The sequence below is a fragment of the Pseudomonas sp. G2-4 genome (assembly GCF_030064125.1).
In the GTDB taxonomy this organism is placed as follows: Bacteria; Pseudomonadota; Gammaproteobacteria; order Pseudomonadales; family Pseudomonadaceae; genus Aquipseudomonas.
The window spans coordinates 1,484,651-1,540,760 of the sequence record NZ_CP125957.1; the positions used below are offsets into that span (position 1 = coordinate 1,484,651).

Sequence of the window (56,110 nt, forward strand, 5' to 3'; positions counted from 1 at the left end):
GGGCCGCTTCGCGGCCCAGCGGGAGCAAGCTCCCTCGCCACAGGTTTATGTGTTGAGCTCGGAAGCGATTAAAAACAAAAAGCCCACCTTTCGGTGGGCTTCGTGTTTCAGCATTCAAAGCGTCAATCAGAACAGTTTCGTCTCTGGCGCTTCTTCTTTCACCGGCTCGTTCTTGCCAGTCTCGGCATTCCAGCCGCCACCCAGTGCCTTGTACAGGTTGACCTCACTGGTCAGCTGCGAGAGGCGGTCGGTGATCAGCGATTGTTGGGCGCTGAACAGCTGGCGTTGGGCGTCGAGGAAGGTCAGGTTGCTGTCGACGCCGATGCGGTAGCGACGCTCGGCCAGGCGGTAGTAGTCCTGGTTGGCGGCGACGAAGGCGGTCTGGGCCTGCAACTGTTCGTTGTAGGTCCGGCGTGCGGCCAGGCCGTCGGAGACTTCCTGGAACGCGGTCTGAATCGACTTCTCGTAATTGGCGACGTTGATGTCTTTCTGGATTTTGGCGTAATCCAGGCTCGCCCGCAGGCTGCCGGCGTTGAAGATCGGCAGGTTGATTTGCGGGGCGAAGCTCCAGGTGCCCGAGCCGCCCTTGAACAGACCGGACAGGTCCGGGCTCAGGGTGCCGGCGTTGGCCGTCAGGCTGATGCTTGGGAAGAACGCAGCCCGCGCGGCGCCGATGTTGGCGTTGGCGGCCTGCAGGTTGCGTTCGGCCTGGAGAATGTCCGGACGGCGTTGCAGCAGGTCCGATGGCAAGCCAGCCGGCATTTCGCTCAGCAGGTCATCGCTCAGCGGTTTGGTGTTCAGGTTGCCCGGCAGGCCGGTACCCAGCAGCAGCGTCAGGTTGTTCTCGTCCTGGGCGACCTGGCGGGTGTAGCGAGCCAGTTGCACGCGGGCGTTTTCTACTGCCGTGCGCGCTTGGCTCAAGTCCAGGGCCGAGGCCACGCCAACTTCGGCGCTGCGGGAGGTCAGCTTGAGGCTTTGATCGTAAGCCCCCAGGGTTTCCTGGGTCAGCTTGAGCAGTTCCTTGTCGGCCTGCCAGGTCAGGTAGGCGTTGGCAACGCTGGCCACCAGGCTGATCTGGGTGCTGCGGCGGGCTTCTTCGGTGGCGAAGTAGCTTTGCAGTGCTTGCTCGCTCAGGCTGCGGACCCGACCAAACAGGTCCAGTTCATAGGCGCTGATGCCCAGGGTAGCCGAGTAGGAGCTGCTGATGGCCGCTTCACCGGTCTGCGAAGCCCGGGCCGGCACCCGCTGACGGCTGCCGGAACCGGTGGCCGAGACCGCCGGGAACAGGTCCGCCCGCTGGATGCGGTATTGCGCGGCATAGGCGTCGATGTTCAGCGCCGCGACGCGCAGGTCGCGGTTGTTTTCCAGGGCCACCTGGATCAACTGTTGCAGCGCCGGGTCATGGAAAAACTGTTTCCAGCCCTGCTCGGCGGCGGCCTGGCCAGGCGCGTTGGCCGACTCGTAGGCCGGGCCTTGCGGGTATTGCGCCGCGACCGGTGCTTCGGGCCGCTGATAGTCGGGGATCAGCGAGCAACCGCTGAGCACGACGGCGGCGATGGTCAGGGAGAGGAGCGACTTGCTCATTGGCCAGCCTCTTTAGAAGTTTCAGGAGCGTCGTCCTGGTCGATATTTTTACGGCGACCTATCGACGACACAGTCACAAAGAACAATGGCACCCAGAAGATTGCCAGGATGGTGGCGGTGATCATACCGCCGATCACACCGGTACCGATGGCATGCTGGCTGCCTGAGCCGGCACCGGTAGAGATCGCCAGTGGAACTACGCCGAGCACGAACGCCAGGGAGGTCATGATAATTGGCCGCAGACGCATCCTACAGGCTTCGATGGCGGCTTCCACCAACGTTCGGCCCTGTTCGTGGAGTTCCTTGGCGAATTCCACGATCAGAATGGCGTTTTTCGCCGCCAGGCCGATGGTCGTCAACAGCCCCACCTGGAAGTACACGTCGTTGGACAGACCCCGCAGGCTGGTGGCCATCAAGGCACCGATGATCCCCAGTGGCACCACGAGCATGACTGCGATCGGAATCGACCAGCTTTCATACAGCGCCGCCAGGCACAGGAATACCATCAGCAGCGACAAGGCGTACAACGCGGGTGCCTGGGAGCCCGACAGGCGTTCCTCATAGGACAGGCCTGTCCAGGAAATCCCCACGCCGGCCGGCAGCTTCTTGGCGATGGCTTCGACTTCGGCCATGGCTTCACCGGTGGAATAACCCGGCGCTGGTGCTCCGAGGATTTCCATCGCTTCCACGCCGTTATAACGGGCCAGTTTCGGCGAGCCGTAGATCCACTCGCCCTTGGCGAACGCGGTGAAGGGCACCATGGTCCCGGCGCTGTTGCGTACGTACCACTTCTTCAGGTCTTCAGGGCTCATGCGAGCGCCCGGCTGGCCTTGCACGTAGACCTTCTTCACCCGACCGCGGTCGATGAAGTCGTTCACGTAGCTACTGCCCAGGGCAATCGACAGGGTGTTGTTGATGTCCGAGAGGGTGATGCCCAGGGCGCTGGCCTTCTCGTCATCGATTTCCAGCTGATACTGCGGCTCGTCATTCAGACCATTTGGACGCACCTGGGAGAGGATCTTGCTCTGCGCGGCCATGCCGAGGAACTGATTGCGGGCCTCCATCAACTTCTCGTGACCAATGCCGGCGCGGTCCTGCAGGAACACGTCGAAACCGGTAGCGTTACCCAGTTCCAGAACCGCGGGCGGAGCGAAGGCGAACACCATCGCGTCACGGAAGGTGAAGAAGTGCTGCTGGGCGCGAGCCGCGAGCTTGAACACGCTGTTGTCGGCGTTACGTTCGTCCCACGGCCTGAGCATGATGAACGCCATGCCGGAGCTTTGGCCACGACCGGCGAAGTTGAAGCCGGTCACGGTGAACACCGAGGCCACGGCATCGCCTTCACCGCCGTCCTTGCTCGGACGCAGCAGGAACTCACGCATCTTGTCCACGACTACCTGGGTGCGCTCGGCGCTGGAGCCGGCCGGTGTCTGCACCTGGGCAAACAGCACGCCCTGGTCTTCTTCCGGCAGGAACGCCGTCGGAATGCGGGTGAACAGCCAGATCATGCCGACCACGATGATGATGTAGGCCAGCAGGTATGGAGCCTTGTGCTTGAGCATGTTGCCCACGCCGCGCTCGTAGCTTCTGACGCCACGGTCGAACGTGCGGTTGAACCAGCCGAAGAAGCCGCGTTTCGGCGTGCCGTGCTCACCCTTGGGGATGGGTTTGAGCATGGTGGCGCACAGGGCCGGGGTGAAGATCAGGGCCACCAGTACCGACAAGGCCATGGCCGAGACGATGGTGATGGAGAACTGCTTGTAGATCACACCGGTGGAGCCGCTGAAGAACGCCATCGGCAGCAGTACCGCCGACAGCACCAGGGCGATACCCACCAGGGCCCCCTGGATCTGCCCCATGGATTTCTTGGTGGCTTCCTTGGGTGACAGGCCTTCTTCGCTCATCACCCGTTCGACGTTTTCCACCACGACGATGGCGTCGTCCACCAGCAAACCGATGGCCAGCACCATGCCGAACATGGTCAGGGTGTTGATGCTGAAACCGAACGCGGCGAGGATCCCGAAGGTACCCAGCAATACCACCGGCACGGTCATCGTGGTGATGATGGTGGCGCGGAAATTCTGCAGGAACAGGAACATCACCAGGAACACCAGCACGACCGCTTCGACCAGGGTTTCAACCACACCCTTGATCGACTCACTCACCACCGGCGTGGTGTCGTACGGGAACACCACTTCCATGCCTTGCGGGAAGAACGGCTTGAGGTCTTCGATGGTCTTGCGCAGAGCCTTGGCCGTGTCGAGGGCGTTGGCGCCGTTGGCCAGTTTTACTGCCAGGCCCGAGGCTGGCGCACCGTTGAACTGGGCGCTGACGCTGTAGTTCTCACCGCCCAGGCCAACATCGGCGACATCGCCGACGCGCACTTGCGAGCCGTCCGGATTGACCTTGAGCAAAATCGCCTTGAACTGCTCGGCGGTCTGCAAACGGGTCTTGCCGATGATGGTGGCGTTCAGTTGCTGGCCGGGCAGGGCCGGCAATCCGCCGAGCTGGCCGGACGAGACCTGGACGTTCTGCGCGGCGATGGCATTTTTTACGTCCACCGGGGTCAGGTTGAAGTTGTTCAACTTGGCCGGGTCGAGCCAGATCCGCATCGCATACTGGGCACCGAAGACCTGGAAGTCACCGACACCAGCGGTGCGCGAGATCGGGTCCTGCATGTTGGACACGATGTAGTTGGACAGGTCGTCCTTGGTCATGCTGCCGTCGCGCGACACCACGCCGATCACCATCAGGAAGTTCTTCACTGACTTGGTCACGCGGATGCCCTGTTGCTGCACTTCTTGCGGCAGCAGCGGGGTGGCCAGGTTCAGCTTGTTCTGGACCTGGACCTGGGCGGTATCGGAACTGGTGCCCTGCTCGAAGGTCGCGGTGATGGTCATGCTGCCGTCGGAGTTACTTTCCGAGGACACATAACGCAGGTTGTCGATACCGTTGAGCTGCTGCTCGATGACCTGCACCACAGTGTCCTGCACGGTTTGCGCGGACGCACCCGGGTAGGTCACTTGGATCGCGATGGCCGGCGGCGCGATGCTCGGGTACTGGTTGATTGGCAATTTGAGGATCGATAAAGCCCCGACCAGCATGATCACCAGGGCGATCACCCAGGCAAAAATCGGACGGTCGATAAAAAATTTCGACATGGTTTACTCCCCTTTGCCGCCGGCTGCTTTATCAGCTGCCTGAGCGGGGGCCGGGTTCTTGGCATCGACATTGGTGGCTTCGGTGGCTTTGACTTCCACCCCTGGCCGTACGTACTGCAACCCTTCGGTGATCAGGCGGTCGCCGGCCTTGAGCCCGTCTTCGATCAGCCACTGGCTGCCGACGGTACGGCTGGCCTTGAGCTGACGCAGTTCGACCTTGTTGTCCGGGCCTACCACCAGGGCGGTCGGCGAGCCTTTGAGGTCGCGGGTCACGCCTTGTTGCGGTGCCAGGATGGCCGCGCTGTTCACACCGGCCTGCAATTGTGCGTGGACGAACATGCCCGGCAGCAGGGTGTGGTCCGGGTTGGGGAACACGGCGCGCAAGGTCACGGAACCGGTGGTCTGGTCGACCGACACTTCCGAGAATTCCAGCTTGCCTTCATGTGGGTACTGGCTGCCGTCTTCCAGGGTCAGCTTGACCATGGCGGCATTGTCGCCGGCCTTCTGCAGGCGGCCACTTTCCAGCTCGCGACGCAGTTGCAGCAGCTCCACCGAGCTTTGCGTCACGTCGACGTAGATCGGGTCCAGTTGCTGGATGGTCGCCAGGGCATCGGCCTGACCGTTGCTCACCAACGCACCTTCGGTGACCGAGGAACGACCGATGCGGCCGGAAATCGGTGCGTAGACCTTGGTGTAGCGCACGTTGATCTGGGCGGTCTGCAGGTTGGCTTCCGACTCCAGGCGGTTGGCCACGGCGGTGTCGTACTCCTGGCGGCTGACGGCCTGTTCGTCGACCAATTGCTTGTAGCGATCGGCAATCGACTTGGTGGACCGCAGGTTGGCCTCGGCGCTTTTCAGGGTCGCTTCGTACACCGCCGGATCGATCTGATACAGCTGCTGGCCGGCCTTGACGTCAGCACCTTCCTTGAACAGGCGCTTGAGGATAATGCCGTTGACCTGTGGACGAACTTCCGCAACGCGGAACGCACTGGTGCGCCCCGGAAGCTCTGACGTCAGGGTGAAAGGCTGGGCCTTGAGGGTTACGACGCCGACCTGAGGGGTGGGGGGCGCAGGTGCCGCCTCTTCCTTTTTACATCCGCTGAGCAGCGATGCCAGGGCGATGGCGGTAACCAGAGCGGTAACAGCTGGCTTGAATTGCATGGAAATCCTCGGGTCCAGGCGCGCAACAGGCGCACTCGAAAAGTGAAAGGTAAAAAAAGAGCGAGATAAGCAATTAGTAGGATGCTAAGAAATATACTTACGTACATGGTTGTTTGTAAACAGCCAAATTGCGTAACATCCGTATTTACAAAAGCCTGACAAAGGCATTCGTAGGTCGGGGGCGCGTTGCGAGAAACGCCGCCTCATATTTGTTCAGCTGATCCTTACGCATTGCTGATGCATCCTGATTGAGGTGTTTACTGCCATGGTCCGTCGTACCAAAGAGGAAGCCCAGGAGACGCGTAGCCAGATACTCGAAGCGGCCGAAAAAGCCTTTTTCGAGCGAGGCGTGGCGCGCACGACCCTGGCCGATATCGCGGCACTGGCCGGCGTGACGCGCGGGGCCATCTATTGGCACTTCAGCAACAAGGCGGACCTGCTCCAGGCCATGCTCGATACCTTGCACGAGCCGCTCGACGAATTGGCCCGGGCCAGTGAGCGTGAAGATGAGCTTGATCCGCTGGGTTGTGTGCGTGCGCTGCTGGTCCGGTTGTTTCAACAGGTGGCCCTGGACCCGAAAACCCGACGCATTAATGAGATTCTGTTTCATAAGTGCGAATTCACCGATGAAATGTGCGATTTGCGCCAGCAGCGGCGCGAGGTCAGCCTCGACTGCAATGTGCGTATCGCGCTGTCGTTGAGCAATGCGATGAAGCGCGGTCAGTTGCCGGATGACCTGGATCCCGAAAGGGCGGCGGTCGCCATCCACGCCTACATCGACGGCATTCTCTACCAATGGCTGCTGGCTCCCGACAGTTTCGCACTGGCCGGTGAGGCTGAGCGCTGGGTGGATATCGGACTGGATATGCTGCGCCTGAGCCCAAGCCTGCGCAAATGATACAAAATGCTTAATTGCGTCGGTTTGTGTCAATAGCTGATCGGTGAGGATACTGCCGGGCCTTGATCCCGTCGAAGTACTTTATAGAGGAAGCACAGGTGCCACGCAGGGCACCTGTACTTGTCGTGTCAGCCTGTTACCGCCCCTGTGCTATTCGACAATGAGGCGCACGGTGTAGCTGAACGGTGGTTCGAGCATTTTTTGGGAAACTTCTGACCGGCAGGTGTATTCGCCATTGCCGGTATACGCGGTCCTACTTTTCCAGTTTGGCCTGTAACTGGACTCCAAGACGCCAAAACCGATGGGGGCTTCAAACAGGGTTTGCATCTGACAGCCGAAATTGAAGTTGCTCATTTGATAGGATAAGACCAATTCAATAGGTTTGATCTTTCTCAGCGTCGGTTGCCAGCCAGCAGCGGGGTAAGTGAATCTCCGGTTATGGACTAAATACAATTCTCCGACTGTTTTGGCGGGGACGTCATGAGTGCTTAAGGAAAAGTCCGGGGGCGTGGGCAACTCACTTAGAACGTTGGTCATTTCCAAGGCGTTGGAAGTATTGTTGATGATCTCCACGGTGATAGCTGTGTTGGCCAGGCTGGTGGCGACGGCCATGGGCCCCAGGAGCAGGGCGAGAATCAGGTTTTTCATAATGTTCATTGTCATGCGTCTCTCATGAATGCGAGGCTCGCTAAAGCCTGCACAAGATTATTGTGCGTGATTGAAGTAGCTGGGTTGGGTTTGTTTAAAGAGTTGAAGTTGATTATTTAAATAAATAGCTGTCGACTGAGTCCATTCAAAATGGGTGGGTTGTTGTTCGGGCTTATTATTAACGTTGTTGAATCTATTAATCCATGGCGAGTCGGTGTCGTGTTGTTATTTAATATGTCGACTTCCGAAGGGTGTGGCGGAAGTGGAAGTCTACAGGTATAAAAAAGCCCCGGTTCTTTCGAACCGAGGCTGTATTACAAGATGGGGTTTTCGAATTACATCACGGGATAGTCGATATAACCCACGGGGCCTTTACCGTAGAACGTTTCCGGATGCGGTTCGTTCAGCGGTGCATCAGCTTTCAAGCGGGCCGGCAGGTCCGGGTTGGCAATGAACGGTACACCGAAGGCGACGGCATCCGCCTTGCCTTCGGCCAGCCAGGCATTGGCGCTGTCCTTGGTGAAACGCTCGTTGGCGATGTACGGGCCGCCAAAGGCTTGCTTGAGTTGCGGGCCAATGCTGTCGTCGCCTTCCTTCTCGCGGGAGCAGATAAAAGCGATGCCGCGCTTGCCCAGTTCGCGGGCCACGTAGCTGAAGGTTTCCAGACGGTTCTCGTCGCCCATGTCATGGGAGTCGGCGCGTGGCGCCAGATGCACGCCAACCCGGCCGGCGCCCCAGACTTCGATGGCCGCGTCGGTCACTTCCAGCAGCAGGCGGGCGCGGTTTTCCAGGGAACCGCCGTACTGGTCGGTACGCTGGTTGGTGCTGCTTTGCAGGAACTGGTCGAGCAGATACCCGTTGGCGCCGTGGATTTCCACGCCGTCGAAACCGGCGGCCTTGGCGTTCTCGGCCCCTACGCGGTAGGCATCGATGACGTCGGCGATCTCAGCGGTTTCCAGTGCGCGCGGTGTCGGGAAGTCGGCCAGCGGACGCACCAGGCTCACGTGGCCCTTAGGCTGAATGGCGCTCGGCGCCACCGGAGTTTCACCGTTCAGGTACGACGGGTGAGAGATCCGGCCTACGTGCCACAGTTGCAGGAAGATCTTGCCACCCGCGCCGTGGATGGCCTTGGTCACGTTGCTCCAGCCGCGCACTTGGTCGTTGGACCAGATGCCCGGGGTGTCCGGGTAGCCGACGCCCATCGGCGTGACGGAGGTCGCTTCGCTGAGGATCAGGCCGGCGGAGGCGCGTTGTACGTAGTACTCGGCCATCAACGCGTTAGGCACGCGGCCCGCATCAGCGCGGCAGCGGGTGAGCGGAGCCATGATGATGCGGTTTTTCAGCTCGATGTCGCCAAGTTTGATCGGATCGAAAATAGTCGTCATGCGTTACAGCCTCGTCAGAATCAGAGAGTGGTTAAGCGTCAGTGAGTTGCCGGAGCCAGCTCGGCATTGCCGTCCTGGCGGAAAGTGATCAGGGTGACCAGCAGCGCCAGTACGGCCAGCGCGCCGGCGGCCAGGGGCACGGACGTCAGGCCCAGGCCGTGGTCGATGACGCTGCCGCCGACCCAGGCGCCCAAGGCGTTGCCGATGTTGAAGGCGCCGATGTTCAGGGTGGACACCAGGTTTGGCGCGGCTTTGCCGAAGGTCACCACGTTGACTTGCAGGGCCGGCACGGCGGCGAAGCAGGCGGTGGCCCAGAGGAACAGGGTGATTTCGGTAGGGATCAGCGCCACGCTGGTCCAGCTCAACACGGTGGACACCACGGCCATGGTGATGAAGACGCCCATCAGCGTATTCGCCAGGCTCTTGTCCGCCAGCTTGCCGCCGATGATGTTGCCCAGGGTCAGGCCCAGGCCGATCAGGACCAGGGTCCAGGTCACGCCACGGGGCGAAACGCCAGTGACTTCGCCCAGCAGCGGGGCGACGTAGGTGAACAGGGTGAACACCGAGGCGGAAAACAGCGCGGTCATGCTCAGGGACAACCACAAGCCCGCGCCCTTGAGGGCGACCAGTTCCGAGCGCATGTCGAGTTTTTCTTCATCGCGCTTGGCCGGCAGGAAACGGACTAGGCCGATCAGGGCAATCACGCCGATGACGGTCACGGCCCAGAAGGTCGAGCGCCAGCCGGTTTCCTGGCCCAACGCGGTGCCCAGCGGGACACCCAGCACGTTGGCCAGGGTCAGGCCGGTGAACATCAGGGCCACGGCCGAAGCACGCTTGTTGGGCGCCACCAGGCCAGCAGCTACCACTGAGCCAATACCGAAGAACGCACCGTGGCACAGGGCAGTAACCACCCGAGCGAACATCAGCACGTCGTAGTCGCTGGCGATGGCACAGAGCAGGTTGCCGACGATGAAAATCCCCATCAGCGCCACCAGGGCGGCCTTGCGTGGCAGCCGTGCGGTGGCCAGTGCCATGAATGGTGCGCCGATGGCCACGCCCAGGGCGTAGCCGGTCACCAGCCAACCGGCACCGGGGATCGATACACCGAGGTCGGCCGCCACTTCGGGCAACAGGCCCATGATGACGAACTCGGTGGTGCCGATGGCGAAGGCGCTCAGGGCCAGGATGAGGAGTGAGAGGGGCATGATAGGTCCTTGTCAGATCAGAGCTCTTGGCTCATTTGCTTAAGGAACTGCTGGATCACTTCCTCGTTGCGTTTGAAGAAGTGCCATTGACCGACCTTCTGGCTCGAGATCAATCCCGCCCGTTGCAACACCGCCAGGTGCGCAGAAACCGTGGACTGCGACAGGCCGCAACGCTGGTCGATCTGTCCGGCGCAAATGCCGAATTCGTGGTTGTGCAACTGTTCGGGGAACTGGACCTTGGGGTCTTTGAGCCAGTTGAGGATGTCTCGCCGTACTGGGTGTGCCAGCGCTTTTATTATTTCGTCGAGGTCAAGGGGCATGGGGGGCAGCTCGTGATGGGCTTGCAATGGATAGAACGCTATATCGCGATAAGGCGAACCTTAAATCGTTGTTTCGCGATATACCAATATAAATTTGATCTGAATACCGAATAAATCGCTATATCGGGTTATAACGATATAGGCGCGATGGTGCTAAGCTGCGCGCCATGAACTATCTCGCGCACCTGCACCTCGGCGGCCCTGGCCGGGAACAACTGCTCGGCAGCCTCTACGGCGACTTCGTCAAAGGGCCGCTGCAAGGGCTGTACGATCCGCAGATCGAAGCGGCGATCGCCCTGCATCGGCGCATCGACATGTACACCGATCGCCATCCCTTGGTGGACATTGCCCTGTCGCGTTTTTCCACAGTGCGCAGACGCTATGCCGGGATCGTGCTCGACGTGTTCTTCGATCATTGCCTGGCCCGGGACTGGACGTCGTACGGCGAAGGGCCGCTGGTGGATTTCACGTCCCGTGTGTACCAGGTACTCACCACCGAACAGCAGTTGCCGGGGCGCCTGGCACAGATCGCGCCGTATATGGCGGCGGATGACTGGCTGGGGTCTTATCGGGAGTTCGAGGTGCTGGCGCAGGTACTGCGCGGCATTTCCCGACGCCTGTCCCGACCGGAGGAACTGGCGGGGGCGATGCAGGAACTGGTCAGGCTCTATGAGCCATTGAGCGAAGACTTCAGGCTGTTCTATCCGCAGTTGCAGGATTTTGCGCTGAATCAAACCACGCCGCAGGTCTAATTGTGGGAGCGAGCTTGCTCGCGATAGCGGTGTGTCAGTCAGCTCATCTGCTGAATGTTAAGCCGCTATCGCGAGCAAGCTCGCTCCCACAGGAGGCTCCGCAGAGGTCCGGGTCAGGCCGCAATCGCCGCGGGCCGCATCGGCGCTTGCTGCTTCTCGGGGATCGCGCCGAACAATGCCTTGTGCACCGCCTGTTGTGCCTGGAACGCCAGCGCCGCGCGCTCCTGGCCGTGGCAGGCGATGGGTTGCAGCAGGTGGATGTGCACGTCGCCTCGATCATGGGCAAACAGGCGCATCAGGTGCGATAACAAGTCATCATCGCCAATGAACGGTGCCAGCGAGTCAGGTTCACCGTCGCGCAGGTAACGAATCGCCACCGGTTGCAACGCCACATCGGCATCGATGGCGGCGGATAACAAGCGACCATGGAAAGTCCGCAAGGAGCGGCCATCGGTGGTGGTTCCTTCGGGGAACATCAACAGCGGATGGGCCTGTTCCAGGTGGCGGCTCATCTGCTTGCGGATCAACTGGCTGTCACCCGAGCCGCGACGGATGAACAGGCTGCCAGCCTTGGCCGCCAACCATCCGGCTACCGGCCAGGTGCGCACTTCGGCCTTGGAGAGAAACGACAGCGGCGCCAGCATGCCCAGCAGCGGGATGTCGGTCCAGGACACGTGGTTGCTGACCCACAGCATCGGCCGTTGCGGCAGTTGGCCATGGACGGTCACAGAAAAGGGCAGGGCGCGGCTCAAGCGTGCCATGAAGAACCGTGACCAACGCTGGCGGCGGACCATGGAGTTGGCCACGCCCAGGCGTTCGAACAGACCGAACAGGCCAGCCATGCTCAAGCCCAGCGCCACCACCACCAGCACTCGCGCAATCCGCGCGTACACCCGCAACCGGCCCATCAGACCGCTGCCTTGAAGTGACGAGCGTAGCGTGGGCAGAGTTCGTCGCGCTTGAGCAGGATGAACACGTCGGCCACCTGGAAATCTTCGTCCCAGCAAGGTTCGCCGCAAATCTTCGCGCCCAGGCGCATGTAGGCCTTGAGCAGCGGCGGCATTTCGGCGATGACGTTGGACGGCACGTCCAGGGCGGGGAGCGGTTTTTTCGGCACGGCTTGCAGGTGTTCTGTGCACAGGTAGCGTTCGCGCAGGCGCTGCATGATCGCCTGGGCCTGGATGCCGCCATCCTGCATTGGAATGCTTGCGCAGCCCATCAGGTAGCTGTAGCCGCCTTCGTTCAGCACTTCGGCCAGTTCGCCCCAGAGCACCGCGATGGTGCCGCCGTTGCGGTAGGCCGGGTCGACGCAGGTGCGGCCGATTTCCAGGATGGGCCCTTTAAGATGGACCAGGCCATGGAGACTGAATTCTTCTTCGCTGTAGAACCGGCCCAAGCTGCTGGCGGCCTGATGGTCGAGCAGGCGCGTGGTGGCCACGAGGCGGCCGGTGTTCAGGTCGCGTACGCCGATGTGGGCGCAGTGAACATCATAGTCATCCATGTCCAGACCCACTTCCGCGCCTTTGAGCTTGGCGTTGAACTCGCCGCTGAAGACGTTGAAGCGCAGGGCCTGGGCTTCTTGCAGAGCGTCGGCGCCAATCAGGCGTTCGGCTTGCAGGCGGCGTTCATTGCCGGTGTCGCTGATGCGGGCGATCTGAGTCATAGCGAATCTCCGTGCGGGCTGTTCAGTTGCAGCCAATCGACTTTCTTTATGCAGCCATGTTGTGCAAAGTCAGGCTATGTAGCCCCGGTGTCATCGCCATGAAGCTTTGGTGATGCTTATATGACAGCCCTCAAGGAGCCTCCTATGCCCTGGCAAACCCTGATCGAACGTGGCGAGCGCCTGCCTGCCCATCCGGACATGGCCGAAGGTTATGCGACCTTGCTGCAACGTCTGGGGCCGGTCACACCCTTCGAACTGGCGGTGGCCGGGGCACGGTTGATGGCCACGCCGGGGCTGGCTTTCCTGGTGGGGTATCAGGCGGCGTTGCGGGTGCTTTGGCCGAGCGCACCGCAGAGCCTTGGCGCCTTGTGTGCCACCGAACAGCGCAGCCTGCGCCCGGCGGATATGCAAACCCGCCTCAGCGATTTACGCCTGAGCGGACGCAAGGATTTCGTTACCGCGGGCGATGCTGCCGAATGGTTGCTGATCGCCGCTCGCAGCGAAGCACCCGGTGAAACGCCGCGACTGAACCTGGCGGTGGTCTATCCCGGCGAGCCCGGCGTGACCCTGGAAAAACTCCCGGCAATTGCCTTGATGCCAGACGTCAGCCATGGCCGCGTCCTGCTCGACGACGCGCTGTGCGAGTTGCTGGCGGGTGACGGTTGGGATGCGTACGTCAAACCGTTCCGCACCCTGGAGGATCTTTATGTGCTCAGTGCCATGACCGCCTGGCTATATGGCGTAGGGCAGGAGTGCACCTGGCCCCAGGCGTTGCAGTTGCGCCTGCTGGCGTTGTTGGCCGGTTGCGCGGAGGTGAGCCGCCACAACCCGTCCAGCGCGGCCGGGCATGTGCTGCTGGGCGGGTTGTTCGCGCAGTTCGACGGGCTCGACGGCGAACTGAGCAGTGCGTTGGCCGCCGGGCCTGCCTCGTGGCGCGAGATGTGGACGCGGGATAAAGCAGTGATGGAAATGGCTGCGGGCGCGCGGGCCAAGCGGTTGGCCAAGGCGTTGGGTTAGCCCTCCAAACGACCACCCCCTGTGGGAGCGATCTTGCTCGCGATAGCGCCGGATCAGCACCAATGATGTTGGCTGACACTCCGCCATCGCGAGCAAGCTCGCTTCCACAGGGGCCACACAAACTCAAATTGTCATCAAGTCTGAATAGGCTCTGAAGGTTCAACCCTACGAGCCCCAAGCATGTTCAAAGGCTGGTTCCTGATACCGCTCCTCTTGCTCACCCTGGGCGTCCGCGCCGAAGATTGGCCCAGCGAGCAGTGGCTAACCGGCCCGCCCCCCAGCGGCCCTGGCATCGAAGCCCTGGAGCGATACGCCTTCCCACCCCGAGACGACGCCACCCGCCAAGGCATCCGCACCGACGCGCTGCTGGTGATCCAGGACGGTCGACTGGTCTATGAACGCTACGCTGGGCCGACCACCGCCGATACCCCGCACTTGACCTGGTCCATCAGCAAAAGCCTGATGGCGACGGTGTTCGGCGTGGCCTACGGTGAAAAACTGTTTGACCTGCAAGACCCGGTCGCCCGGTACTACCCGGCGCTGGGCAAGCACCCGGGTATGACCCTGGCCGATCTTTTTCACTGGGCCTCGGGCCTGGATTGGCAGGAAGATTACGAATACGCACCGCTCAACTCCTCGGTGGTGGCGATGCTGTATACCCGGGGGCGCCGCGACATGGCGGGGTTCACCGCGCAGCATGAAAGTTTCAGCCCGCCGGGACAGGTGTTCCGTTATTCCAGCGGCGACAGCAACCTGCTGGCGGCCGCACTGAAAAACATCGTCGGCCCGCAGCGCTATCCCGATTACCCCTGGACGGCCTTGTTCGAACCGCTGGGCATCCGTCACGCCACTTGGGAAACCGACGCCAGCGGCACATTCGTCGGCTCATCCTATGCCTACCTCACGGCGCGGGACCTGGCGCGTGTCGGGCTGTTGATGCTGCGGGACGGTCGCTGGGGCGAACGGCAATTGATCCCCAGGGATTGGGTCGCGTTCAACCGCGAGCCTTTCGCCCGATTCCAGGCCGGCCAGGACGAAGCCGTGCCCGGCGGCCATTGGTGGCTCAACCGCGCCGCCGACCCGGCGATCCGCCCTTGGGCCGACGCGCCGCCGGATACCTTCGTCGCGCTGGGTCACTGGGGCCAGGCGTTGTACATCATCCCCAGCGCCCGGCTGGTGATCGTGCGCTACGGCGATGACCGCGACGGCAGCTATCGCCACAACGAACTGCTCAAACGAGCCATGGCGGCGTTCGCCGGGGCGGTGCAGCCATGAGCCGCAAGTGGCTGTTCACGCTGATGTCGGCGCTGCTCGTTGCCCTGTTGGGCTGGCTCTGGCTCGAGCGGGTGGCGCTGCGGGCCTTTCCCGACATCATCAGTGCCTATACCGCCAAGGAGTATTGCTCGTGCCGCTACGTGATGGAGCAACCGGCGGACTACTGCCGTGGCTATGTGAAACAGTCGGTGCCCATCAGCGACTTTCTCGACACCCCTGAAGCGAAACGCATCACCGTCAGCGGGTTGGGGCGTAGTCACAGTGCGCGTTGGCTGGGGGCGCGGCAGGGGTGTCGGTTGGAGCCTTGAGATGGGTCTATAGCGACCGCTGTTGTGGCGAGGGAGCTTGCTCCCGCTCGAGTGCGCAGCGCTCGCAAATTCTTTAACCTGTCGCGATCTTGGGGCTGCTTCGCAGCCCAGCGGGAGCAAGCTCCCTCGCCACGCGAGCAGGGCCGTTGTTGAAACAGACAGTTTGCAAGCGCCCTCGGCGCGGTTAAGGTTCGCCACAGGTTTATCTGCCCCCCGAGTGTGTATGTTCAAGCGGTCTTTCTCCCACGCTGTCGCGAGCTTATTGCTGGCCTGCGCCGCATTGCCGGCCCAGGCCGATTGGTACCTGGACGGCGAATCGTCGCGGCTGTCGTTTATCAGCAGCAAAAACGGCAATGTTTCCGAGGTCCAGCGTTTCCTGGTGCTTCACGGGCAAGTCCAGCCCGAGGGGCTGGCACGCCTGGAAGTGGAGCTGGAATCCATCAACAGTGGCATCCCCCTGCGGGACGAGCGCATGCGCACTGAGCTGTTCGAGATCAAGCAATTTGCCGACGCCACCGTCACCGCGCAGCTCGACCTGGCGCCGATCCAGGACCTGGCCAACGGCGCGCAGTTGGAATTGCGCTTGCCGCTGACAGTGAACCTGCACGGCAAGCAGCATGAGTACAACGTCGAAATGCTGGCGACGCGCCTGGATGAACGACGCTTCCAAGTGGTGACCCTGGAGCCGGTGGTGCTCAACGCGGCGGATTTCGACCTGGCGCCGGGCCTGGAAAAACTGCGAAACATGGCCGGGTTGTCGGCCATCAGTCTGTCGGTGCCGGTGAATGCGGTGCTGATTTTTACGGCGCGCTGACATGAGCGGCCCGGTATTTCCCTGGCGCGAAGGCAATCGCTTCGAGCTGTTGATCGACGGTCCGCAGTTCTTCCCGCGCATGCTGGTGGAAATCGCCCGCGCCCAGGAACAGGTCGAACTGGAGCTGTATCTGGTGGAGTCGGGGGCCTGCGCCGAGGCAATGATCCAGGCCCTGGTGCAGGCCGCCGAGCGCGGCGTGCGGGTGCGCTGCCTGTTCGATGACTACGGCAGCCTGGCGTTTACCCTGGGCCTGCGCAACCGCCTGACCGCGGCCGGCGTGGAGTTGCGCTTCTACAATCGCTTGAGCTGGCGCCGTTGGGTGCGCAATCTCTACCGGGATCACCGCAAGTTGTTGTTGGTGGATCAGCGTCTGGCGGTGGTCGGCGGCACCGGAGTGACCGATGAATTCTGGAACCCCCTCGATGACCACTGTGAGTGGCACGAAGTGATGGTGGAAATCGTCGGTCCGCTGGTGCTCGACTGGCAGTTGCTGTTCGATCGCCAATGGCTCGCCAACCGTCATCGACGTGCGTGGAAGCCGGCGGCCAACTTTGGTTTGCCGCGCTTGCCCCGTGTTCCACCGATGGGCGAGGGCATGGGCCGGGTGGCGTATGCCGACGCCCGCCAGCATCGCGACATCCTGCAATCACTGTCCCGTGCGTTGAACAGTGGCCAGAAGCGGATCTGGATGGCGACGCCGTATTTCCTGCCGACCTGGAACGTGCGCCGTTCCCTGCGCAAGGCTGCGGCCCGGGGCATCGATGTGCGCCTGTTGCTGACCGGCCCGCGCACCGACCATCCGTCCGTGCGCTACGCCGGGCACCGTTACTACCCAAGGCTGCTCAAGGCTGGGGTGAAAATATTCGAATACCAACCCTGCTTCCTGCACCTGAAGATGGTGCTGGTGGACGATTGGGTCAGCATTGGTTCATGCAATTTCGATCACTGGAACCTGCGTTTCAACCTGGAGGCGAACCTCGAAGCCCTCGACCCGGCCCTCAGTGCGGCGGTAGCGGCGAGTTTCGAGCGGGACTTCGCCCAGAGCCTGCAAGTCAGCCTCGACGCCTGGCAGCGTCGGCCGTTGTGGAAGCGGGTCAAGCAGCGGTTGTGGGGATGGGTGGATCGTCTGGTGGTGAATCTGTTGGATCGACGGGGTTAGCCCGAACACCCAGATACAACTGTGGGAGCGAGCTTGCTCGCGATGGCGGTCTGACAGTCAACATCTCAGTTGAATGTTAAGCCGCTATCGCGAGCAAGCTCGCTCCCACAGGGGGGGTGCGTGGCCTGAGGGTCAGAGCAACTCAAAACTCTGCTGCTTCACATCCTGGGAGTCCAGGCCGATCTGCACATTGAACTTGCCCGGCTCCGCTGCGTACTTGAGCTGGGCGTTGTAGAACTTCAGGTCGTCTTCGGTGATGGTGAAGTGGACGACTTTCTTCTCGCCGGCCTTGAGCATCACCTTGCGGAAGTTCTTCAGCTCCTTCACTGGGCGGATGATCGAGCCGGTGACGTCCTGAATGTACAGCTGCACCACGGTTTCGCCGTCACGCTTGCCGGTGTTCTCCACTGTGACGCTGGCGTCGAGCTTGCCGGTTTTGTTCAGTGTGGTGGACGACAGGGCCATGTCCGACAGGCTGAACTCGGTGTAGCTCAGGCCATAGCCGAACGGGTAGAGGGGGCCCGTGGTGTCATCGAAGTACTGCGAGGTGTAGTTGCCTGGCTTGCCCGGGGTGAACGGCCGGCCGATGCTCAGGTGGTTGTAGTAGGTCGGAATCTGCCCCACTGAACGCGGGAAGGTGATCGGCAGTTTGCCCGATGGGTTGTAGTCGCCGAACAGCACATCGGCGATGGCGTTGCCGCCCTCGGTGCCGCTGAACCAGGTTTCCAGGATCGCATCGGCCTGTTGCTTCTCGTCCAGCAACGACAACGGTCGGCCATTCATCAGCACCAGTACCAACGGCTTGCCGGTGGCCTTCAAGGCCTTGATCAGCTCGCGCTGACTGGCGGGAATGTTCAGCTCGGTGCGGCTCGAGGATTCATGGGACATGCCACGGGACTCACCTACGGCGGCCACCACCACGTCGGCGTCCTTGGCGGCTTTCACCGCTTCGTCGATCAGCACCTGGGCCGGGCGCGGGTCGTCCACCACTTCCGGGGCGTCGAAGTTGAGGAAGTTCAGGTAGTCGAGCACCTTCTTGTCGCCGGTGATGTTGGCGCCACGGGCATAGATCAGCTTCGACTCAGCGCCCAGGGCGCGGGTCATGCCGTCGAACAGGGTGACCGACTGCGCGGGACGCCCGGCGGCGGCCCAACTGCCCATCATGTCGATCGGTGCCTTGGCCAGCGGGCCGACCAAGGCGATTTTTTTGCCTTTGTCCAGAGGCAGGGTCTGGTTGCGGTTCTCCAGCAACACCAGGCTGCGGCGTGCCACGTCACGGGCATCGGCACGGTGCAGGCGACTTTCGGCGTAAGTGTCGGCCGGATCGTCCTCGGCCTTGCCGATACGCAGGTACGGATCCTTGAACAGGCCCATGTCGTATTTGGCCGCGAGCACTTCCCGGACCGCGTTATCGATGTCGCTCTGTTCGATCTCACCGGCCTTGAGCAACCCTGGCAGTTCCTTGCCGTAGAGCGAGTCGTTCATGCTCATGTCGATGCCGGCCTTGATCGCCAGCTTCGCCGCTTCGCGACCGTCCTTGGCGACGCCATGCTTGATCAGTTCGAAGATGGCACCGTGGTCACTGACGGCCAGGCCCTTGAAGCCCCATTCCTTGCGCAGCAGGTCGTGCATCAGCCAGGTGTTGGCGGTGGCCGGCACGCCGTTGATGGAGTTCAGCGCGACCATCACCCCGCCGGCTCCGGCGTCGATGGCGGCGCGGTAGGGCGGCAGGTAGTCCTGGTACATTTTCAGCGGACTCATGTCCACGGTGTTGTAGTCCCGGCCGCCTTCCACTGCGCCGTAGAGGGCGAAGTGCTTGACGCTGGCCATGATGCTGTCGGCCGCGTTGGCGCCGTTGCCCTGGAACGCCTTGACCATCACCCCGGCAATGCGTGACACCAGGTAGGTGTCCTCGCCAAAACCTTCGGAGGTCCGACCCCAGCGCGGGTCGCGGGAAATGTCGACCATCGGCGCGAAGGTAATGTCCAGGCTGTCCGCCGCGGCTTCCTGGGCAGCGACCCGCCCGGAGCGGTAGATGGCGTCCATGTCCCAGCTGGAGGCCAGGGCCAGGGGAATCGGGAAAATGGTGCGGTGGCCGTGGATCACGTCGTAGGCGAAGAACATTGGGATCTTCAGCCGACTGCGCATGGCCGCGTCCTGCATTGGACGGTTTTCATCACGGGTGATGGAGTTGAACGTACCGCCGATGTTGCCGGCGGCGATTTCCTTGCGGATCATCTCCCGGGGCATTTCGGGGCCGATGCTGATCAGGCGCAATTGGCCGATCTTCTCATCGAGGGTCATTTGCTTCATCAGGTTGCTGATGAACGCGTCCTTGTTCTCCATGGGGGCTGGCAGGTTGTCGGCTAATACGGATTGACTGGCCAGGGTGACAAACAGGCCCAGCAAACACAGCTTCTTCATGAATAGTTTTCTCGCAAGCCTAAAGGGCGGTGATTCGACACGCCGGTCAGCCAAAATGTGAGGAGCGGCTATTGTTGTTCAGTTGAATGCAGCACACTTTCGAACCCATTGGGCTGAACTTAGTTTCGCACTGCGCATCTTTTAGCCCATCGACCCGATTCAATCCAGTGCGGCGGCAGATTATGCCCCAGACGTCGGTGAGATAGGTGGCCGTGTTTTATCCAATGTCATGCAAGGGAGCGCTTCATCCCATGAATCTACGACTGAACCACCGCACGGGCCTGAAAATGCTGGCCCTGATGCTCTTTTCCACATTGCTGGCCGGTTGCGGCATCAACAACATTCCGACCCTGGACGAACAGGCCAAGGCCGCTTGGGCCCAGGTGCAGAACCAGTATCAACGGCGTGCCGACCTGATTCCCAACCTGGTGGAAACCGTCAAGGGCTACGCCCAGCACGAGCAGGAAACCCTGACCGCGGTGATTGAAGCACGGGCCAAGGCCACGTCGATCCAGGTCGATGCCAACACCCTGGATAACCCGGAAAAACTCAAGCAGTTCCAGCAGGCCCAGGACCAGTTGAGCGGCGCGTTGAGCCGGCTGATGGTGGTGGTCGAGCGTTATCCTGACCTCAAGGCCAACCAGAATTTCCTGGCGTTGCAATCGCAACTCGAAGGTACCGAGAACCGCATCGCCGTGGCTCGCCGGGACTTCATCCTGGCGGTGCAGAAATACAACACCGAAATCCGCACCTTCCCGGGCCGCTTGTGGCATAGCGTGATGTACAGCGACCTGCCGGTGCGCGAAACCTTCGAGGCCACCAGCCCCAATGCCGAGAAAGCGCCGGAAGTGAAGTTTTGATGGAGCAGCTACACGCTTCAAGCTACAAGCCGCCAGCACAGGCAATGCGCGCTGCTTTTGCTTACGGCTTGAAGCTGGCCGCTCGCAGCTGTGCCCTTATGCTGTTGCTTTGGGTGTTTGCCGTCACAGCCCAGGCCGAGCTGAAGTTTCCGGCGCTGACCGGGCGCGTGGTGGACACCGCCCAGATGCTCGAGCCGTCGGTGCGCGGGCAACTGGATGCGCAGCTCAAGGCCCATGAACAGGCCACCGGGGAACAAGTGGTGGTTGTTACGCTCGCGGATCTGCAAGGCACCAGCATTGAAGATTTCGGCTATCAGTTGGGCCGGCATTGGGGCATCGGGCAAAAAGATAAAAACAATGGCGCGCTGCTGATCGTGGCCCGGGATGACCGTAAACTGCGGATTGAAGTGGGTTACGGTCTGGAGGATCGCCTGACTGACGCCCAGAGTTCGGTGATCATCAACCAGGTGATCACCCCGGCTTTCAAGACTGGCAACTTCAACAAAGGCATCAGCGACGGCGTGGCGGCGATGCTGGTGGTGCTGGGCGGCAGCCCGCTGGACGAACCGGCCCCGGTGTACAGCGCGGACGGGCAGCAGGAGGAGAGCGATTTCGTCGGGCGTCATCCATGGCTTTTCGTGCTGTTGGTGATGCTGTTTATCATCACCGTGATGGTTTGCCAGGTGCTCGGTATCCTGCCGTCCGGAGGCGGCGGCTCCAGCAGCTCCGGCCGCGGAGGCTTTGGCGGCGGTGGCGGTTCCAGCGGCGGTGGCTTCAGTGGGGGCGGGGGCAGTTTCGGAGGCGGCGGTTCGTCGGGCGGCTGGTGACAATAATAATGAGCGGGCGTTTCTAACCATGGCATTACTGACTGAACACGAACAACGCAAGGTCGCCGAGGCCATCGCCCGGGTCGAGCTGGACACCGACGCCGAACTGGTCACGGTGCTCGCCGCCCGCGCTGACGACTACGCTTACATTCCGTTGCTGTGGGCCAGCCTGCTGGCCCTGGTGCTGCCCGGCGTGGTGCATTACCTCACGGGCTGGCTGACTATGCACAGCCTGTTGCTGGTGCAATGGGTCAGTTTCATCGTGCTGTGCCTGGTGTTCCGTATTCCCAGTATCACCACGCACCTGATTCCCCGTTCCGTGCGTCACTGGCGGGCCTCCAACCTGGCGCGCCGACAGTTTCTCGAACAGAACCTTCACCATACGGTGGGCAGTACGGGGATATTGATCTTTGTTTGCGAGGCCGAACGCTATGTGGAAATCCTGGTGGACGAAGGCATTTCCAAGCGACTCGACAACACGAATTGGGACGCCATCGTCGTAGCGTTCACCCAGCAGGTTCGCCAGGGGCAGACGCTGGAGGGCTTCGTGACCTGCATCGAAGCCTGCGGTGAATTGCTCAAGGTGCACGTGCCGGTGACTCACGAGCGCAATGAACTGCCGAATCGGTTGGTGGTGCTGGGCTAAGAAGCATCGGCCAGCTCATTGTCATGGCAAGAACGCTTGTGTGGCGAGGGAGCTTGCTCCCGTTGGACCGCGAAGCGGTCCCCATCGGTTCCAAGGTCAGGCAGCAGGCTCACAAAATGACGACTGCTTCGCAGTCGAGCGGGAGCAAGCTCCCTCGCCACAAAAGCCTGGTCGGTCATGAAAGATTGAGCATCATCAAGAGGGTGCCGCCCGGATTTCGAACCATTCGGGAAATTCCCCGTGCCCTCACCCCCCATCCCCCCTAAAATACCCGCCATTCCCGATTCGCCCGCCCCGAGGCCGCTTTTTCATGTCCGCCACCGCAACCCCCGCCCGTCCCGCGCCGGATCACCACGCCCAGTTCATCGAGTTGCTGAAAACCAGTCTCGAGCAGAATGAGTTCATCAAGCTGGTGCTGGCCAAGTACGTGGGTGACGAAGCGGACCTTCAACGGCTGATCATCAAGCAGCTGACGGTCAAGGACCAGGCCTGTCTGTCTTTCGTCTACCGCTACAAGACCCGCGACATCACCAAGAATTTCCCGCTGGCCGAGGGCGTGGAAACCGTTGCCGCGCTGTTGCCGGCGTCGTTCAAGAACGCGCATTTATTGGCGGTCACCGACGAGGCGCAGTTGGAATACAGCAAGAAAGGCAAGAGCTCGCTGTTCAAGAGCAAGCCCCAGCAACTGCGCGAAGTGCCTTCTGCCGAGCACAACCGTGAGAAAAACCGCTTTCTCGACCTGAACCGGCCATTCCTGGCCGATTTGGGCGTGACCAACCACAAGCATGAGCTGATTCCGGCAATGTCGCGCAAGTGGAAGCAGATCAACAAATTCATCGAAGTCTTCAGCCATGCGCTGACGTCTTCGCCACTGGCCCTGGACAAACCGGTGCGGGTTTCGGATTTCGGTTCGGGCAAGGGGTACCTGACCTTCGCCATCCACGATTACCTGCGCAATACGTTGCAAGCCGAAGGCGTGGTGACCGGTGTCGAGCTGCGCGAAGACATGGTTAAGCTGTGCAACGAAGCGGCGGCGCGCCTGGAGCACCCAGGCTTGAGCTTCCAGCACGGTGACGTGCGCAGCGTGGCACCGAGCGCGGTGGATGTGATGATCGCCTTGCACGCCTGCGACATTGCCACCGATTACGCGATCCACATGGGCATCCGCTCGGGCGCCTCGATCATCATGTGCTCGCCGTGCTGCCACAAGCAGATCCGCCTGCAGATCCAGAGCCCGGCGCTGCTCAAGCCAATGTTGCAATACGGCCTGCACCTGGGCCAGCAGGCGGAAATGGTCACCGACAGTCTGCGGGCGCTGTTCCTGGAAGCGTGTGGCTACGAAACCAAGGTGTTCGAGTTCATCTCCCTGGACCACACCAACAAGAACAAGATGATCCTGGCGGTCAAGCGCGCCGAACCTGCGGACCCGACCGAACTGCTGGCGAAGATCCAGGCACTCAAGGCGTTCTACCACGTCACCGAGCACTGCCTGGAAACCCTGCTGCGGGCTGATGGTTATCTCGCCTGACCGACTGGCACATTACCCTGTGGGAGCGAGCCTGCTCGCGATTGAACGATGACGCGGTGCTCCTGAAAAAACGCGTCGCCTGAATCGCGAGCAGGCTCGCTCCCACAAGTTGCATCCAGCGATGTGCAGCCCGTCAGGTAATGACGGGTTATCGCTCATCCGCCGACTTACCGGACTACCTTTAATGCGTTCACCCCTCACGCATTTCCAAAGGAGCCCAACCCATGGCGGCCAAGAAAATCCTGATGCTGGTCGGCGATTACGTCGAAGACTATGAAGTCATGGTGCCATTCCAGGCGTTACAGATGATCGGCCATACCGTGCACGCGGTGTGTCCGGACAAAGCGGCCGGGCAGACCGTGCGCACGGCGATCCACGACTTTGAAGGCGACCAGACCTACAGCGAAAAACCGGGGCACCTGTTTGCCCTCAATCATGACTTCGCCGGCGTCGAAGCCGCCGACTACGACGCACTATTGGTGCCGGGCGGTCGTGCGCCGGAATACCTGCGCTTGAATGAAAAAGTCCTGCAACTGGTGCGTGATTTCGACCTGGCGGGTAAGCCGATTGCCGCGGTGTGCCATGGGGCGCAATTGTTGGCGGCGGCGGGCATCCTCGAAGGGCGCGAATGCAGCGCCTACCCGGCTTGCGCACCGGAAGTACGTCTGGCGGGCGGGACCTACATCGACATTCCCGTGACTGAAGGCCACGTCCAAGGCAACCTGGCGACCGCGCCGGCCTGGCCCGCGCACCCGAACTGGCTGGCGGGATTCCTGACCCTGTTGGGCACGGCCATCACCTTGTAGCGCTGCGGGGCCAACTGGCAGAACAAGCGCAGCGGGTCTTTACTGCTTGAGCAACATTTTGCGCGCCCAGAGGAGAACCCCCATGTCTGGATGGTACGAAATCAGCAAAAGCAGCAACGGTCAGTTTCGGTTTGTACTCAAGGCGGCTAACGCCGAAACGATTTTGACCAGCGAGTTGTACACCACCCGTAGCGGTGCTGACGGTGGCATCGCGTCGGTACAGAAAAACAGTCCGTTGGCTGAACGCTATGAGCTCAAAAGCACCAAGGACGGCCATCCGTACTTCAACCTCAAGGCTGCCAACCACGAAGTGATCGGCAGCAGCGAGGCCTATGCCTCGGACGCCGCTCGCGACAAAGGCATCGCCAGCGTCAAGGCCAACGGGCCGACGACGGTGATCAAGGACAAGACCCTGGCAGCGCTTTGAGTTCATCCCTGTGGCAGCGAGCTTCCTGTGGCGAGGGAGCAAGCTCCCTCGCCACGGTCACTCACTGACCTGAAGTTGGGTTTCCAGGTCATGTCTGCACAGGTTAGACCTCCACCGGCACCGATAACTTCGGATTGCCCAGCGGATGGCTCTTGGCATCAAAGAAGCGCAATTCAACATCCAACCCCTGAAACACCTTGGCGTAGTGCCGCTTCTGGTGCTGGATAAACGCCTGGCTGCGCGGATAGATCGAAATCGCCAGCGTTTTGGGCGCAGCCTGGCGCAAGGCTTGGACAATGTGCTGGTCCTGCTCGCCCAGGGCATGGCCGAACAGGCACAGGTTGTCGCCGTGGTGCAGCAACTGGTCATAGCAGAACGACAGGTAGTCGGAGCTGCGGATGGTCTTGAGTTTGTCCGAACTCGGGCCCTCATTGACGAACAGCGGCACGTCGTCGAGGGTCTTGATCGTATTGTTGATGGCGAAACTGCCCAATAGCGTGCCTTCGGTGGAGGTGAGCTTGCGTGCCGTGCCGTCCTGGTTGCGCACCAGGTGCAGGCCGCCGTGCAAGTACAGCAGGCGCGGTTTGTCCGTGGCCACCTGGCTCAAATCAAAACTGTGGTCGACGCCGAAGAACAGGTCGGTGAGGGGCTCGGGCGCGTGTTGGATCGCCCAGTAGTTGAGCAAGTCATAATTGGTGGTAAACACCGTGCGATAGCGACTCATTTCCTGGTTGAGTGTCGCCAGGGTCGAGGGCTGCACCAATCGCCACGGGATATGCACCGCGTGCACGGTGTTGATCAGCGCCTCCTTGATCGCGTAATAGCGATTGCGCGGGGCCGCGGAGCTGACGGCCAGGGCCTTGTTGACCCGGCTGGTGGTTTTCAGTGCGCCGAGCACTTGTTCGAAGCTGCGCGTCTGCATTGCGTCAAACACGCTCAGTTCAGAGGGGCTTAACGGTTTCTCTTCCACAGTGCGGGCGTTTTCGAACAGCGAGTCATAGCCGAAATCGTCCCATATGGCGCGGCTGGCGCCATTGCCCACCAGCAAGCCGCTGAAGGAAGTGGTGGCGCGCATGGCCTCCCAGTCTTCGAGCCGGGCGTCATGTTCCTGGAAATCGGTCATTGCGAAGCTCATCTCAAAATGTGGCAAAAGGCAGGGCGCGACTTTATCACGACCCAATCTTGAGCCAGATCAAGATACACCGCGACTACTCGGTCATTCTGTAGAGCCTGCCGATCCGGCCTCTTCCTGGAGCATGACCCCATGAGCAGTACTTTCTTCATTCCCGCCGTGAACATCATGGGGCTGGGTTGCCTCGATGAAGCCATGACCGCCATCCGCAACTACGGCTTTCGCAAAGCGCTGATCGTCACCGACGCGGGGCTGGCCAAGGCCGGTGTCGCGAGCATGGTGGCCGGAAAACTGGCGTTGCAGGACATCGATTCGGTGATTTTCGACGGTGCCAAGCCTAACCCGAGCATTGCCAATGTCGAGCTTGGACTGGGGTTGCTGAAGGAGAGCCAGTGCGATTTCGTCGTGTCGCTGGGCGGTGGTTCGCCCCACGATTGCGCCAAGGGCATCGCGTTGTGTGCCACCAACGGCGGCCAGATCCGCGACTATGAAGGCGTCGACCGCTCGAGCAAGCCGCAATTGCCGTTGATCGCCATCAACACCACGGCCGGTACCGCCAGCGAGATGACCCGTTTCTGCATCATCACCGACGAGACACGTCACGTGAAAATGGCGATTGTCGATCGCAACGTGACCCCGTTGATGTCGGTGAACGACCCGGCGCTGATGGTGGCGATGCCCAAGGGCCTGACGGCCGCCACGGGCATGGATGCACTGACTCATGCGATCGAGGCGTATGTATCCACTGCCGCCAACCCCATCACCGATGCCTGCGCGCTGAAGGCCATGACCCTGATCAGCAATAACCTGCGCCTGGTCGTGCGCGACGGCACCGATCTGACGGCGCGGGAGAACATGGCCTACGCACAGTTTCTCGCGGGGATGGCGTTCAACAATGCGTCGTTGGGTTTTGTGCACGCGATGGCTCACCAATTGGGTGGCTTCTACGATTTGCCTCACGGCGTGTGCAACGCGGTGCTGTTGCCTCACGTGCAGAGCTTCAATGCCTCGGTGTGCGCTGCTCGCTTGACCGATGTGGCCAATGCCATGGGCGTCGATACCCGTGGGTTCAGCCCGGAAGAGGGCGCCCAGGCCGCCATTGCGGCGATTCGCAGTCTGGCCCTTGACGTCGACATTCCGGCCGGTTTGCGTGACCTGGGCGTACGCCTCAACGACGTACCGGTATTGGCCGTCAACGCCTTGAAAGATGCTTGCGGCCTGACCAACCCACGAGCGGCGGATCAGCGGCAGATCGAAGAGATTTTCCGCAGCGCGTTTTAAGCCACCCGGGGCGGCATGAGCCTTACGCAGAGCATCGCCGTCGCCCCCAGCAGCGCGCACAACGCTGCCAGCGGCCAGGCCTGTTGGCTCAACAACAGGCTGGCCATGGCACCTATCACCGACGCCATCAGTTGATGCAGAAAACCGCTCAATGCCATGGCGTAGGCTCCGGCTACCGGTGAACCCTCGTTGGCCAGGGACAGGCTGATGGGGTAGTTCAACGACTGGCCGAACACCGCGAAGCAATACGGCAACCAGAAGAGCAACGCGATGCTGCTCAGGGTGAGGCTGCCTGCCAACATGGTCGCGCTACCGCCCAGCACCAGTGCGATGCCCCATCCCATCATCCGCCGTTGACCGGTGCGCAGCACAAACGCATTCACCGCCAGCGCGCCGAGCAGATACGCGGCACTGATTGGCCAACCCAGCAAACCGTACTCAATGGGCGACCAATGAAAGCTGTCCTGCAGAATCAGCGGCGCCGCGGTATTGAAGGCGACAATCACGCCGTAACCCAACCCCCCCGCCAATGCCGGCAGCAGAAAACCACGGCGCGTGAGGATCTGCCCGTAAATACGCCACGCTGATTGCCCGTTGTGGGTGTGCGTCATTGCGGCAAACCTGGCCCTGGACACTGCCAGCGCCATGGCCAGGCTGACGGCACCCAACCCATAGAAGATCGCTTCCCAGCCGAACGCAGCCTGGATCAGCGAGCCCAGGTACTGGCCGATGCCGAGGGCTATCACGAAGGCGATCGATATCCAGGACAGCGCCTTGGCCAACAGGTCACCGCTGAAACTGTCGCGAATCAATACCCGCGCCATCACCGAAATACCGCTGGCGCCGATGCCCTGGATCAACCTGAGGGTCAGAAACCCTTCCACTGTCGTGCCCAACGGCAGGGCCAGGTTGCCCAGGCCGTACAACCCCAATGCCGCCAGCAAGACCGGTTTGCGCCCCAGGCGCTGGCTCAGGCTGCCCCACAGCAACATGGGCAGCGCCATGCCGACCAGGTACACCGCCAAGCCCCAGGACACCAGGGACGCGTCGGCCCCCAGATCCCGGGCGATATCAGGCAGGGCCGGCAAATAGATGCTCATGCCCAGTTGCGCCAGGAAGACGGTGGTGCAGGTGACGATCAGGGTTGTACGGTTCTTCATCAACGACTCGTTTCAAAGGCGGATATCACGCCCGTGTGCCAGCAGCAGCTCGGTAATCCGTTCGCAAAATGAGCGAATCACATCAGGCTCCATATCGGCGCGCAGAGTGACGCGGATGGCGGCCTTGCCTTGTGGCACCACGGGAAAAAAGACCGCTGAGGTGAAATACCCCAGCTCGGCCAGTTCGACCGCCACACTGTTGGCCAGGGTGGCTTCACCGCAGGGCATCAGACGGATCGCCATGGGGCTGGCGTGCTGCTCGGTACGAACCAGGCTGTCGAAGAGGCAGATATTAGCCTGCAAACGCTCCTGCAGGGCGCTGAACTCTCGGCTGCGATGCAGGCGGATCGAGGCCATGCCCGCGCCAATCGCCGCTGCATTCAGGCTTTGGGACCAGTTGCTCGGCCCTCCGTAACGCTGCACCAGCGCCTTGTGCCGTTCACTGCCGAACATGGCCAGCCCGCCACTGGCCCCGAATGATTTGGCCAATGAGGCGACAATCAGGGTGCGCTCGTCCATCGCATGGAAACGCGAACGAACCAGGCCAGCGCCGCATTGCCCTACGGTGGACAGCGCGTGAGAGTCATCCAGATAGAGGAACAGGCCATAACGATGCTTGAGGTACAGCAGGCTATCCAGGTCCGCCACTCCGCCCATGCTGTAGGCGCCGTCGGCCACATAGGCCACGTTACGCTGTTGTTTGCACACGTCTTCGAGGAAATCCATGTCGTTGTGCGGGCTCGTGATGACCTGGGTTTCATCGGCGCAGGCGGCCTTGAAGTGGTTCATCGAGTAGTGGGCATGTTTATCGAACACCATCACCGGCGGGCGATTTCCCGTCAGTACGCCGCTGGCCAGCAACGGTAGAATCCCGGCGCTTGCTGCGCTGCAAGACAAGGCACTGAGGCAACTGGCGCCAAACAACTCTGACAATTGGGTTTCGTACTGGTCCAGGATCGCCAGCTTGCAGCGATTTTTTGAGTTGGCGACACGCAGGGTGCCGGTTTCCCACAGCGCCGCCATGGCGCCATCGAGCAACGCGGGGTGGTAATCCAGGCCCAGGTAGGACGTGGTACAGAAGTGCTGGAAGGTCCGGCCGTATTGGTCAACCAGGACATTGGGCGTCTTGACCTCGACGTTCAGCCCGGAGATTTTCCCGGTTTCAGCGCTCTGCCAGTCCTGGTCTGCCAGGGAAATGACCTTGCGGTAGTTGGTGAAGAGATGCCGCGATTGTGCTGTCTGGTTCATAGTGCGATTACATTCCTTGGTTGAGTGTTGCTGTCCGTGGGTGTTTCACTTTCTGTGTGTTTCCAGACTTTACAGATCGTAGGGCAGGGCTTTGAATCGGCCGTTTCTGGCATGCTTGAGTGTTACTGGAGACTTCTGTGTAGGATCTTGCCTAGGAGCTTGGGCGGGGAATCCATTTGCGGCGTCGGAGCTTTTATTTTCTCCACCCGGACGGGCACAAACTCGAAGTCCACGTGGGGGAACTGGCGTCTCGGCTGAAGGCCCGTAGGCAGGCGTCTTATGCCGGGATGGCGTTTTTCCGATCCGTGAACCTTGAATTAGAGCCACGGGATCGAGTTGCTGGCCGGTGATCTCCTCCAGCTTTCCTGATCGCCTGCGCTATCCTCATGGGTATCATGCTGTGCATCGCGTGCCGGCCTGTACGCAAGTTTGCTCACCGCTGCACTATTTGGATGACCTCCAGCCCCATGGACACTCGAAGTTCCGCGCCGTTGGCCAGTTACCTCGACCTTCTGCTGGACGCTGTGTGTGCCGTCGAGGGTCAAGGGCGTTTCGTGTTTGTCAGTGCCGCTTGCGAACGCATTTTCGGCTACACCCCGCAGGAATTGATCGGCCGGCCAATGATCGATCTGGTGCACCCTGCCGACCGCCAACGGACTCTCGAAGCGGCGCGGGAGGTCATGGACGGCGAGCCCAAGCTCAATTTCGAGAATCGCTACCTGCGCAAGGACGGTGGGGTGGTGCACATTCTGTGGTCGGCGCGCTGGTCCCCCGTGGATCAATTGCGCATCGCCGTGGCGCGGGACATTACCGAGCGCAAGCAGGCCGAGTCCCGACAAGCGGCGCTCTACGCGATTTCCGAGGCGGCCCATGCGGCGGCAGATCTGCTGGCGTTGTTCAAACGCATCCACCTGATCATTGGCGAGTGGCTGCCGGCGCTGAATTTTTCGGTGGCGTTGTATGACGAGCAGTGTGCGCAACTCAACTTTCCTTACCACGTCGACGACCTGGAGGGGCAGTCCGAACTGCCGGGCACGGTGACCGGGCGTTTGTGCGCCGAGGTGATTCGCAGCGGCCAGCCGATCCTGCTGACCCCCGGTTCCAGCCAGTTGCCGCCAGGGTTTGGCGACCTCGTGGAGCAGCCGGACGCGCCTTGTTGGCTGGGTGTGCCGTTGAACTCCCAGAATGGCACGATCGGCGCGCTGATTGTAAAGAGCGCCCCACACCACGAACGCTATACCGAGCAAGACAAGGAACTGCTCCAATATGTCTGCGCACAGATCACCATCGCCGTCGAGCGCCAGCAATTGCACGCCCGGCTGCAACACATGGCGCAGTACGATCAACTGACCCAGGTGCCCAACCGCACATTGTTGCGAGACCGGTTCAAGGACGCACTGATCAGCGCCCGCGCTGCATCAGGGCGCATGGCCTTGTTGTATATCGATCTCGATCGCTTCAAGCAGATCAATGACACCTACGGCCACGGGGTGGGCGATATGCTCTTGCAAGCGGTGGCCAGTCGGCTCAAGGGTTGTATACGGGACACCGACACCGTAGCGCGTATTGGTGGCGATGAATTCGTGGTCTTGCTCCATAGCATCCAGAGTCTGGAAGATGCCCAGCGCGTTCAGGAAAAAATCCGTCATGCGCTGGCCCAGCCGCTACGACTGGACGGGCATTGCCTGCGCATCGAGCCGAGCATCGGTGTGGCCTGTTTCCCCGATCATGGCACCGAAGATGTGGCGCTGTTCCGCCACGCTGACGCGGCGATGTACGCGGCCAAACGGCATAATCACAAAGCGTTCGGCATCTGACTGCGCATCACCGTTCGTCGTGGCGCCGGATGTTTGATCAAACCTTTCAACCTCTGATCCTTTCAAATAATAGGCGAGCCCTGCTTGACCCGATCCGTGAAACAGGACGGCCAAACCGCGTCTGGTTCATGAAGCGGTGACCCAGGAAACGTCGTCCACAATCGAACGAAGGTGCCTGAAACGGGTCGCAACAGAGGGAGAACCACCACCACGACCGACAAGATGCCCGTCGAAAGCCGAAATTGGTTATCAAACTGGGTCGGATTTTTCACAGGATCGTCTCAGGTGGTTCTGATTCATAGGCGGGGAAACCTGCTGCAACTTTTTTCAGAGGAGGGCGTGATCATGAGCCGGATGGCCATCTTTTTACGCACCAGCAGTCTCGTCGTGTTGATGGGCCTGGGTGCCAACAGTGCCTGGGCCCAATCACCTGCCGAATTCATCAACGATGCATCGGCCAAAGGCATGGCCGACATCGAGGCCAGTCGCATGGCCCACGGGAAAGCCGAATCCAGGGAGGTCAAGGATTACACCATCATGGTGATCAATGATCGCACCACGGCCAATCAACATCTGGCCAAGATTGCGAAAAAACTCGACTTGCCCGTCGCGCCTCGGGAAGAAGTGGATGACAAGGCCAAGACTCTGATGCCGCAGGTCCAGGAAGGCGAGTCGTTCGAAGCTGCTTATGCCGCCAGCCAGGTCAAGGCTACCGAGGAGGCCATTGCGCAGATCGAGCAGCAAGCCCAAACCACCGAAGTGCCGGAGATCAAGGCGTTTGCCGATGAAACCCTGCCTAAATTGCAGACCCATCTTGAGATGGCCAGGGCGCTTCAGGCCAGTCGCTGATTCGCAACCCCCCTTACATTCCGGTCCGGGGCGTACACGCCCCGGCTTATCTTTGCCCGCCGAAAAGGAGAAGTTCGATGTCCACACACCGAGAACCCAACCAATACGCGATGCAGAACCCGCTGACCCAGTATCCGCGTCCACCTTTCCCCGACCAGCCGCAGTCGCCGCCGGGTATCGATCAGGACATGGTGCCCAAGCCCGATCATGGCGAAAAAAGTTACCAGGGCTTCGGCCGCCTGCAGGGACGCAAGGCGCTGATCACTGGCGGTGACTCCGGCATCGGCCGTGCCGCCGCCATCGCCTATGCCCGCGAGGGCGCAGATGTAGCGATCAACTATTTGCCCAGTGAAGAGCGAGATGCGCGGCAGGTCATCGAACTGATCGAAGCCGAAGGCCGCAAGGCGATCGCAATCCCCGGCGACCTCAAGGATGAAGCCTTCTGTGTTCAATTGGTGAGGAGTGCCCACGAGCAATTGGGTGGCCTGGATATTTTGGTGAACGTCGCCGGTAAGCAGGAAGCGCAAAAAGACATCGCCGACATCTCCACCGCGCAATTCGACGACACCATGAAAACCAACATCTATGCGATGTTCTGGATCTGCAAGGCAGCAGTGCCGCTGATGCCGGCGGGAGCGACGGTCATCAACACGGCGTCGATCCAATCCTACGATCCGTCCGCGACGCTGTTGGATTACGCCACCACCAAAGCGGCCATCGTGGCGTTCACCAAGGCGCTGGCCGGGCAGGTCATCAGCAAGGGCATCCGGGTCAATGCCGTGGCACCGGGGCCGATCTGGACCGTGCTGCAACCCAGCGGCGGACAACCGCAGGAGAAAATTCCTACCTTTGGCGCCCAGGTGCCGATGAAACGTCCAGGCCAACCGGCCGAATGTGCGCCGCTCTATGTATTGCTGGCATCCCAGGAATCGAGCTACATCACTGGAGAAGTGTTCGGCGTGACGGGCGGCAATCCGCTGCCCTGATGCATGACCGGACCGCGCGAGTGGCACGCCGCCACTCGCGCGCGTCTCTCAGCATTGGTTCAGATCGATCTTGGTTTTTTCTTCCAGACCTTCAAGACTTTTGACTTCATTCTGGCCCATGGCTTGGTAGTGCTTCCTTAGCGCCTCCAGTTGCTTGAGGTCCAGGGATTCGAGTCCGAGCATCGCGTTTTGTGCATCTTTAGTTGCTCGCAATAACTCGTCGATCTTCAGGTGCAAGATGTCGGTATCGCGGTTCTGCGTGTTCTGAATCAGAAACACCATCAGGAAGGTAATAATCGTCGTCGAGGTGTTGATGATCAGCTGCCACGTGTCGTTGAACTGAAAGAAAGGCCCGCTGATGGCCCAGAGCACCAACAACCCGATGGCCCCCAAAAAGGTCTTGGGGCTCCCCGCCCAGAGGGCCAGTTTTTGTGCGACTTTTGCGAAGGTCATTGCTGTTTTCCTTGTGGGATACACCTGTCTGGTGAGACAGCAATGAGGTGGTGAAAATTCTGCTTACATTTGAGGTGCCATGGTCATGCGAACGTTTATCGCCCCGGCCGAAGACTGCCGCAACATTTGCTGTGTTCGTGGGTCACTCGTTAAAGCCCTCAGCTGGAGTACGCCATGAACCTCACTCGCACCTTCTGCCTCGCCTGTTGCCTGTTTGCCTTGCAAGGCTGCTTCGACAACTCGGGTAACGAGACTAAAGACAATACCGATGGCACCAAGTCTTCGGTGCAGATGCAGGAGTCCGGGACGGAGAAAAAATAGACGACCCGCAGGCATCGGAGGGGTCAGCGCCCTTGCTGCAATACCTTGAGAGCAGCAGAGGCGAGGAACCCTGACCGGCTTTTCTCTTCAGGGTGGTGCAACACATATTCATCAATACGGTTCAGCAGATAGCCCGGCAAAGTGATGTTGAGCTTCTGCGCCTTGCCCAGGTACTTGGTCACATCAATGTCCACCAGCGCCCAAGTGCAGCCGGCATATTTTGGATTGGCCGCATGCAGGGTGACGGTGTTGGCCGGCGGAATCGCCGAGCCGTCCTCAGCCAGAATTTCGAAGTGCCCCTCAATGGCCTCACGGGCCATCGCCATGGCGTCGTCCAGATCGTCGCCTGCGGAGAAGCAACCGGGAATATCCGGCACTTCAACACCCCAGGCGTGCTTGTCATTGCCCATGGAAATCGCAATCGGGTAAAGCATATTCATCGTCCTCCGGGAACGCAGGGCAACGGGCCGGCTGAAGCAGCGCCTGTTGCAAGATACTGATGGCCGTTTTTTTGAGCAGGTCCTTCTTCGGATGAGGAACCGTGACCAATCCCGGTTTGGTGGGGTGCTTGAAGTGATGGTGACTGCCCCGAACCCGCACCAGATACCAACCGTCCGCAATGATCTGGCTTATCAAAAATCGGCTATTCACAACACCTCCGTGTGGTGTGCTTGGTGGGTACTATACCTACTGAAATTTAATGATCAACACTATAACCACCAAGAGTGGTGCTTGCGGGTGGGTGAGCTGATTTCAACGAGGTGTAGAAGCCGCACCCGGTAAGGATTGCGGGGGAGAGAGAGTGAGTTATTTCGGGATGTGATGAGGGTGGTGGTGACTAAAACGAGGACATGAAAAACCGGTCACGATGGACCGGCTCTATTTGAGATGTTCATGGGATTGGTCGATGTCGTCACGTATTAGGCAACGTCCGCCAAAAGGCTCTCGTAAGGGATTCGCAATCCATCGTGAAGGCGTTTAATCATCGCCAGACTCAGTTTGCGTTTGCGGTTCAGCACTTCAGATACACGCCCGCTCGAACCGAGGAACGGTTCCAAGTCGCGCGCGGTCAAGCCTTGCTGATCCATCCGGAATTTGATGGCCTCAATTGGATCGGAAGGCGGCATTGGGTAGTGCTCGTCCTCATATTTTTCGATTAGCAAGGCAAGGATTTCCAGCTCATCGCCTTCAGCCGAACCGACGTCAGCACCCCAGAGTTGCTCGATGCGCGCAAAGGCTGCATTCAGGTCGTCTTGGCTGCGAATGGGCTTGATGTTCATACGGTCTCCGCATTGATTTGGTCGTACTGGGCATGGGTTCCGACGAACCGGACAAAACCGAGCTGACGCTGATAGTCGATCGCCAGAATGATTCGGTATTTGTTACCGCCGAATAATGCCACGTGGCGAGGGAGCTTGCTCCCGCTGGGCTGCGTAGCAGCCCCTGGTTTCAGCCCCGTTCGCCTCGCTCCAGGTGTCCGTCCGACCAGCTTATCCAGGCACTAGGCCTGCTGCACAAACGTCAGCCGCACAGCAAACCCAATCAAAAGACTCCCAAACAACCACTGTTGCACGCGCTGGGCCGAAGGCGAACGCTGAAGCCAGCGCCCAAGCGCGACACCTACCAGCGCATAGGCGCTATCAAATAATAAACCCACACTGACCAGCACCACGCCCAGGGTCGCAAACTGCCCCAGCACCGGTCCCCCCTGTGGATCGATGAACTGCGGCAACAGCACCGAGCAAAACAACAGTGCCTTGGGATTGAGCAAATTGGTTAGCAGACCGCGCCGAATCGCCTGGTACCAACGCCGCTTTCCGGCCTCGACACCGGCACCTTCAAAACTCGGCAACAACGTGGTCCTTAAGCATTGAAAACCGATCCATAACAGGTAGGCAGCCCCGGCCAGGCGTATCGCGTCAAAGGTCCAGGGCGCGGTCTTGAACAATGCCGAAAGCCCCAATGCGGCCAGCGCGACATGACATCCCCGGGCAACGCCGAGGCCCACTGCCGTCGCCAGCGCCGCGCTCTTGCCCTGGCGGGCACCGGTTTGCAGCAGCAGAATCATGTCCGGCCCGGGCAGCAAGTACGCCACCGTCAACGCCATCAGGAACAACCAGAGCTCTGCCATGCCACACCTCCCTTCATCGACGATTCAGTCGTGTCAGTCTAGGGCTGAGGGGCAGGGCAGGTGGTTGCGAAGTTAGCTTCTAAAGCTCAGGAAATTGGCATAACCTGCCATACACTCATGTCATTCCATCGGAAAATGCCAATTCATGAAACTGGATGCCTTCGATCGCAAAATCCTCGCCGCGCTGCAAAGGGACGGTCGCCTGAGCAACGTGCAACTGGCCGAAGAAATCGGCCTGTCCGCTTCCCCGTGCCTGCGCCGCGTGCGGATGCTCGAAGAAGCCGGAGTGATTCGCGGATATCAAGCCGTCCTCGACCGCGACGAAGTGGGCCTCGGGCTGACGATTTTTGTCGGCGTGAAGGTTGAGCGGCACAACGACGAACGAGCCGAAGCATTTCGCCAGGCGGTCACGGCGTTGCCGGAAGTGATTTCGGCGTTCCTGGTATCAGGCGAGTCGGATTTTCTGTTGCAAGTCGTGGTGCCGGATTTGCGCGCCTATGACCGCTTCGTCACCGGGCATTTGTTGAAGCTGCCGGGCATAAGTGACATCCGCAGCAACTTTGCGATTAATACGGTGAAGACGCCGGGGGCGTTGCCGTTGGGGCATTTGCCCGGGACCTGAGCAACGCACGACACAAATAGGCGGCCAAGCTACAAAAAGCAAACTCCGGCGTCAGGGAATCGTTAGTGATGTCCCACACCCAAAAATGCCGACCCGGCACACCCATGATTTGTGAGTTATCGATCACTCGGCCCTGTGCGACCTCATCGGCCGTTATGACCTCAAAATCCTATTTGGGCGAGTTGGTGGTTACGTCGTACTGTCCAGCTTGCCGCTGTATTTTTGCCTGGCTCAATCTTTATTTTGTAATCAGTACTCATCGCGGTTATTCCCGGAACTGTGCCTTCATTTCTTCGCAGATGTCCATCGTCCTTGCTTACCTGAGCGCAATTTTCCGGCGAGCCATGACAGCGTTATCGCCGGAATTGAGAGAACGGCCGCGTAGATGATACCGACACCTAGCAACGGGGATGTACCAGAAATCGCCAAAACCACTGGGATCTGAGAGAGCATGACGATTCCGCCTGCGGACCACTGGGAGCTTCTTAGCACTGCTCCAAGGATCACTGACAAAGCTAGTGCGGCGGGATAGATGATGGTCCAGTAACTAGCCAGGTCCCAAGGCTCCTCAGCCCCTGTTATTGCTGAAACAACAGTCCAGAAAAATAGGGACACAACGCAGGTAGCAATGAATGCCATGAACAATTCCTAGACCTTCGGAGCAAATCGGCTTTGGTCGTTATCGTAACGGTGGTTGATGGTCCAGTCTTTTTATTTTGTTCTTAACTACCCAGTGGAGTGGAAATGGGGACGTATTTATTTTGGACGGAGACGGGGGAGCCATCTATCTGCGCTCGGAGATCCCCTCACACTTCCCCAAATATCAGCCATAAAAAAACCGGCCACCATGGGCCGGTTTTTTAATCCCCCGTCAAAAAACATACGACGCGGTACCAGAATTCGATTGGAGCGGGTGAAGGGAATCGAACCCTCGTTATCAGCTTGGGAAGCTGGAGTAATGCCATTATACGACACCCGCTCAGAGCGGCTGACTTTGTACCAGATGTGGCCACGGATTTGAAGTTTTTCTTTACGTACGGCGAGGTCACTCGTCTACGCAAGTCTCAAACCAGAGCGGTCGTTCGCGGGCAAACCCCGTCGCTGAAAGCGCAGGGTGGGGGCTTGCTCGCGAAGACTCGGTTTCAGATAGCCAGTGCATGGGAGCCCTGTACGTAGCTGTAGCGCGGTCGACTTTCGTGGTGGGTCGGTTGCAGGAAGTCCATCAGGGCGTTGCGGCTGTCCCGGCAGGCGGCTTTGTGTTCCATGTCCAGGAAGTGCCCGGTGGCTTGCAGTGTGTTGAAGCTGCTGTGCTGCACGTGCTCGGCAAAGAGCTTGGCGTCATCGGCCGCGGTGTATTCGTCCCATTCGCCGTTCAGGAACAGCACTGGCACGTTGATTTTTTTCGCAGCGTTCACATAGCACAGCCGGTCGCTGTGGAGCACATCGCTGATATGAAAATGCATCTGCCCGTACTCATGCTCGGCCAGGCTGCTGACGTGGCGATAGTTGAAGCGCTTGAACAGCGGCGGCAGGTGTTTGCCAATGGTGCTGTTGACCAAGTGCCCGACACGGTCGCCGTCCAGGCTACCCAAGTAATCCACGCCGCGCTCCAGGTAGTCGCGCATTGGCGCATTGAGTACCGGTGAGAACGAGCTGATCACCGCTTTTTCGATGCGCCGTGGGCGTTGCGCCAAGGCGGTCAGCGTGGCGGCGCCGCCCCAGGAAAACGACAGCACATGCTCGGCGGCAAAGTGATCGATCAGTTCCAGGAGGATCTGGCCTTCGACCTCTTTCGTCAGCATTTTCTCATGCCGGTTGTGGGCTTTGGACTTGCCCGCGTAGGGCTGGTCGTAGAGCACGACGTTGAATTGTGGGTAGAGGTTTTTGGCGGTCTGTGCAAACGACGCAGTGGTGGCCATCGAGCCGTTGACCAGAATGATGGTCTTTTGTGCGGCGTCTGCGCGATAGAACTCCGTGTAAACCCGATACTGACCCTGTATATCCAACACAGCGATTTCTGGCCTCATGTCATAAGACTCCTGGCAAGCGGGTATGCGCGCAATGAGATTGCACGAGCAATGTGACAGGTAGGCATACGCCTGGAAGATAAGGCCCATGTCGATCCAAAGAAGACGGTCGACGGGTGTTGTTATAGGCGGGCAGTCTGCCGGAGGGATAAGGCGGAACCTGAGGGTTCGAGCCGGCAAAAAGTTTCTTGGAAGTATGTTGTGACTCATCGGTCACATTTCGGCCGACGGTTTGATTCAAGCAGGGGGGCGAGGGTTGTGCAAGTGCCTATTTGAAAATTGTTCGACACTTCTGCCCGACGGTCATCGACTCAGATCAGGCTGATCTCTTCAGGCGTCAAGGCGCGGTACTGACCGGGCTCGAGGTCGGCATCCAGCAGCAGTGGCCCCATGCGTTCACGGTGCAGGCGCAGCACCTTGTTATCGAAGTGGCCGAACATGCGCTTGACCTGGTGATAGCGTCCTTCAACGATGCTCAGTCGCGCTGATTTTGGCCCCAATAGCGCCAGCTCCGCCGGCTGGGTGGTGAGGTCTTCGAAGGCAAAGTACAAACCGCGGGCGAAGGTGACGGCGTATTCAGCGGTGATGGCTTGCTCGGTTTCGACGTAATAGACCTTGGGCAATTTGGTCTGCGGTTGAGTCAGGCGCCGCGACCAGTTGCCATCGTTGGTGATCAGCATCAGTCCGGTGGTGTTGAAGTCCAGGCGTCCGGCGATGTGCAGGTCGTCCTTGTCCGGTTCATTCAGCAGGTCCAGCACGGTGCGGTGCTGCGGGTCGCGGGTCGCGCTCACGCAGCCGGGTGGCTTGTGCAGCATGAAATAGCGCGCTGGTCGGCCCGCTTGCAGCACTTCGCTGTCTACTTCGACGCGGCTGAACTCACGCACTTGTGCATGGGAATCGCTGACGGCCTGACCGTCGATTCGCACCCGACGTTCCACCAGCATCAGTCGGACCTGTTGGCGATTGAAACGCGGCAAATTGCTGAGGAAGCGGTCAACACGCATGGGCAGTTCAGGCAAGAGAACGGAGGGCGCGCATCTTACGCGATCGGCCGGGGCTTGGCTTGCAGTTGGTCTTGGACCTGGGCGCAGCGCGGGCACAGGCAGGATTGATCGCGCAGTTCGGCTGGCAAGGCCTCCAGCACGGCCGGGTCGATACTCACGCCGTAACACCAGCAGGCTCGGTCGACGGTTTTCGGATTGGCCAGGGTGCAGTCGTTGGTGGCGCCGCAGGCTGGGCAAAGCTCAGGATTATTCATAGCTGGAGTGAGGCGATTCCACGCAGGTTCGGTTGCGTCCGGTCTGCCGGGCGCGTTGCAGCGCATGATCGGTCCGCAACAGCAGACTGTGCAAGACGTCTTTATCCTGCAAGGTGGTGAGCCCAATGCTGACAGTCACCAACAGTTGTTTGCCACTGCAGAAGTAGCGCTGTGTTTCGATGCGTTGACGAATTTTCTCGGCGATGTTCAGGCCGGTCTTTCCATCGGTGTCCTTGAGCAGTACGACAAAGGCCTCGGCACTCCAGCGACACACAATGTCCGATTGCCGCAGGCTTTCAGTCAGGTCGCGAGCGAGCCCGGCCAGCAGTTGATCGGTGGCGATGTGACCGTGACTGGCGTCCAGCCGCTTGAAATCATCCAGCTCCAGCAACAGCGCGGTCATAGGTTTGGGTTCGCGCTGGGCTTCGTGCAGGGCTTGCACCGCCAGCAGGTCGAAACCGCGGCGGTTCGGCAGTTCGGTCAGGCTGTCGAGAATGGTTTGGGCGTCGATGCGGTGTTGGTAGTCATTGATCATTCGATACAACAGGGCCAAAACCGCCAACGTCACCAGCAGACCCAGCAAAAGATTCAGGTACAACGCCTTGAGGATGTTGTCCCGTACCGAAGTATGGGCTGCGTAATAGCCCAGCAATGAAATGATCAGGAAACCTGCACCAAGCAGCGCCACCACGGCCAGCAGCGGCTTGCGCTGGGAATACAACGGCAAACGAAGCGACATGGCGATTCCCTTGGCTAGGACCCAATGGAGTCAGTTTAGTGGCCTTGTGGGAAAAGGTGCTCGGATTTGTAGGGTTTGTCGGATTGTGGCGAGGGAGCTTGCTCCCGCTGGGCTGAGAAGCGGTCCCAAAAAGCGTCTGCTTCGCAGCCGAGCGGGAGCAAGCTCCCTCGCCACAGGTTCCGCTTTATTCCAGGCTACGCAGATAGGTCCGCCATCCCCCCAGATGGCTGATGTCTCGGGCTCCCTCCAAACCATACGCCTCGCAAATGAATCCGCTTTCCCAGCGGCCATCGGCCAATTGCACCTTGCCCAGCCCCAGTGGCGCGGGGATGCCGGTCAGGAACGAGCCTAGTTCGCTGCTCGGCAGTTCCCAGACCTCCACCTCGATCGCCACGCCGCCCTCGCTGACACGAAGCATCCCGGGTCGCAGGGGCGGGCCGCCGGCCAAGGCATAGAGGCGGTAATCCGCTGAGCTCTGGGTGGCCTCGATCAGACGGGCACCGCGTTGCTTGAGCTGCCAATTCAGCGCCAACCCGTCCAGGTGCGCGCCGCACACCACCAGCCGCGCCCGGTCGTGGCGCGCAGGGTTGGCGGGAACGGGCAGGGCCTTGTCCTGTTGACGCTGCAAGGCATCGGCAACGCTCAAGAGGTATTGATCGGTGAACGCTTGGCCGAACAGTGTCACGCCCCACGGCAAGCCGTTGGCCATGAACGCGCAGGGAACGGCGACGGCGGCGTAGTCCAGCAGGTTCATGAAATTGGTGTAGTAACCCAGTTCTGAGTTGCGCAGCACCGGTTCGGCGCTGAGTTCGGCGAGGGTCACCGGGCGTCCGATGGTTGGTGTGAGGACGCAATCAAGCGCGTCGATGGCGCGGTCGCATTGGGCTTTGAGCGCTTGCAGACGGTAGCGGGCGCGGAAGGTTTGTACGCCATCTACCGTAGGCGCTTTGGCCAATACGGCGCGGATGACGGGCAGTACGGCCTCGGGCTCGCGTTCCATCAAGGGGCCGGCAACACTGTAGCGCTCGGCCACCCACGGTCCTTCATAAAGCAGTCGTGCGGCTTCCAGGAATGGCGACAGGTCCAGTTCCACCGCTTCGCCACCCAGGCGTTCGAGTCGCTCGACGGCCTCGAGGAATAGAGACGGACTTTCAGGGCAGCCGAAAAACTCCAGGTCTTGCTGGCGCGGCACACCGAAGCGAAAGCGTCGGGGCACACCGAACGCAAAGCCATCGTTCCACTGCGGGTTGTTGCGGCTGTAGTCGTCACAAGGATCTGGGCGGGCCGTCAGCGCCAACAGCTGGCTGGCTTCCCTCGCCGTCGCCGTGAAGGTCGTGACGCAGTCCAGCGTGCGACAGGCCGGGACCACGCCCGCCGTGGAGATCAATCCCAGGGTGGCTTTCAATCCCACCAGGTTGTTCAGTGCGGCTGGCACCCGACCGGAGCCGGCGGTATCGGTGCCCAAGGCAAAACTGGCCACGCCCAAGGCCACCGCCAGGGACGAACCGGCGCTCGAACCGCCTGCCGGATAGTCGGGCAGCACGCTGTTGCGACAGGCGCCGTAAGGTGAGCGGGTGCCATTGAGCCCGGTGGCGAATTGGTCGAGGTTGGTCTTGCCCAAGGGGATCGCGCCGAGTGCCAGCAACTGCTCGACGATGGTGGCCGAACGTGGCGGTACGTAGGCAAACGAAGGGCAGGCGGCAGTGGTGGGAATGCCGGCCAGGTCGATGTTGTCCTTGATGGCAAAAGGTACGCCGTACAGCGGCAGGCTCTCCAGGTCGCGGCCTTCCAACGCGGCCAGGTAGGGTTCCAGTTCCTCGGCCGTCAGCAGGTGAATGAACAGGTGATAGTCCGGGTTCAGCGCCGCGGCTTTTTCCCGCAGATCCAACAGCAATTTACGCGGCGTCAGTTCGCCGCTGCGGTAGGCATTGCGCAGGTCGTCCAAGCGAAGGGAGAAGTTCATGGGGTTAATCCTTTGATTGAGTTCAGTCACGTTCCAGCACCACGACGCGCTGTCCGGCGCGCACCGCCGAACCGGGCTGGACGCGCACCTCGCGTACCACGCCGGCCGAGGGCGCAAGCACCGGGATTTCCATCTTCATCGATTCCAGGATGACCAGCACATCGCCGGCCTCGACCCGAGCACCAACCTCCACCTGAACCTGCCAGAGGTTACCGGCGATGTGGCTGTCGACGCTCAGTTGACCCTCGGTCAGCAGCGAGTCTTCGCTCGGCGCGCTGGCCGGTTCTTCGCTGTCGAAATGTGCCTGGCCACTGGCGATCCAACGCTCGCGCTCGGCGTCGAAGGCGCCTTGTTGCCGTTGCCGGAACGCGGCGATGCTGTCGGCCTCCTGTGCCAGGAAACGCTGGTAATCAGCGAGGTTGAGTTGGCTATGCTCGATCTCCAGGTCGAAGCGGCCCAGCGGGAAATCCCGGCGGATTCGCAACAGCTCCTCGGCGCTGACCGGGTAGAAGCGGATCTGGTCGAAAAACCGCAGCAGCCAGGGCTTGCCGTCGAATGCGGCGACGTCCCGATAACGATTCCACATCTGCAACGTGCGCCCGACGAACTGATAGCCGCCCGGACCTTCCATGCCGTACACGCACATATAGGCGCCACCGATGCCCACCGAGTTTTCCGCGGTCCAGGTCCGGGCCGGGTTGTATTTGGTGGTCACCAGCCGATGCCGTGGGTCCAGTGGCGTGGCGACCGGCGCACCGAGGTAGACGTCCCCCAGGCCCATCACCAGGTAGCTGGCGTCGAACACCGTGCGCTGCACTTCATCGAGGTTGGGCAGGTCGTTGATGCGTCGGATGAACTCCAGGTTGCTCGGGCACCAGGGCGCGTCCTTGCGCACGGTGGTCATGTATTTTTCGATGGCGAGCTGGCAGGCCGGATCGTCCCAGGACAATGGCAGGTGGACGATGCGCGACGGCACTTGCAGATCCTGCGCGGCGCACACGGCGTCCCACTGACCGGCGACGATGCTCAGTAGATCGACCAGGGGCAATTGCTCGGGTTGGTAATGCACTTGCAGCGAGCGAATGCCCGGCGTCAGGTCGATCACGCCGTGCAGGTGTTTGTGTTCCAAAGCTTGCATCAAGGCGTGGGCGCGAAAGCGCAGCACCAGGTCCAGTTCGGGGGCGCCGATTTCCAGCAGTAGATGGGTGTCGCCGGATAGTCTTGCCACCAGGCGGGTATCATCCTGGCCAATATCCAGCACCACAGGCGACACGACCCCCCGTGGGAGCGAGCTTGCTCGCGATAGCGGAGGGACATCCAACATCGAGGTCACTGACTGACCGCCATCGCGAGCAAACTCGCTCCCACACTGATCCCATTTCAAGGCGAGTGATCGGGCGGTTGATATATCCACCGGCACAAACCGCACCTTGTCCCCAGCCTTGAGTTGCCCCAATTGCCAAAGGTCCGCCTCGATCACCGTCACCGGGCAGACGAAGCCGCCCAGGCTTGGGCCGTCGGGGCCGAGGATGACCGGCATGTCGCCGGTGAAGTCCACGGCGCCGATGGCGTAGGGGTTGTCATGGATGTTGGACGGATGCAGCCCTGCCTCGCCACCGTCGGCGCGTACCCATTCAGGTTTCGGCCCGATCAGTCGTACGCCGGTGCGGCTGGAGTTGAAGTGTACTTCCCAGGCGGTGTCGAAGAACGTCTGGATGTAGCGCTCGGTGAAGTATTCGGGCGCGCCGTGGGGGCCGTAGATCACGCGGATCTGGCGCACGGTTGGCAGCTCCAGGATCGGCGCGCTCGTGGGTGCCAGCGTCGAGTGCTCATCCAGCGGCGCCAGGTGCAACACGTCGCCGGTACACAACGCTCGTCCGCCATGGCCGCCAAACTGGCCGAGGGTAAACGTGCTTTTACTGCCCAGGTAATCCGGCACTTGCACGCCACCTTGCAGGCACAAGTAGCTGCGCGCGCCGGCCCCAGAGATGTTGCCGATTGCCAGGGTGGCGCCGGCACAAATCGACAACGGCGTATTCATCGGCACGGCTTCACCGTCCAGGGCGAGGGCAATCACCGCGCCGGTCACGGCGACCCGGGCATTGCAGTTGAAGCGCAGCAGAGGCCCGTTCATGGTGATTTCCAACGCCGCGGCCCCTTCTTCATTACCCAGCAGGCGATTGCCCAGGCGCAGCGAACGGCTGTCCATTGGCCCCGATGGCGGAACACCCACCGCCCAGTAACCGAGGCGACCGGGATAGTCCTGGATGCTGGTCTGGGTGCCGGGGCTGAGCACTTCAACGGTGTTGGCGCGATAGACCAGCGCCTCCAGGCAGCGGGTCCAGGGCTGGCCGTTGGCAAACGGTGCATCGAGCAGAATCTGTTGCAGGTAGTCGCGATTGGTTTCGACGCCGTACAGCAGGCTTTCGTCCAGCGCTTGATACAAGCCCAGGCGCGCCTGCTCGCGGGTTGGCGCCCAGCGAATGACTTTGGCGATCATCGGGTCGAAGTAGGGCGGGATCTGGCAACCGGCCTCGACCCAGGTGTCGATGCGCAACTGTTTGCCGTCGCATTGCGGGAATTGCACAGCGGTCAGCAAGCCGGGGCTGGGCTGGAAATCCCGGCCCGGATCTTCGGCGTACAGGCGTGCCTGAATCGCGTGGCCCTCGGCTTTCAAACCCTGGCTCAACTCCCTCAGTGGCGGCAGATCACCGGCAGCCAGTTGCACCATCCAACGCACCAGGTCCACGTCCCATACTTGCTCGGTGACGCCGTGCTCCACTTGCAGGCGGGTGTTCACTTCCAGGAAGTAAAAGCGCCCCGCGTCGCTGTCGAACACGAACTCCACGGTGCCGGCGCTGCGGTAGTTCACGGCCTTGGCCAGTTGGATCGCCGCTGCGCAGAGCGCGTCGGCCATGCCCTCGGGCAGGTTCGGCGCTGGCGTTTCTTCGAGGACTTTCTGGTTGCGCCGCTGCACTGAGCAGTCGCGCACGCCCAAGGCGATGACCTCGCCCGCGCCATCGCCGAATACCTGTACTTCTAGATGTCGCGCACGTTCGATGTACTTCTCGATGAACACGCCGGCATCGCTGAAGTTGTTCTGGCCCAGGCGCTTGACGGCTTCAAAGGATTCGCTCAGCTCGGCGGCACTGCGGCAAACGCGCATGCCGATTCCGCCGCCGCCAGCGGTACTTTTGAGCATCACCGGATAGCCGATCTGGGTGCCGGCCAACAGCGCGGCGTCGAGGCTGTCGAGCAGTTCGGTGCCTTCGAGCAGTGGCACACCGTGTTGCCGAGCCAGGTCGCGGGCGGTGTGCTTGAGGCCGAACACGCGCAGTTGCTGTGGCGTCGGACCAATGAAGGCGATACCGACCGCTTCGCAGGCTTCGGCGAAAGCCGCGTTTTCGGAGAGAAAGCCATAGCCGGGATGAATCGCCGTCGCGCCGCTGCTCTTGGCGATCGCCAGAAGCTTGTCCACCGCCAGATATGTATTGGCCGCCGCGCCTTCGCCCAGGCTGTGGGCTTCGTCGGCCTGCAAGATATGCAGGCTGGCGGCGTCGGCCTGGGAATACACCGCGACGCCTTGGACTTTCAGTTCGCGCAGGGTCCGCAGGATGCGGCAGGCGATGGCGCCACGGTTGGCGATGAGGATTTTTTCGAACATGGCATTACCCCTCAGGCACGCATGTCTGCCTGAACTGGGATGCGGGCCGTCCCGCAGTTTTCGATGGCCGCCGGGGTCGTCCCTGGCGGCAAACCTCCAAACATCACTGCGCCCCTGTGGGAGCGAGCTTGCTCGCGATAGCGACGGCACATCCAACATCAAGGTGGCTGAAAGACCGCTATCGCGAGCAAGCTCGCTCCCACAAGGGGATGGGTGGTGTTCATGAACCTTTGTTTATTTGATGCACTGTCCCGACCGGCTCTGGCACAACACAAACAACCAGCGCCGCAGGCGGATGAGTTTCAGTTCCATATCAGCAGCTCCGCAGGTGTGGGGTTGTAGGCGTTGCATGGGTTGTTCAGTTGCGGGCAGTTGGAGATCAGCACGATCACGTCCATCTCGGCCCGCAGATCGACGTATTTGCCCGGCGCTGAGATCCCGTCTTCGAAGGTCAGGCCACCGTCGGCGGTGACCGGCACGTTCATGAAGAAGTTGATGTTCGGCCCGATATCGCCCTTGCCCAGTCGGCCGTCGTGGGCGCAGGCCCGCAGGTAGTTGTCACGGCAGCTGTGCATGTAGCGTTTTTCCAGGGCGTAGCGCACGGTGTTGCTTTCCTGGGCGCAGGCGCCGCCGAGGGTGTCGTGGCGTCCACAGGTGTCTTCGACGATGGTCAGCATCGGGTGGCCGAGGTTCGAATACAGCACGCTGCCGGTGCTCAGGTAAACGCTGTTCTGCCGGCGCAGCGTGCGCTGCACGTCGTAGCGTTCCTTGGGGTTGGCCAGGCTGTAGAACAGCGTATCGACGGCTTGGTTGCCTTCCAGGTCGAGAATGCGCAAGGTCTGGCCGGCCTTGACCTCCACCAGCCACGGCTCCCCGGCGGGAATGGTGGCGCGGTAGATGGCGGTGTCAGGCTGCTTTTGTACGGTGGCGATGGCGAGTGACATGGCAGCGATCCTCAGGCGAACAGGCGGTCGGTATTGATGAAGCCGCGCTGGTTTTCCGGGCGCGAAAGGCGGCAGTGCTCGGCGACGCTGGGGTCAGCATTCATCCAGCTGAGCTTGAGCGGTTGTGGGGCGTATTGCGGGTTCGGATCCATCGGATGCTGAAGCGCGGTCAGCACCACCAGGGTGTCCATCGGCGCGTACAGCTCGATGTAGTCGCCGGTCAGGGAATTGCCCTCGACGAAGTGAAAATTTCCCGCCTCATCGACATCGACCCGGCTGAACAGGTTGAGGGTCATCAGCAGATCGGACAGGCCCAGTCCCCATTTGCCCAGTTCCACCAACAGGTTGTCGGTGCCGTTGCGAAAGAAGCCGTTGCGCAGTTCCTGGTAGCGGCCCTGACCGTATTTTTGCGCGACTTCCTCGGCGCAGAGCACGCCGCCCAGGCTATCGCTCCAGCCGCAGGTGTCGGCGGTGATGGCCGCCAGCACTCGCCCCATGTCCGAGTAGAGGCAATGGCCGGCGGTGAGTTTGGCGGTGTGCTGGCATTTGAGGCTGTCGGGCAGGTTCAGGCGTTCGGTTTTCTCGTTGGCATTGAGCAGTGTCAGGCTCACGTTGGCCCCGCCGCGCAGATCGGTCAGGCGCAGCAGTTGGCCGCGCTTGAGTACGAAGGAACGGTGGCCGCCACCGGGCAGCAGCTCTTCGGCGAAGGGCGTAAACAAGTGGGTCGAGTCGGTCATGGAAAAACTCCTTTCAAGCAATACGCAACGTGCCGGCCAGTTCGGCGGGCAGGGCGTCGACGGCGGCACGGGCGGTGCGGCGATCGCTGTTCAATGGAATGTCGTAGGTAATGCGTGCGCCATAGGCGCCGGGGGCGTGGGGGTCGACGCGGACCTTGTCGAACACCAACAGGCGTGTGCCGAGGCTGAAACCTTCGGACAGGTCATGGGTGACCATGAACACGGTCAGCCGGGTTTCGCGCCACAGTTCCAGCAACAGGGCATGCATGTCTTTGCGAATGCCCGGGTCGAGAGCGCCGAAGGGCTCGTCCAGCAGCAGGACCCGCGGCTTCATGATCAGTGCCTGGGCAATAGCCAGTCGCTGTTGCATGCCCCCGGACAGTTGCGCCGGGTATTTATCCAGGGCATGGCCGAGCCCGACCTTGTCCAGCAGGTGGGCGGCTTCTTCGCGGGCCTGGCGCTTGGCGCTGCCGAACAAGCGGCCCAGCAGCGGCGCGCGCGGTAACTCCAAGCCCAGGGCCACGTTGTCCAGCACGGTCAGGTGCGGGAACACCGAGTAACGCTGGAACACCACGCCCCGGCTGGCATCCGGCTCGCCGGCCAAGGGTTGGCCATCCAGGAGAATCTGTCCGCGACTGGCGCGCTCCTGGCCCAGCAGCAATCGCAGGAAGGTCGACTTGCCGCAACCCGACGCCCCCACGAGTGTGCAGAACTCACCCTCGGCGACCTTCAGGTTCAAGCGCTCAAGCACCACCTGATCGGCGTACTCCTGCCAGACGTTGTTCACGGTAATGAAACTCATGCCTTCGCCCCTTCATACCAAGGGAATGCATGCTGGGTCAGGCGTTTGAGCCCCCAGTCCATCAGCCAGGCGAGCAGGGTGATCCACACCACGTACGGCAAGATCACGTCCATCGCCAGGTAGCGTCGCACGAGGAAAATCCGATAGCCCAGCCCATCGGTGGAGGCGATGGCTTCGGCGGCGATCAGAAACAGCCAGGCTGAACCGAGCATCAGCCGCAGGGAAATCAACAGGCGCGGCAGCAATTGCGGCAGTACTACCCGCAGCATCAGCGTCCAGGTCGAAGCACCGAGGGTCTGGGCCTTGATCAGCAGCTCGGGCGGAATTTCCCGGGCGCGCTGTTCCAGGTCACGGGCCAGGCACGGTGTGATGCCAATGACGATCAGCATCACTTTCGACAATTCCCCCAGGCCGAAGACGATGAACAGGATTGGCAGGATGGCCAGCGGCGGCACCATCGACACCACGGTGAGCAACGGCGATAACGGCGCGCCTAACAGTGGCAACGTACCGGCGGCGATGCCCAGGCACAGGCCGGCCAGGGCACTGATGCCCAGGCCGATGGCCAACCGTTGCAGGCTCGACGCGGTGTCCTGCCAGAGCAAGTAATCGCCACTGCGGGCGTCGGCGGTGAAGGCCAGGCGTTTCACCGCGTCGGCCATTTGCACCGCGCTGGGCAGCAGCTTGTCGTTGGGGTTGTCCGTCAACCGTTCGGCCGAGCCCATGAAATAGGCAAACAACACCAGCGCGAATGGCAGGATCACCAGCAACAAGCGGCTGGGACGATCCGGATAGCGGTTGATCAGGCGCATGCCAGCTCCTCCGGTTTACAGCTTGGCGTCGGCGGCCAGCTGTACGTAGGTCGGGTCAAAGCGCAGTTTGAGGTTGGCCTTGTCGCCGCGGGTCACGCCATTGGCGAACGCCATGCCAACCGCGTTGGTGTCCTTGGCGCCTTCGCCCAGCAAACCGTGTTGGAACGAGAACTCGGCCACCTTGCCCATGGTGGCGGGCAGTTGCTCGCTGGTGGCGAAACCCAGGGCTTCCTTGGGCGTGGCGAACAGCTTGGTGGTGTCCAGTTGCGACTGGAAGCCGGCCAGGTCGGTGCCCGAGGCCTTGGCCATGTGCTCCAGCGCCGATTTGCTCGCGGCGTTTTTCGCGTTCATCAGCGCCACCACTTCAAACCAGGCGCCGGTCAACGCTTTGCCCAGGGCCGGGTTGTCCTGGAGGGTTTGGGTGTTGACCACCATCATGTCCATGATCTCGCCGGGGACCTGGCTGGAATTGAACACTTCGCTCACCTTTGGCTGGGCCTTGATGTCCGAGAGCATCGGGTTCCAGGTGGTGACGGCCGTGACCTGATCGGTGTTGAAGGCGGCGGAGATGTCGGCGTCGGAGGTGTTGACGACTTTCAGGTCTTTCTCGGTGAGGCCAACCGAATCCAGGGCGCGGGCCAGCAGGTAATGGGACACCGACAGCTCCACCAGATTGACGTCCATGCCCTTGAGGTCGGTCACTTTCTTGCCTTCGCCCTTGAGGACGATGCCGTCGTTACCGTTGGAGAAATCGCTGATGATCAGCGCGGTGCTGTCTACACCACCGGCTGCAGGAATGGTCAGGGCGTCCATGTTGGTCATGGTGCAGCCATCGAACTGACCGGCGGTGTACTGGTTGATGGATTCGACGTAATCGTTGAGCTGCACGACATCGATCTTGATGCCGTATTTTTTTGCCCATTTGTCGACGATGCCTTGGCTGCCGGCGTATTCCCAGGGCATCCAACCGGCGTAAATGGTCCAGCAGACGCTGAAGTGGTCTTTTTGTGCGGCGGCGGATGAGAAGCTCATGAGGGCCGAGAGGACGGCGAGGAGCAGGGCGGACAGACGAAGCTTGAACATGGTGGTTCTCCAGTTGATCAAGGGCGGACAGGAGCAACGCGGCACCGCGAACGGTGGCTTGTCTCCCGGGCTTTTGTCCCGCCGTGTAACCTCAACTGGAGGTCGCCAACTCTCGGACCAGCCACTCGCCAGAAGCGAGCCGGAACCCTAGTCAGCCATTGCAAATTGTGGTGCCGCGAACCTGTGATGACTCCTGCACAACGTTTGTTAAAGCGAGAGCCGTGCCAAGTCCACCGAAGGCCCGGGCCAGAGGGGGTGGGTGGTGGAAAGGCATGGGCGAGGACGGAATTGTGCGTAGTTGTGGTGCCTGGGTGCACTGTAAGGGGGCAAAGAGCTACATGTTTCTGGTTGTTGCCAGGTCGCACCAGATTCCGATTTCGCTGTCAGATTAATCGTCAGTCACCCAATAGATGACTGCCGCCCATCAGCGTCGCTGATGTGGCCCATTAGCGGTCCAGGAGGCCGCCATGTATCGACGACTGCTGCTCATTGCGTTTATCGGTTTGACTCTTTCGGCATGCGTGCCTTATTACGATGGAGGCTCGAGCTATTACCGTTCCGAGGTCTACACCTCACCGACGCCGGTCTATTACGGCAGTGGTAGTTACTACTCGGCACCGCGTGGCTACTACGCACCGCGGTATTACCAACCGGCGCCACGCCATTACTCGCCGCCGCGCTACTACCAGCAAGGCCCTCGCTATTACTCGCCACCGCGAGCGGCGTATCGGCCTCATCCAAATCGGGGCGGCTGGGACGGCCATAACCGGGGTGGTTGGAATGATGACCGGCGGGGTCGAGGCGGGCGTGATCATCGGGGCCGCGGCGATCATGACGGGCGCGGGCGGGGCGGCCACCGCTGATCCATCGCAAAAAAAAGCGGCGCATTGAGCGCCGCTTTTTTGTGCCTGCCATAAACCTGATGGGATAACTCTTGTGGGAGCGAGCTCTTCCTGGCTCGTTACTCGTTAGACAAATCCGCCAACGGATGCCGACCTTCCCACGCCTTGTGAAAATGCGCCTCGACCGCTGCATCGGGGACATGATTGATGTCCGGCCAATGCCAATGGGGTTTATGGTCCTTATCGATCAGCCGCGCCCGCACGCCTTCGCTGAATTCCGGATGGCGGCAGCAATTGAGGCTCAGGGTGTATTCCATCCGGAACACGCCGGCCAAGGACAAATGCCGGGCCCGGGCGATCTGTTCCCAGACCAGATGAGCGGTCAGCGGTGAGCCCTCGGTCATGGTCTTGGCCGCGCGGGCGATCAATGGGTCCGGGTAGTCCACCAGCAGGCTGAGGGCTTTCCAGGCGCAGCGCACATCGCTGACATCCAGCCACTCATCGATTTTCTGTCGACGTGGCAGCCATTGGGCTTCGGGCATTTGACCGACCGCTTCTTGCTGCAGGGCCTTGAGCAGGCTGTTGAGTTGCATGTCGGTCTGCTCCTGCCAGTTGAGTTGCAACAGGCCTTCGATCAGGTCGTCCTGTTGTTCATCCAGCAAAAAGCGGTCGGCCAGGCCCAGATCGATGGCATCGCGGGCATTCATGTGGGCGCCGGTCAGGCCGAGAAACAGGCCGAGCTTGCCCGGCAGGCGCGACAAAAACCAACTGGCGCCGACATCCGGGTACAGGCCGATGCTGATCTCCGGCATTGCCAGGCGACTGCTCGGTGTGACGATCCGCGTGCTGGCGCCTTGCAACAGCCCCATGCCGCCGCCCAGGACATAGCCGTGGCCCCAGCACAGCAAGGGCTTGGGATAGGTGTGCAGGTTGAAGTCCAAGCGGTATTCCGCCGCGAAGAACTGCGCAGCCAAGGGCGGTACTTCACCGGGGGTGGCGCGGCAGGCCTCCACCAGGCTGCGGACTTCACCGCCGGCGCAGAAGGCTTTGGCACCGTTCCCGCGCAATAACACACAAACGAATTGCGGATCTCTGGCCCAAGCATCGAGACGATCGCGCAGGGCGTTGATCATCGGCAGGGAAAGGGCGTTCAGGGATTTTTCAGCATCCAGCGTGGCAATGCCGATGCGGGCACCGTCGATGCCGGTGAGTTCTTCGAAGTGCAGATTCATCGTGACCTCGATCAGAAAATTGAATGTTCAGTATGACCGCTGCGTAGGAAAGTGCCGGTTCTGCGTCAGATCAATTGACAAGCCATGTAGGCTTTCCTAGGGTGCGCCCATTGTTTTTACCGGGTGCAACCATGACTGCTGACGACCGTATCAAACTCGAACCGAGCTGGAAGCAGGCACTGCGTGCCGAGTTCGACCAGCCCTACATGGCAGAGTTGCGCGAATTCCTGCGTCGGGAGTACGCCGCCGGCAAGGAGATTTATCCACCGGCACCGTTGATTTTCAATGCCCTCAACTCCACGCCGCTGGACAAGGTCAAGGTGGTGATCCTCGGCCAGGATCCGTATCACGGCCCGGGCCAGGCCCATGGCTTGTGTTTCTCGGTGCAGCCGGGTGTGCCGGCGCCGCCGTCGTTGGTCAATATCTACAAGGAATTGAAGCGCGACCTGAACATCGACATTCCCAACCACGGCTATTTGCAAAGCTGGGCCGACCAGGGCGTATTGTTGCTCAATACCACCATGACCGTGGAGCGCGCCACTGCCAACGCCCATGCAGGCAAGGGCTGGCAGCATTTCACTGACCGAATCATCGAAGTGGTCAGCGAACATCAACCGCACCTGGTGTTCCTGCTGTGGGGCGCCCATGCGCAGAGCAAACAGAAGCTGATCGACGCCACCAAGCACTTGGTGCTGACCTCGGTCCACCCGTCGCCACTGTCGGCTTATCGTGGCTTCCTGGGGTGCGGGCATTTCAGCCGGGCCAACAAGTTTCTTGAACAACAGGGTGAAGCGCCGATCGATTGGCGGTTGCCGCCGGTTTAAGCGATCGGCAATGAGGGCCCCATCGCGAGCAGGCTCGCTCCCACATTGATTTGCGCCGTACACAGGTCAGTGTGGGAGCGAGCTTGCTCGCGATGAAGGCGCCGAGGACTATCAGACCGAACCCGGCTTGCGCATCCAATACCTGAACAACGGCTCCGCCAGGAACAGCACGAACAACAGCCGCATCACCTGCAACGCCGTCACCAATGGCACCGACAGCTGCAGCGTCTCTGCGGTCAGGCTCATCTCGGCGATGCCGCCGGGCATCATGCCCAGTGTCAGCGAGCGTAAGTCCAGATGGGTCAGCGTGCTCAGGCCCAGGGCGGCGAGCGTGGCGATCAGCATCGTCAATACCGTGCCGATCAGGGTGCGTCCCATGAACGATGGCGCCCGGCGGAAGAACTGCCGGTTGAAATGACAGCCCAGTCCACTGCCGATCAGCCACTGGCCGATCTGGCTGGCACCATCGGGCAGGCCGATGTGCAGGTCCCAGCCGACGCTCACCGCCGCACTCACCAGCAACGGGCCGAACAACCATGGGTTGGGTTGGCGCAAGCGCTCCCAAATCCAGGCGAGCAGGGCGCCCGCCGGGAACAAAATGGCCAGCCACAACCAGTCCACCGTCGTGGGGTGCTGCAGCGGGGCGCCTTCGCCCAGCAGATATTTGAAGGCCGCCGGCACGCACAGCACCACCACCAGCACTCGCAAGCTCTGGCCCGCAGCAACGCGACTGAGGTCCGCGCCGTTGCGGGCGCCGAGGTTGACCATTTCGCCGGAGCCGCCCGGCATGCTGGAGAAGAAAGCGGTGGCGCGGTCTTCGCCAGTACGGCGCATCAACCACACACTCACTATGCTGGACACGCTGGTGATCAGCGCGCCGAAAAAGATCAAGCCGAAGTGGCTCAGGACTTGTTCCATCACCACGGGGGTGAAGTGCAGGCCGATACCGATGCCCACCACCCATTGGCCGCATTTACGGCCGCCGGGAATTTCCATCAGTTGCCACGGGGTCAGGCAGCGCACCAGGATGATCGCCAGTAACGAGCCGACCATCCAGGGCAATGGCCAGCCGATCAGGCTGGCCAGATAACCGCCGGCCAGACCGACCAGCGGTGTTCCCCACCATTGTCTGAAGATCGCTTCAGACATTGGCCAGGGCGCGACGTTGTGCGGCGCGGCGACGCCAGATCCGCAGCAACGGCATGAACAGCATGATCGCCGTCAGCACCCAGCAACCAAAGGTGATTGGGCTCGACCAGAGGATTTCCAGCGCTCCGTTGGAAATCGACAGGGCACGGCGCAGGTTCTGCTCCATCAGGCCACCGAGGATGAAGCCCAGCAGGACGGGCGACAACGGGAAATCCAGCTTGCGCAGGATGTAGCCGAAGATACCGATGCCGATCATCAGGAACAGGTCGAATGTGGTCGCATGCACTGCGTAGACGCCGATCCCGGTGATGATCGCGATGACCGGCACCAGTGCCCAGTTCGGCACGGCCAGGATGCGGGTAAAGATGCGAATCATCGGGATGTTGAGGATCACCAGCATGATGTTGGCGACGAACAACGATGCGATCAGGCCCCAGACGATATCGGGCTGTTGCTGGAACAGCAGCGGACCGGGGGTGATGTTGTACAGCGACAGCGCGCCGATCATCACCGCTGTAGTCCCCGAGCCGGGAACGCCGAGGGTCAGCATTGGCACCAGCGCACCGCAGGCCGCGCCGCCGATAGCGGTTTCCGGAGCGGCGAGGCCGCGCTTGTCGCCCTGGCCGAACGTGCCGCTGGCACCGGCAATGCGTTTTTCAGTCATGTAGGCCACGGCACTGGCCAGCGTCGCACCGGCACCCGGCAGCACGCCCATGATGAAGCCGAGCACGCCGCACCGCAGGTTCACGGTGAAGACCGACGCCGCTTCCTTGAAGTTGAACATCATCCGCCCGGTGGCTTTCACCGCTTCCTGGCCGCGATGGGTTTTCTCCAGCAACAACAGGATTTCGCTGATGGAGAACAGACCCAGCACCAACACGACGAACTGAATGCCGTCGGTCAAGTGGATGTTGTCGCCAGTGAAACGATAGACACCACTGTTGGCATCGATCCCGACGCAGGACAGGAACAGCCCGATCAGCGCTGCAAGGAACGTCTTGAGCGGTCGGTCGCCGGCCATGCCGCCGAGACAGACAATGGCGAAGACCATCAGGACGAAATATTCCGCCGGCCCGAAGGCAATCGCCCATTTGGCCAGCAACGGCGCGAACAGCACCATGCCACAGGTGGCGATGAATGCGCCGATGAACGAACTCCACGCTGAC

At 60.9% G+C, this 56,110-nt stretch carries 52 protein-coding genes, 1 tRNA gene, 4 pseudogenes and 1 riboswitch (1 of these 58 only partly in view); of the genes and pseudogenes, 22 read left to right on the forward strand and 35 right to left on the reverse strand.

The window, feature by feature from the left end; translation table 11 throughout:
- Positions 1-126: 126 nt before the first annotated feature.
- The 3 genes from adeC to QNH97_RS06635 are packed head-to-tail and all read right to left on the reverse strand — an operon-like array spanning position 127 to position 5,906.
- Positions 127-1,584 carry an AdeC/AdeK/OprM family multidrug efflux complex outer membrane factor gene (adeC, locus tag QNH97_RS06625; RefSeq protein WP_283556127.1) on the reverse strand — a complete coding sequence of 486 codons (1,458 nt, stop codon included), beginning with the start codon at positions 1,582-1,584 and terminating at the stop codon, positions 127-129.
- Complete coding sequence (gene emhB, locus QNH97_RS06630) at positions 1,581-4,745, reverse strand: efflux RND transporter permease subunit EmhB (RefSeq protein WP_283556128.1); 3,165 nt, start codon at positions 4,743-4,745, stop codon at positions 1,581-1,583. The genes adeC and emhB overlap by 4 nt, the downstream gene beginning before the upstream one ends.
- A gap of 3 nt (positions 4,746-4,748) precedes the next feature.
- Positions 4,749-5,906: an efflux RND transporter periplasmic adaptor subunit gene (locus QNH97_RS06635; protein WP_283556129.1), complete on the reverse strand. Its 1,158-nt coding sequence runs from the start codon at positions 5,904-5,906 to the stop codon at positions 4,749-4,751.
- A gap of 265 nt (positions 5,907-6,171) precedes the next feature.
- On the opposite strand from QNH97_RS06635, the gene QNH97_RS06640 reads away from it, so the two are divergent.
- Entirely contained in the window at positions 6,172-6,804 is a 633-nt protein-coding gene (locus QNH97_RS06640; RefSeq protein ID WP_283556130.1) for a TetR family transcriptional regulator, read from the forward strand.
- A gap of 150 nt (positions 6,805-6,954) precedes the next feature.
- Here QNH97_RS06640 and QNH97_RS06645 read toward each other — a convergent pair whose 3' ends face one another.
- The 4 genes from QNH97_RS06645 to QNH97_RS06660 all read right to left on the reverse strand — a co-directional run bounded on the left by QNH97_RS06645 (position 6,955) and on the right by QNH97_RS06660 (position 10,362).
- Positions 6,955-7,467, reverse strand: coding sequence for a hypothetical protein (locus QNH97_RS06645; RefSeq protein WP_283556131.1), 513 nt, complete (start codon positions 7,465-7,467; stop codon positions 6,955-6,957).
- Positions 7,468-7,787: 320 nt separating this feature from the next.
- Entirely contained in the window at positions 7,788-8,837 is a 1,050-nt protein-coding gene (locus QNH97_RS06650) for an alkene reductase (RefSeq protein ID WP_283556132.1), read from the reverse strand.
- Positions 8,838-8,875: 38 nt separating this feature from the next.
- Positions 8,876-10,042: an MFS transporter gene (locus QNH97_RS06655; RefSeq protein ID WP_283556133.1), complete on the reverse strand. Its 1,167-nt coding sequence runs from the start codon at positions 10,040-10,042 to the stop codon at positions 8,876-8,878.
- Positions 10,043-10,059: 17 nt separating this feature from the next.
- Positions 10,060-10,362, reverse strand: a complete 303-nt coding sequence (locus tag QNH97_RS06660; protein WP_283556134.1) for an ArsR/SmtB family transcription factor — start codon at positions 10,360-10,362, stop codon at positions 10,060-10,062.
- Positions 10,363-10,529: 167 nt separating this feature from the next.
- On the opposite strand from QNH97_RS06660, the gene QNH97_RS06665 reads away from it, so the two are divergent.
- The gene (locus QNH97_RS06665) at positions 10,530-11,114 is read left to right on the forward strand and encodes an acyl carrier protein phosphodiesterase (protein ID WP_283556135.1); all 585 of its coding nucleotides are present in this window, start codon (positions 10,530-10,532) and stop codon (positions 11,112-11,114) included.
- A 113-nt stretch (positions 11,115-11,227) separates the two neighbouring features.
- Here QNH97_RS06665 and QNH97_RS06670 read toward each other — a convergent pair whose 3' ends face one another.
- Positions 11,228-12,022 (reverse strand): lysophospholipid acyltransferase family protein, encoded by a 795-nt coding sequence (locus tag QNH97_RS06670; protein ID WP_283556136.1) that lies wholly within the window; start codon positions 12,020-12,022, stop codon positions 11,228-11,230.
- The gene (gene olsB / locus QNH97_RS06675) at positions 12,022-12,777 is read right to left on the reverse strand and encodes an L-ornithine N(alpha)-acyltransferase (RefSeq protein ID WP_283556137.1); all 756 of its coding nucleotides are present in this window, start codon (positions 12,775-12,777) and stop codon (positions 12,022-12,024) included. Before olsB ends, QNH97_RS06670 begins: the two co-directional genes overlap by 1 nt.
- 144 nt (positions 12,778-12,921) lie before the next feature.
- On the opposite strand from olsB, the gene QNH97_RS06680 reads away from it, so the two are divergent.
- The 5 genes from QNH97_RS06680 (at position 12,922) to QNH97_RS06700 (ending at position 17,350) form a co-directional block, all read left to right on the forward strand.
- A complete protein-coding gene (locus QNH97_RS06680) occupies positions 12,922-13,794 on the forward strand; it encodes an acyl-CoA dehydrogenase middle domain-containing protein (protein WP_283556138.1) in 873 nt (290 codons plus the stop codon).
- Positions 13,795-13,974: 180 nt separating this feature from the next.
- Positions 13,975-15,069, forward strand: coding sequence for a serine hydrolase domain-containing protein (locus tag QNH97_RS06685; protein ID WP_283556139.1), 1,095 nt, complete (start codon positions 13,975-13,977; stop codon positions 15,067-15,069).
- Positions 15,066-15,377 carry an amidase gene (locus QNH97_RS06690; RefSeq protein ID WP_283556140.1) on the forward strand — a complete coding sequence of 104 codons (312 nt, stop codon included), beginning with the start codon at positions 15,066-15,068 and terminating at the stop codon, positions 15,375-15,377. Before QNH97_RS06685 ends, QNH97_RS06690 begins: the two co-directional genes overlap by 4 nt.
- Before the next feature lie 223 nt (positions 15,378-15,600).
- Positions 15,601-16,191: a YceI family protein gene (locus tag QNH97_RS06695; protein WP_283556141.1), complete on the forward strand. Its 591-nt coding sequence runs from the start codon at positions 15,601-15,603 to the stop codon at positions 16,189-16,191.
- 1 nt (position 16,192) lies between these two features.
- Entirely contained in the window at positions 16,193-17,350 is a 1,158-nt protein-coding gene (locus QNH97_RS06700) for a phospholipase D-like domain-containing protein (RefSeq protein ID WP_283556142.1), read from the forward strand.
- 132 nt (positions 17,351-17,482) lie between these two features.
- Here the strand turns inward: QNH97_RS06700 and bglX are convergent, their stop codons facing one another.
- Positions 17,483-19,774 carry a beta-glucosidase BglX gene (gene bglX / locus QNH97_RS06705; protein ID WP_283556143.1) on the reverse strand — a complete coding sequence of 764 codons (2,292 nt, stop codon included), beginning with the start codon at positions 19,772-19,774 and terminating at the stop codon, positions 17,483-17,485.
- 251 nt (positions 19,775-20,025) lie between these two features.
- Between bglX and QNH97_RS06710 the strand changes: the two genes are divergently transcribed.
- From QNH97_RS06710 to QNH97_RS06735, 6 genes are all read left to right on the forward strand, one after another.
- Positions 20,026-20,634, forward strand: coding sequence for a LemA family protein (locus QNH97_RS06710; RefSeq protein WP_283556144.1), 609 nt, complete (start codon positions 20,026-20,028; stop codon positions 20,632-20,634).
- A gap of 98 nt (positions 20,635-20,732) precedes the next feature.
- On the forward strand, positions 20,733-21,461 hold the full coding sequence (locus tag QNH97_RS06715) for a TPM domain-containing protein (RefSeq protein WP_283556145.1): 729 nt from the start codon (positions 20,733-20,735) through the stop codon (positions 21,459-21,461).
- Positions 21,462-21,489: 28 nt separating this feature from the next.
- Entirely contained in the window at positions 21,490-22,107 is a 618-nt protein-coding gene (locus QNH97_RS06720; protein ID WP_283556146.1) for a TPM domain-containing protein, read from the forward strand.
- Between the two features lie 310 nt (positions 22,108-22,417).
- The gene (locus tag QNH97_RS06725; RefSeq protein WP_283556147.1) at positions 22,418-23,635 is read left to right on the forward strand and encodes a class I SAM-dependent methyltransferase; all 1,218 of its coding nucleotides are present in this window, start codon (positions 22,418-22,420) and stop codon (positions 23,633-23,635) included.
- Positions 23,636-23,859: 224 nt separating this feature from the next.
- Positions 23,860-24,441 carry a DJ-1/PfpI family protein gene (locus QNH97_RS06730; RefSeq protein ID WP_283556148.1) on the forward strand — a complete coding sequence of 194 codons (582 nt, stop codon included), beginning with the start codon at positions 23,860-23,862 and terminating at the stop codon, positions 24,439-24,441.
- 82 nt (positions 24,442-24,523) lie between these two features.
- Positions 24,524-24,868: a YegP family protein gene (locus QNH97_RS06735; RefSeq protein WP_025212324.1), complete on the forward strand. Its 345-nt coding sequence runs from the start codon at positions 24,524-24,526 to the stop codon at positions 24,866-24,868.
- Positions 24,869-24,971: 103 nt separating this feature from the next.
- Here the strand turns inward: QNH97_RS06735 and QNH97_RS06740 are convergent, their stop codons facing one another.
- Positions 24,972-25,991, reverse strand: a complete 1,020-nt coding sequence (locus QNH97_RS06740) for a DUF4917 family protein (RefSeq protein ID WP_283556149.1) — start codon at positions 25,989-25,991, stop codon at positions 24,972-24,974.
- 141 nt (positions 25,992-26,132) lie between these two features.
- On the opposite strand from QNH97_RS06740, the gene yiaY reads away from it, so the two are divergent.
- Positions 26,133-27,281 carry an L-threonine dehydrogenase gene (yiaY, locus tag QNH97_RS06745; protein WP_283556150.1) on the forward strand — a complete coding sequence of 383 codons (1,149 nt, stop codon included), beginning with the start codon at positions 26,133-26,135 and terminating at the stop codon, positions 27,279-27,281.
- Here the strand turns inward: yiaY and QNH97_RS06750 are convergent.
- Complete coding sequence (locus QNH97_RS06750; RefSeq protein WP_283556151.1) at positions 27,278-28,441, reverse strand: MFS transporter; 1,164 nt, start codon at positions 28,439-28,441, stop codon at positions 27,278-27,280. The two genes, yiaY and QNH97_RS06750, sit on opposite strands and share 4 nt — an antisense overlap.
- A 12-nt stretch (positions 28,442-28,453) precedes the next feature.
- Positions 28,454-29,689, reverse strand: coding sequence for an aminotransferase class I/II-fold pyridoxal phosphate-dependent enzyme (locus tag QNH97_RS06755; RefSeq protein ID WP_283556152.1), 1,236 nt, complete (start codon positions 29,687-29,689; stop codon positions 28,454-28,456).
- A gap of 188 nt (positions 29,690-29,877) precedes the next feature.
- Here QNH97_RS06755 and QNH97_RS06760 point away from each other — a divergent pair.
- From QNH97_RS06760 to QNH97_RS06775, 4 genes and pseudogenes are all read left to right on the forward strand, one after another.
- Positions 29,878-30,039, forward strand: a pseudogene (locus QNH97_RS06760) (glutathione transferase); the annotation flags it as partial.
- A 117-nt stretch (positions 30,040-30,156) separates the two neighbouring features.
- Positions 30,157-31,506 (forward strand): sensor domain-containing protein, encoded by a 1,350-nt coding sequence (locus QNH97_RS06765; RefSeq protein WP_283556153.1) that lies wholly within the window; start codon positions 30,157-30,159, stop codon positions 31,504-31,506.
- A gap of 345 nt (positions 31,507-31,851) precedes the next feature.
- On the forward strand, positions 31,852-32,355 hold the full coding sequence (locus tag QNH97_RS06770; RefSeq protein ID WP_283556154.1) for a DUF4142 domain-containing protein: 504 nt from the start codon (positions 31,852-31,854) through the stop codon (positions 32,353-32,355).
- Positions 32,356-32,432: 77 nt separating this feature from the next.
- The gene (locus QNH97_RS06775) at positions 32,433-33,341 is read left to right on the forward strand and encodes an SDR family oxidoreductase (protein ID WP_283556155.1); all 909 of its coding nucleotides are present in this window, start codon (positions 32,433-32,435) and stop codon (positions 33,339-33,341) included.
- A 48-nt stretch (positions 33,342-33,389) separates the two neighbouring features.
- On the opposite strand, the gene QNH97_RS06780 is transcribed toward QNH97_RS06775, so the two are convergent.
- Positions 33,390-33,794: a low affinity iron permease family protein gene (locus QNH97_RS06780; protein WP_283556156.1), complete on the reverse strand. Its 405-nt coding sequence runs from the start codon at positions 33,792-33,794 to the stop codon at positions 33,390-33,392.
- A 174-nt stretch (positions 33,795-33,968) separates the two neighbouring features.
- Here QNH97_RS06780 and QNH97_RS06785 point away from each other — a divergent pair, with 174 nt between their 5' ends.
- Positions 33,969-34,115: a hypothetical protein gene (locus QNH97_RS06785; RefSeq protein ID WP_283556157.1), complete on the forward strand. Its 147-nt coding sequence runs from the start codon at positions 33,969-33,971 to the stop codon at positions 34,113-34,115.
- 23 nt (positions 34,116-34,138) lie between these two features.
- On the opposite strand, the gene QNH97_RS06790 is transcribed toward QNH97_RS06785, so the two are convergent.
- The 5 genes and pseudogenes from QNH97_RS06790 to QNH97_RS06810 form a co-directional block, all read right to left on the reverse strand.
- The gene (locus QNH97_RS06790) at positions 34,139-34,549 is read right to left on the reverse strand and encodes a type II toxin-antitoxin system HicB family antitoxin (RefSeq protein WP_283556158.1); all 411 of its coding nucleotides are present in this window, start codon (positions 34,547-34,549) and stop codon (positions 34,139-34,141) included.
- A gap of 40 nt (positions 34,550-34,589) precedes the next feature.
- Positions 34,590-34,766: pseudogene (locus tag QNH97_RS06795) on the reverse strand (type II toxin-antitoxin system HicA family toxin); the annotation flags it as partial.
- A gap of 269 nt (positions 34,767-35,035) precedes the next feature.
- Positions 35,036-35,395, reverse strand: coding sequence for a helix-turn-helix domain-containing protein (locus tag QNH97_RS06800; RefSeq protein WP_092204408.1), 360 nt, complete (start codon positions 35,393-35,395; stop codon positions 35,036-35,038).
- A pseudogene (locus QNH97_RS06805) lies at positions 35,392-35,517 on the reverse strand (type II toxin-antitoxin system HigB family toxin); the annotation flags it as partial. The gene QNH97_RS06800 and the pseudogene QNH97_RS06805, both read right to left, overlap by 4 nt.
- A 99-nt stretch (positions 35,518-35,616) precedes the next feature.
- Complete coding sequence (locus QNH97_RS06810; protein ID WP_283556159.1) at positions 35,617-36,246, reverse strand: LysE family translocator; 630 nt, start codon at positions 36,244-36,246, stop codon at positions 35,617-35,619.
- Between the two features lie 145 nt (positions 36,247-36,391).
- On the opposite strand from QNH97_RS06810, the gene QNH97_RS06815 reads away from it, so the two are divergent.
- On the forward strand, positions 36,392-36,868 hold the full coding sequence (locus QNH97_RS06815; protein ID WP_283556160.1) for an Lrp/AsnC family transcriptional regulator: 477 nt from the start codon (positions 36,392-36,394) through the stop codon (positions 36,866-36,868).
- A 285-nt stretch (positions 36,869-37,153) separates the two neighbouring features.
- Here QNH97_RS06815 and QNH97_RS06820 read toward each other — a convergent pair whose 3' ends face one another.
- From QNH97_RS06820 to QNH97_RS06880, 13 genes and pseudogenes are all read right to left on the reverse strand, one after another.
- Positions 37,154-37,507, reverse strand: a complete 354-nt coding sequence (locus tag QNH97_RS06820; RefSeq protein WP_283556161.1) for a hypothetical protein — start codon at positions 37,505-37,507, stop codon at positions 37,154-37,156.
- Positions 37,508-37,773: 266 nt separating this feature from the next.
- A tRNA-Gly gene (locus QNH97_RS06825) sits at positions 37,774-37,847 on the reverse strand.
- A gap of 163 nt (positions 37,848-38,010) precedes the next feature.
- Positions 38,011-38,895: an alpha/beta fold hydrolase gene (locus tag QNH97_RS06830; protein WP_283556162.1), complete on the reverse strand. Its 885-nt coding sequence runs from the start codon at positions 38,893-38,895 to the stop codon at positions 38,011-38,013.
- Between the two features lie 311 nt (positions 38,896-39,206).
- Positions 39,207-39,899: a 16S rRNA pseudouridine(516) synthase gene (locus QNH97_RS06835; protein ID WP_283556163.1), complete on the reverse strand. Its 693-nt coding sequence runs from the start codon at positions 39,897-39,899 to the stop codon at positions 39,207-39,209.
- Positions 39,900-39,934: 35 nt separating this feature from the next.
- The gene (locus QNH97_RS06840) at positions 39,935-40,153 is read right to left on the reverse strand and encodes a cysteine-rich CWC family protein (protein ID WP_283556164.1); all 219 of its coding nucleotides are present in this window, start codon (positions 40,151-40,153) and stop codon (positions 39,935-39,937) included.
- A pseudogene (locus QNH97_RS06845) lies at positions 40,146-40,763 on the reverse strand (GGDEF domain-containing protein); the annotation flags it as partial. The pseudogene QNH97_RS06845 and the gene QNH97_RS06840, both read right to left, overlap by 8 nt.
- 313 nt (positions 40,764-41,076) lie before the next feature.
- Complete coding sequence (gene atzF / locus QNH97_RS06850; RefSeq protein WP_283556165.1) at positions 41,077-42,855, reverse strand: allophanate hydrolase; 1,779 nt, start codon at positions 42,853-42,855, stop codon at positions 41,077-41,079.
- A 22-nt stretch (positions 42,856-42,877) separates the two neighbouring features.
- Complete coding sequence (uca, locus tag QNH97_RS06855) at positions 42,878-46,519, reverse strand: urea carboxylase (RefSeq protein ID WP_283556166.1); 3,642 nt, start codon at positions 46,517-46,519, stop codon at positions 42,878-42,880.
- A gap of 302 nt (positions 46,520-46,821) precedes the next feature.
- Positions 46,822-47,463, reverse strand: coding sequence for an urea amidolyase associated protein UAAP2 (locus tag QNH97_RS06860; RefSeq protein WP_283556167.1), 642 nt, complete (start codon positions 47,461-47,463; stop codon positions 46,822-46,824).
- Between the two features lie 11 nt (positions 47,464-47,474).
- Positions 47,475-48,200 carry an urea amidolyase associated protein UAAP1 gene (locus QNH97_RS06865; protein WP_283556168.1) on the reverse strand — a complete coding sequence of 242 codons (726 nt, stop codon included), beginning with the start codon at positions 48,198-48,200 and terminating at the stop codon, positions 47,475-47,477.
- A 13-nt stretch (positions 48,201-48,213) separates the two neighbouring features.
- A complete protein-coding gene (locus QNH97_RS06870) occupies positions 48,214-49,002 on the reverse strand; it encodes an ABC transporter ATP-binding protein (protein WP_283556169.1) in 789 nt (262 codons plus the stop codon).
- Entirely contained in the window at positions 48,999-49,814 is an 816-nt protein-coding gene (locus QNH97_RS06875; RefSeq protein WP_283556170.1) for an ABC transporter permease, read from the reverse strand. The genes QNH97_RS06870 and QNH97_RS06875 overlap by 4 nt, the downstream gene beginning before the upstream one ends.
- Before the next feature lie 15 nt (positions 49,815-49,829).
- Positions 49,830-50,897, reverse strand: coding sequence for a putative urea ABC transporter substrate-binding protein (locus QNH97_RS06880; protein WP_283556171.1), 1,068 nt, complete (start codon positions 50,895-50,897; stop codon positions 49,830-49,832).
- A 60-nt stretch (positions 50,898-50,957) separates the two neighbouring features.
- A riboswitch (guanidine-I (ykkC/yxkD leader) is annotated at positions 50,958-51,059 on the reverse strand.
- Positions 51,060-51,364: 305 nt separating this feature from the next.
- Between QNH97_RS06880 and QNH97_RS06885 the strand changes: the two genes are divergently transcribed.
- The gene (locus QNH97_RS06885) at positions 51,365-51,760 is read left to right on the forward strand and encodes a hypothetical protein (RefSeq protein WP_283556172.1); all 396 of its coding nucleotides are present in this window, start codon (positions 51,365-51,367) and stop codon (positions 51,758-51,760) included.
- A 98-nt stretch (positions 51,761-51,858) separates the two neighbouring features.
- On the opposite strand, the gene dspII is transcribed toward QNH97_RS06885, so the two are convergent.
- Positions 51,859-52,971, reverse strand: coding sequence for an enoyl-CoA hydratase/isomerase DspII (gene dspII / locus QNH97_RS06890; RefSeq protein WP_283556173.1), 1,113 nt, complete (start codon positions 52,969-52,971; stop codon positions 51,859-51,861).
- A gap of 131 nt (positions 52,972-53,102) precedes the next feature.
- Between dspII and ung the strand changes: the two genes are divergently transcribed.
- Complete coding sequence (gene ung / locus QNH97_RS06895; protein ID WP_283556174.1) at positions 53,103-53,795, forward strand: uracil-DNA glycosylase; 693 nt, start codon at positions 53,103-53,105, stop codon at positions 53,793-53,795.
- 111 nt (positions 53,796-53,906) lie between these two features.
- On the opposite strand, the gene QNH97_RS06900 is transcribed toward ung, so the two are convergent.
- Positions 53,907-54,944 (reverse strand): AbrB family transcriptional regulator, encoded by a 1,038-nt coding sequence (locus QNH97_RS06900; RefSeq protein ID WP_283556175.1) that lies wholly within the window; start codon positions 54,942-54,944, stop codon positions 53,907-53,909.
- Positions 54,937-56,110: the 3' portion of a tripartite tricarboxylate transporter permease gene (locus QNH97_RS06905; protein ID WP_283556176.1), read on the reverse strand. The gene runs 341 nt beyond the window's last position; 1,174 of the gene's 1,515 nt are visible here — the last part of the coding sequence; its start codon lies beyond the right edge, outside the window; the stop codon is at positions 54,937-54,939. Before QNH97_RS06905 ends, QNH97_RS06900 begins: the two co-directional genes overlap by 8 nt.

Coding starts and splice junctions, on each gene's coding strand:
- adeC (WP_283556127.1), bottom strand. CDS start 1,584: ATGAGCAAGTCGCTCCTCTCCCTGACCATCGCCGCCGTCGTGCTCAGC.
- emhB (WP_283556128.1), bottom strand. CDS start 4,745: ATGTCGAAATTTTTTATCGACCGTCCGATTTTTGCCTGGGTGATCGCC.
- QNH97_RS06635 (WP_283556129.1), bottom strand. CDS start 5,906: ATGCAATTCAAGCCAGCTGTTACCGCTCTGGTTACCGCCATCGCCCTG.
- QNH97_RS06640 (WP_283556130.1), top strand. CDS start 6,172: ATGGTCCGTCGTACCAAAGAGGAAGCCCAGGAGACGCGTAGCCAGATA.
- QNH97_RS06645 (WP_283556131.1), bottom strand. CDS start 7,467: ATGACAATGAACATTATGAAAAACCTGATTCTCGCCCTGCTCCTGGGG.
- QNH97_RS06650 (WP_283556132.1), bottom strand. CDS start 8,837: ATGACGACTATTTTCGATCCGATCAAACTTGGCGACATCGAGCTGAAA.
- QNH97_RS06655 (WP_283556133.1), bottom strand. CDS start 10,042: ATGCCCCTCTCACTCCTCATCCTGGCCCTGAGCGCCTTCGCCATCGGC.
- QNH97_RS06660 (WP_283556134.1), bottom strand. CDS start 10,362: ATGCCCCTTGACCTCGACGAAATAATAAAAGCGCTGGCACACCCAGTA.
- QNH97_RS06665 (WP_283556135.1), top strand. CDS start 10,530: ATGAACTATCTCGCGCACCTGCACCTCGGCGGCCCTGGCCGGGAACAA.
- QNH97_RS06670 (WP_283556136.1), bottom strand. CDS start 12,022: ATGGGCCGGTTGCGGGTGTACGCGCGGATTGCGCGAGTGCTGGTGGTG.
- olsB (WP_283556137.1), bottom strand. CDS start 12,777: ATGACTCAGATCGCCCGCATCAGCGACACCGGCAATGAACGCCGCCTG.
- QNH97_RS06680 (WP_283556138.1), top strand. CDS start 12,922: ATGCCCTGGCAAACCCTGATCGAACGTGGCGAGCGCCTGCCTGCCCAT.
- QNH97_RS06685 (WP_283556139.1), top strand. CDS start 13,975: ATGTTCAAAGGCTGGTTCCTGATACCGCTCCTCTTGCTCACCCTGGGC.
- QNH97_RS06690 (WP_283556140.1), top strand. CDS start 15,066: ATGAGCCGCAAGTGGCTGTTCACGCTGATGTCGGCGCTGCTCGTTGCC.
- QNH97_RS06695 (WP_283556141.1), top strand. CDS start 15,601: ATGTTCAAGCGGTCTTTCTCCCACGCTGTCGCGAGCTTATTGCTGGCC.
- QNH97_RS06700 (WP_283556142.1), top strand. CDS start 16,193: ATGAGCGGCCCGGTATTTCCCTGGCGCGAAGGCAATCGCTTCGAGCTG.
- bglX (WP_283556143.1), bottom strand. CDS start 19,774: ATGAAGAAGCTGTGTTTGCTGGGCCTGTTTGTCACCCTGGCCAGTCAA.
- QNH97_RS06710 (WP_283556144.1), top strand. CDS start 20,026: ATGAATCTACGACTGAACCACCGCACGGGCCTGAAAATGCTGGCCCTG.
- QNH97_RS06715 (WP_283556145.1), top strand. CDS start 20,733: ATGCTGTTGCTTTGGGTGTTTGCCGTCACAGCCCAGGCCGAGCTGAAG.
- QNH97_RS06720 (WP_283556146.1), top strand. CDS start 21,490: ATGGCATTACTGACTGAACACGAACAACGCAAGGTCGCCGAGGCCATC.
- QNH97_RS06725 (WP_283556147.1), top strand. CDS start 22,418: ATGTCCGCCACCGCAACCCCCGCCCGTCCCGCGCCGGATCACCACGCC.
- QNH97_RS06730 (WP_283556148.1), top strand. CDS start 23,860: ATGGCGGCCAAGAAAATCCTGATGCTGGTCGGCGATTACGTCGAAGAC.
- QNH97_RS06735 (WP_025212324.1), top strand. CDS start 24,524: ATGTCTGGATGGTACGAAATCAGCAAAAGCAGCAACGGTCAGTTTCGG.
- QNH97_RS06740 (WP_283556149.1), bottom strand. CDS start 25,991: ATGACCGATTTCCAGGAACATGACGCCCGGCTCGAAGACTGGGAGGCC.
- yiaY (WP_283556150.1), top strand. CDS start 26,133: ATGAGCAGTACTTTCTTCATTCCCGCCGTGAACATCATGGGGCTGGGT.
- QNH97_RS06750 (WP_283556151.1), bottom strand. CDS start 28,441: ATGAAGAACCGTACAACCCTGATCGTCACCTGCACCACCGTCTTCCTG.
- QNH97_RS06755 (WP_283556152.1), bottom strand. CDS start 29,689: ATGAACCAGACAGCACAATCGCGGCATCTCTTCACCAACTACCGCAAG.
- QNH97_RS06765 (WP_283556153.1), top strand. CDS start 30,157: ATGGACACTCGAAGTTCCGCGCCGTTGGCCAGTTACCTCGACCTTCTG.
- QNH97_RS06770 (WP_283556154.1), top strand. CDS start 31,852: ATGAGCCGGATGGCCATCTTTTTACGCACCAGCAGTCTCGTCGTGTTG.
- QNH97_RS06775 (WP_283556155.1), top strand. CDS start 32,433: ATGTCCACACACCGAGAACCCAACCAATACGCGATGCAGAACCCGCTG.
- QNH97_RS06780 (WP_283556156.1), bottom strand. CDS start 33,794: ATGACCTTCGCAAAAGTCGCACAAAAACTGGCCCTCTGGGCGGGGAGC.
- QNH97_RS06785 (WP_283556157.1), top strand. CDS start 33,969: ATGAACCTCACTCGCACCTTCTGCCTCGCCTGTTGCCTGTTTGCCTTG.
- QNH97_RS06790 (WP_283556158.1), bottom strand. CDS start 34,549: ATGCTTTACCCGATTGCGATTTCCATGGGCAATGACAAGCACGCCTGG.
- QNH97_RS06800 (WP_092204408.1), bottom strand. CDS start 35,395: ATGAACATCAAGCCCATTCGCAGCCAAGACGACCTGAATGCAGCCTTT.
- QNH97_RS06810 (WP_283556159.1), bottom strand. CDS start 36,246: ATGGCAGAGCTCTGGTTGTTCCTGATGGCGTTGACGGTGGCGTACTTG.
- QNH97_RS06815 (WP_283556160.1), top strand. CDS start 36,392: ATGAAACTGGATGCCTTCGATCGCAAAATCCTCGCCGCGCTGCAAAGG.
- QNH97_RS06820 (WP_283556161.1), bottom strand. CDS start 37,507: ATGGCATTCATTGCTACCTGCGTTGTGTCCCTATTTTTCTGGACTGTT.
- QNH97_RS06830 (WP_283556162.1), bottom strand. CDS start 38,895: ATGAGGCCAGAAATCGCTGTGTTGGATATACAGGGTCAGTATCGGGTT.
- QNH97_RS06835 (WP_283556163.1), bottom strand. CDS start 39,899: ATGCGTGTTGACCGCTTCCTCAGCAATTTGCCGCGTTTCAATCGCCAA.
- QNH97_RS06840 (WP_283556164.1), bottom strand. CDS start 40,153: ATGAATAATCCTGAGCTTTGCCCAGCCTGCGGCGCCACCAACGACTGC.
- atzF (WP_283556165.1), bottom strand. CDS start 42,855: ATGAACTTCTCCCTTCGCTTGGACGACCTGCGCAATGCCTACCGCAGC.
- uca (WP_283556166.1), bottom strand. CDS start 46,519: ATGTTCGAAAAAATCCTCATCGCCAACCGTGGCGCCATCGCCTGCCGC.
- QNH97_RS06860 (WP_283556167.1), bottom strand. CDS start 47,463: ATGTCACTCGCCATCGCCACCGTACAAAAGCAGCCTGACACCGCCATC.
- QNH97_RS06865 (WP_283556168.1), bottom strand. CDS start 48,200: ATGACCGACTCGACCCACTTGTTTACGCCCTTCGCCGAAGAGCTGCTG.
- QNH97_RS06870 (WP_283556169.1), bottom strand. CDS start 49,002: ATGAGTTTCATTACCGTGAACAACGTCTGGCAGGAGTACGCCGATCAG.
- QNH97_RS06875 (WP_283556170.1), bottom strand. CDS start 49,814: ATGCGCCTGATCAACCGCTATCCGGATCGTCCCAGCCGCTTGTTGCTG.
- QNH97_RS06880 (WP_283556171.1), bottom strand. CDS start 50,897: ATGTTCAAGCTTCGTCTGTCCGCCCTGCTCCTCGCCGTCCTCTCGGCC.
- QNH97_RS06885 (WP_283556172.1), top strand. CDS start 51,365: ATGTATCGACGACTGCTGCTCATTGCGTTTATCGGTTTGACTCTTTCG.
- dspII (WP_283556173.1), bottom strand. CDS start 52,971: ATGAATCTGCACTTCGAAGAACTCACCGGCATCGACGGTGCCCGCATC.
- ung (WP_283556174.1), top strand. CDS start 53,103: ATGACTGCTGACGACCGTATCAAACTCGAACCGAGCTGGAAGCAGGCA.
- QNH97_RS06900 (WP_283556175.1), bottom strand. CDS start 54,944: ATGTCTGAAGCGATCTTCAGACAATGGTGGGGAACACCGCTGGTCGGT.